The following is a 56,893-nucleotide window of genomic DNA, read 5'->3' as shown; positions in this document are numbered from 1 at the left end:
GCGGCGAACGACGCCACCGACGGGCCGGGGGTGGAACTGCACGGCAACCCGATGTACGCGGGCCGGCTGATGTCGTTCTTCAACATCCAGCTGTGTTCGATCGTGGCGGGCACCGCCTGGGCCGCGGTCGACGAGTACCAGCGGATCATCACCACCAAGAACAGCCCGCTGCCGCCCTTCAAGCCACGCAGCCACGATCCGGAACACCAGCGCAACCTCGGCCTGGCCACGGCCCTGGCCGACAGCGCGCAGCGGATCATCCTGTCGGTCGCCGACGACTACACCGCCTACGCGGCCCGGGGCCTGGCAGGGGGCGAGCCCTTCTCCGAACTGGACGACCAGGCCCTCTCCCTCACGGCCCGGCAGTCCGGCCAACTCGCCTGCCAGGCCGTCGAGATGCTGGCCTCGGCCAGTGGCTCCAGCGCGCTGGCGAACGGCGAGCGCATGCAGCGGTACCTGCGCGACGTCGCCACGTACAAGTCGCACGTCAACGCCCAGCACGGCTGGTGGGCCACGGGATACGCCCGCTCTCTACTCGGCGTGGAGAACCCGGCGTGAACCGGTCGACGTCCGCCGCGACGACGCCCGGCGGCGGCCCGGCGGACGACCCCGGCCGGTTCCGGCACGTGCTCGGCCACTACCCGACGGGTGTCACGGTGGTCACCGCGAAGGAACCCGACGGCACCCTGGTCGGCATGGTCATCGGCTCGTTCACCTCGGTGTCCCTCGACCCCCCACTCGTCGCGTTCTTCCCCGGCCGCTCCTCCACCACCTGGCCGAGAATCATGGCCGGCGGCGCCTTCTGCGTGAACGTGCTGGCCGCCGGCCAGGAGGGCCTCTGCCGGGATGTCAGCGCCAAGGCCCCCCACGTCTTCGACCGCCACCCGTGGCGCGGCGCGCCCTCGGGCAGCCCCGTCCTGGCGGGCGTCGCCGCCTGGATCGACTGCGACATCGCCGACGTGTGGACCCTCGGCGACCACTACTTCGTCCTCGGCCGCGTACGGGAACTCGGGGTGGAGAAGACCGGCGTCTCGCCGCTGGTCTTCTCCCGGGGGCGGCTCGCCCCGTTGCCGCCCCGCCGGGACCACGACGACTCGGCCGACTACACATGGCCCGACTGGCTCTGAGAGATCTGAGAGAAGAGAGACGCACCATGCGCGATCAAGGGCTCGGCTCGTGGCCCGCGCGGCGCGCCCGCATGGCACCGGAGGCCACCGCCGTCGTGCACGACGGTGGATCCCTGTCCTACGGAGAGCTGGCCGCCCGCGTGACGCGGCTCGCTCACGCCCTGCGTGCCCTGGGAGTCGGCCACGGCGACCGGGTGGCCTACCTGGGCGCGAACCATCCGGCCCTGGCGGAGACCCTGTTCGCCGCGAACGCGCTGGGCGCCGTCTTCGTACCGCTCAACACCCGCCTCGCGGCACCTGAGTTGGCCTTCATCCTGGGGGACGCGGGGGCGGCGGTACTGCTGCACGGCGTCGAACTCACCGATGTCGTAGACGCGTTGAGGGACGACGCGGAGGTGAAGCACTACGTCGAGGTGGGGAGCGCGTACGAGGAGCTGCTGGCGAACACACCCGACGACCCCCTGGACGAGACGGTCGGCCACGACGAGGTGTGCATGATCCAGTACACCTCCGGCACCAGCGGCCGTCCCAAGGGCGTCATGCTGTCCCACGCCAACATCGCCTGGAACTGCTTCAACATGCTGCTGGACGGGGACATCGCCTCCGACGACGTCGCTCTGGTGGTGGCACCGATGTTCCACACCGCCGCCCTCAACACCGTCTTCCTGCCGGGCTTCCTCAAAGGGGGGACGTCGGTGCTGATGCGCGGCTTCGACCCGGACCGGGTGCTCGACGTCATCGCCGAGCACCGGGTGACGAGGATGTTCGGCGTGCCCGCGATGTACCAGGCCATGGCCCGGTCGTCGCGGTGGGCGACGGCCGACCTGTCGTCCATCCGGATCCTGATGTGCGCGGCGGCACCCGTCCCCAAGGCCCTCATCCACACATACCAGGACCGTGGCCTGACCTTCCTCCAGGCGTACGGCCTGACCGAGACCGCCCCCGCCGCACTGGGCCTGCGCGCGCGGGACAGCATCCGCAAGGCCGGCTCGGCCGGCACACCCTGCTTCTTCACCGACGTACGCGTGGTGCGGCCCGACCTCACCGATGTCGCACCGGGCGAGGTCGGCGAGGTGATCATCGAGGGCCCCAACGTGATGAAGGGCTACTGGCAGTGGCCCGAAGCGACCAAGGACGCCTTCGTGGACGGAAGTTGGTTCCGCTCCGGAGATGCGGCCACCGTCGACGAGGAGGGGTACGTCACGATCGTCGACCGGATCAAGGACATGTACATCTCCGGCGGGGAGAACGTCTACCCCGCCGAGGTCGAGCAACTCCTCCACCAGCATCCCGCGGTCGCCGAATGCGCGGTGATCGGCGTACCCGACGAACGATGGGGCGAGGTCGGCAGAGCGCTGGTCGTGCCCCGCGCGGGCGCCGAGGTGTCGCCCGACGACATCATGAACTCCCTGTCCGGCCGACTCGCCAAGTACAAGCTCCCCAAGTCGGTCGTCCTCGTCGACACCCTGCCCCGCAACGGCACCGGCAAGATCCTCAAGGCCCGCCTGCGCAGCCAGTACGGCTCAATGCCGGCCCGCGGCGCCGAGGATGCATGAGGCCAGGAGACCCGAAAACGCCCGGTGCCGACTGATCCACTTCGACCTCACGGTCGCGAAAGGGGTGCGGAGGCCGTTCGCCGACGCGCTTCCTGCCGCCGCGGGAATCTGGACAGAGCTCGGTGGCCGACCAGACACCGACCTTGTTGACCCACGCACCGAGATTCGTCGATGAACTGACGTCGGGGCTCACCGTGACTATGCGCCGCGCGACCTCGGGTGCTTGGCGGCTGAGGTCGAGAAGTGTCCGACCGAGCGCGGCCTGGGTGGTGGCCTTTGTCGACGTAGGTGTGCGGCCGAGGTCGAGCGGCAGAGTCTGCGGCGGGGCCAGGAAGACTTCCTCCCGTCGCAGGCGCTGTGCGGTCTCGCGGCAGAGCTCCGCCGCAGGGCTGCCCGCCGCTGGCGGCTGCCACGGATCGTCCACATCAGCCCCGACCCGGTCCGCCAGCTGACTGATCTGGTCCCCGGTGAGCAGCGCGGAGTGGTTCTGGGGGTGGCCCTGCATGGGCAGGCCGTAGCCCTTGACGGTGTAGGCGAGGATCACGGTGGGCCGTGTGTCGTCGATCGCACCGAATGCCGCGTCGAGCCCGTCAAGATCATGGCCGCCGAGGTTGGCCAGGGCCCTGACCAAGCTCTCGTCGTCCAGTTCGGTGATCAGCTTGGTGATGCCGGCCGCATCGGGGCCGGTGCCGGGCAGCCGACGGCGTGCCTCGTCGGCGTCGCAGCGCAGCAGGCGCTGGAATTCCGGGTTGCTCATGTCGTCGATACGCCGGCGAAGGGCGTCTCCGCCCGGCTGCCGGAAGAGGTGTTCGAGGACTTTTCCGTATTTCAGCTCCATCACCTGCCAGCCGGCAGCGCTGAAGAGCCCACGGAGTCGGTCTGCGGCCAGGTGCGGGACGACCCTGTCCAGCGACTGGCGGTTGAGGTCGACGATCCACACGATCTCGCCCAGGTCGGATACGGCAGGGTCCAGCACGGCCTCCCACACCGCTCCCTCGTCGAGTTCGGCGTCGCCGACCAGCGAGTACTGCCGGCCGGTGCCGGCTCCGCCGAAGGCACACTCCACATAGCGGCGGGTCACCGCGCCCCATATCGGCGCGGTCGCGCCGATGCCCACGGAGCCGGTGGAGTAGTCCACCGGGTCAGGGTCCTTCGCGCGGCTCGGGTAGCTCTGCAGCCCGCCGAACTCGCGCAGCCGAGAGAGGTAGGACCTGTCAAGGCCGCCGAGCAGGTAGTTGATCGCGTGCAGGACGGGCGAGGCGTGCGGCTTGACCGAAACCCGGTCGCCGACGCGCAGATGCCTGAACCACAGGACGGTCATCAACGACACCATCGAGGCCGACGACGCCTGGTGTCCGCCCACCTTCAGACCCGACGTGTTGGGGCGGACCCGATTGGCATGGTCGATGATCGCGGTCGACAACCACAGAACCCGGTTCTCGACCTCGCGGAGTACGGCGAGGTCCTCGGAGATTGTGGTCTGGCCGAGTGGGGGGCTCGTCATTGTTGCCGTCCTCTACTTCGGTGTAAGACACGAACCGTGAGAGTGCGCTTCCGCACTCACATCTGCAGGGTGAGGAGCCATCGGGAAGGCTGCCCGGTTCGGAGCCGGTCTGGGAGTCGCGTTGTCTTATTCGATGTTCGGGCTACTCACGGCTGGCACGACGGAGTCTGCTCCCAGTTGGCGAGCAACGGCCCGAGCCGGCTTCCAGTACGGCTGCCAGTGGTCGCGCAGGAACCGGTTCAGCTCCGGCGTTGCCTGCCCGGCCGTGCTGGTGGTGCGCCAGGCGACGTGGCCGTCCGGCCGCACCAGAACCACGCCGTGCCGGCCGACCTCGAACAGCTCGACGAGCGTCCCCTCCTCGGCCGGGGAGGCGGCGACCAGGCCGACGACGTGCACCGGGAGAGGGCTCTCGGCCGGTTGCTCCCGCAGTGCGCGCTCCCATGCCCCGGGATCCGGTGTGACGAGGGCGAGTCCGTCGTGCGGGAGCAGGTCGTGGACCGGGCGTGGGGTGTCCTCGTGCTGGACGAAGGCGTGTGGGAGGCGGGCGCCGGGACGGGTGGTGGGGCGGTAGGTGACCACGTCGCCGCCACCTGGCGGAGGGGTTTCGGCGTGGATGAGCGGACCGTCGTAGGTGTAGCCGAACTCGAGTCCGGTGGAGACGAAGTGTTCGAGCTGGTCAGGGATGGCGGCGGCGATGTGTGCCCGGACTCGCCGGCCGCGGGGGGTGCTCGCGAGCAGCACTCCGGTGCGCTTGAGCTGGAGCGGGGTGAGGCGGTCGCAGGCCCAGCCCAGCACGCGAGGGGGCACCCGGGACAACAGCGGGCGGGCGAGGGCCTCGGTGGTCTGCCGCACCGCGCGGTTGGTGATCCCCACGGGCGCGGTCACCTCGTCGAGGAGGAAGTGGTTGGCGACACTCTGCTCGGCGAAGCGTTCGACGACGGGTCTGCGCTCGGACTCGTAGGTGTCGAGCAGGGCGTCTTCGGCGCCTCCGCGGAGCACCGCGGCGATCTTCCAGGCGAGGTTGTGGGCGTCCTGCACGCCGCTGTTGAGGCCGAAACCGCCAGTGTGCGGGAAACGGTGCGCCGCGTCGCCGGCGAGGAGCAGGCGCCCCTGCCGGAAGGTGCGGGCCGTCTGGGAGGTCATCGTCCACGTGCCGGTGGACCGGATGGTGACCCCGGTGCTGCCGAGCACCCGTGGGAGTGTCCGTTCCCAGTAGCGCCGGCTGTCCCTGGCGATTTCCTGTTCTGGGTGGAGGTAGGCGGTCATCAGGATGTAGTCGTCGTTCGCGTGGGCGATCATGACGCCGCAGAAGTCGGGCTGGTAGATCCAGCTGAGCAGCGGGCGGACCGTGCCGGGCGGGTGCAGTCCGGGGGCGTGGAAGAAGACGCTGCCCATGTTCGCCAGGACCGGGCCCCGCAGCGGAATGCCGGCGCTGTCACGGACCACGCTGTTGGCGCCGTCGGCGGCGACCAGGTAGGCGGCATCGAGTGCCTGCGTGGCGCGCTCGGTGTGCACGGCGATCCGGTCGGCGCCCGCCTCGATCGCGCTGACCGCGGTGGAGCGGCGGAAGTCGACGAGCGGCTCGCGCTCCAGCGCCGCCCAGAGCACGGGCATGAGCTGGTGCTGTCCGATGTGGGCGATCAGGAAAGGGCTGTGCGCCTGGAGGTCGGTAAGACGGTCGGGGTCCGACAGCACGTCGATCTCGCCGAGCGACTCGGTGAGCCGTGAGCACCAGCGGATGATGTTGATCGCGTCTGTGGGCGGCGCCAGCGCGGTGATCTCCGCGGCCAGCCGGGGTGACGTGTGGTGCCAGATCTCGAGTGAGCGGGCGTTGATGACGTGGGCCGCAGGGTGCATCAGGGGCTGCTCGCGGCGTTCGAGCACCGTGCTGGGGATACCGTGCCGGGCCAGCAGCAGTGCGAGGGTGGCTCCCGTCGGGCCTGCGCCCGCGATCACGACCGGTGTGGTGTGCATGGTTTAGAGAGTCCTCCAGGTGATCGCCCGCCTGTTGGCCCGTGGCGTGGTGCCGGGCCTGGTGCCCGCGCCGGGCCGGAGCAGCTCGGCCGGGTCGTCGCCACGGCGCAGCCGCTCGAGCAGGTAGTCGGGGTCGAACTCGGTGCCGATCGGGTTGGCGGCGAACTCCTCGCTGGCGAAGAAGGCGGCCGTGGCCTCAGCGGTGGGGTAGTTGTCCACCTGGAGCTCCAGGCGGATGCCGTCGGGGTCCTCGTAGTACAGCGAGGTGGTCGGCCCGTGGTTGATGGACCAGACCGGGCGGATGCCCGCCTGCTTGAGTCGCTCGTAGGTGGTGACCAGGCGTTCGAGCGAGGTGAACTGGACGGCGAGGTGGTCGATCCCGTACACCTTGCGCCGCAGCCGTGCCAGCGGGAAGAGGTATCGCAGGACAGACGGCACCGTGACCAGCGCCAGCCGGTGATGTTCGTGGTCCCAGCTGAGGAAGGTGACCTGCCGGCCCTCGTGAACCACGCGGGCGCCGAAGACCACGCGGTACCACGTGATCATCTCGTCGCGGCGGGCGGTCTTGACGACCCAGTGCGCGACGAAGGCCGGCGCGGTGTCGTACACGGGCTTGTGGGTGCCGACTTCTTTGGCGGCTTCCATGAGCGGTCCTTTCAGGACGCGGTGATGGTGGTGTGCTGGCGGCCGAGGTCGATGGAGCCGTCGGGGCTGCGAATGCTCGCGGTCACGAGGTCACCGGGCTGGAGGTAGGGCTTGCGGAGGTTGGAGCGGATGAACATCCGCCAGAGCCTGTCCTCGGGTAGCAGGGCCGTGGCCAGGCGGCGGACCAGCGCCGGCGGGGTGGTCGCGGTACAGCCGTGGGGGGTGCCGGTGAGCAGCAGGTCTCCGGGACTGAGGTCGCAGAACGTGGTCAGCTCGGTGAGAGTCTCAGCGGGCCGGTAGAGCAGGTTGCGGGTGCTGTCGTGCTGGCGGAGCTCGCCGTTGACCTCCAGGCGCAGTTCCAGGTCGTCCAGGAGCGGGAACTCGCCCGGCTCCGGGACCGCGAGATAGGGCCCGACCGGGCAGAACCCGCGGTAGCTCTTGCCCTTGAGGTACTGGCCCTGCGGGAGCTGGACGTCCCGGGCGGAGAGGTCGTTGGCGATGGTGATGCCGAAGACGTACTCGTGGAGATTCTCGGCGGTGACGGTCTCCGCCTGGGTGACCTGCTTGCGCAGCACCAGAGCGAGCTCGATCTCGTGGTCGAGCAGCCGCACGTGGGCCGGCCGGGTGACAGGCGTGTCGGGACCGGTGACCGCGGCGTCCGTCTTGTCGAAGAACAGGTTGAAGGGCCGCGCGTCGGGATCCATCCCGGACTCGATCGCGTGCTGCCGGTAATTGGCGCCCTGACACAGGACGCGACAGGGCGTGGTCACCGGGGACAGCAGCTCCACCGATTCGGTCGGCACTTGGGCAGGTCGCTCGACGGCCGACCGCCAGTCGTCGGCGCCGTCACGGATGAGGTCCGCGGTCGAGGCGTAGCTGCCGGCCAGCGGCGACAGGCCACCGCCGGCGACGGTCGCCCACCGGATCTCGTCATCGAGGCGGTAGCGGGCGAGGTGGATCACCATGCGCGTTCCCCCACGGGGCGGCGGCAGACCAGCGAGGCCGGCGCCGGTGCGAGCGATCGCGGCCAGTAGCCGAAGTACATGCCGACAGTGCAGCGGACACAGCCTTCGCGGCGCTTGGTCCGTGGTGCAGACCGGCCTGCCGCCGATGGACCGAAGTCCAAAAGGGGCCGTCAGCTCCGTCAGCGCGGGGTGGCCTGTTCGCTCAACACGAGGTCGCCGAACTCCTCCGCGAGCGCCAGCGCAACCTGAAGGTGCATCCGCCGGACCTTGATCTCCCGGCCCCGCAGCTGCTCGGCCCGCTGGATGCGGTACGCAACCGTGTTACGCGCGACGTGCAGCAGCTCAGCCGTCGTGTTCAGGCTCCGTTCCGTGTCCAGGTAGCACTTGAGGGTGGTGCGCAGAGTGGTGGCAGGCTCCCCGGATCCGGCGAGTCCACCCAGTTCACGGCGCACGAACCGGCGCGCCTCGTCGAGATGCGTGCTGAGCATGGCGATCACGTCGAGCTCGGCGTAGTCGAACAGCCACCGGTCGGTGCGGGACAGCGTCCCGACCCGGACGGCATCGAGGGCCTGATGGTGACTGGACGCGAACCCCTCGACGCCGGACTCGGGCAGCCCGGCCGCTACCCGCATCCCGGACCGGGGCGTGGCCGTCGACGTCGGCGGCGCCACCGAGGCACCGTGGACACTGGACCCCCACGCCCACACCCGTTGCCGGCCGACAGGCAGGATCAAGGTGCCCGTCGCTCCGCCCGCCCGCAGCAACTGCTCGGCGCACCCTGCCAACCGGCCGGGATCGGCCTGTTCGAGGTCGTCGGTCCACACCACCAAGGCGGTGTGCCGGCGGGTGAGGTCGTAGCCCAGGACGCGGTGCGCATGATCGGCAGCGACCGGCTTTCCGTCGAGGACGTCCTGCACCAGCTCCATGCGCACGGCGGCCGAACTGGTCACCCAGGCGGCGTGGGCCCGGGAGAACTCGCGAGTCATCTCGGCGGACAGCTGGTTGACGATCGTGAACAGCACCTCCGAGACATGCGCCACCGCCGCGAAGCGGTCGGAGGCAGGCAGGTGTCGTTCGGCCTCGGCCAGGAGCTCCCTGACGGCGTAGGCATGAGCGAGCTGGACGCTTTGCAACAGGTGCTCGATACCGACTGCCCGGCCCACAGCCTCCACAGCGCCCGTGAGCGCTTCCGCCGGAGGCTCCGGCACGACCTCGGCATTCTCGGCCAGCGCAGCCACGATGCTCAACGCGACGGCCTCACATCCCTTCCGCAGCTCCCGCACGAGGCCGTCCACGCCAAGCTGCGGGATCTGCGTGGTCACGTGATCAGTCATGCCCTGGGCAAGTTCGATGGCCCAGGCCACCGGACCCGCGCCGACCCGGTCGACAAGCCGGTTGACCTGGGCCGAAGGCAGCACCGACCGGGACAACACATTCCGGCCGCGCGGCGCGAGCTCACGAATCCATCCGCCCGTGTTGTCCACTGGCCCGCGCCACCTCCGTCCGGGACCGAAGCGCAGCGACCAGTCCGTGCCGCCGAGCGCACCCTCAGTCATCAAGTACAACAGACACCAGACATGAAGCGCTCCGGGTCTGATGGAGGCTCGATTCCCACCGCCGCCCGCTCAGCAGGAGCCAGGCGCAGACGAAGCCGGACAGGCATGCCGATGCCTAACGCGGCATACAGAAGTCCCGAGACGCCGGATCGCTACGGTGCCCACGCCCGTAGTACCGCATCCACCACCGCGTCGACCGTGTCGTGACCGAGCCGGGCGCCCACGAGAAAGCGCTGGTAGACGAGCGGGCCGACGGTCGTCATGGCGAACGTCTCGGCTGTGACGTCGTCGCGCAGGAGCCCCCGGTCGACGGCCGTGGTGATGGCGGGGCGCAGGGCGTCGACGATCTGGGTCAGGAGGGTGCGGCGGAGGTGCTGCATCCCGTCGTCGTGCTGGGCCCCGCCCAGTACGTGCGTCATGTGACTACCTGCGAGTAGCGCGTTGACAAGCCTGAGGAGCGAACTGATGATGTAATCAACCCTGCGGAGATGGTCAGAAAGTGGGGCTCGTCCCTCTTGCATGCCACCCGCGGTGGCCTATTTGTGGCGGTACGGGAAGCCTTGCCGCCCACGCCCAAGGAGAAGCGCCATGAGCGAGACAGACCTGCACGCCAAGTTCCAGCAGTTCCCTGATGCGGTCCGCGAGAAGGTCGAGACCGCCCTGTTGGACGCGAAGATCGCTCTCAAGGTCAAGGCCGCCGAGATCCTCGTCGACAAGGCGGAGATGGCCGAACACGCGGTCACCACCGCCGGCCGGATCGGCGCCAAGAGCGGTGAGGTGTCCGAGCTGACGACGATCCTGCCGCTGAAGCCGAACGGCGCGGCGCACCTGCGGAAGTTCTTCCGGCTGATCGGCGGGAACCTGGCGGGCGCAGGTCAGGTCGGCACCCTGCACAACATGCGGTTCGTGTTCCTCGACAACGACACGAAGCTGCTGTTCGCGACCGCCTTCGACGGCGAGTGGGACGCGTACATCGACGACTTCGCCACCAAGATCCCCGAGATGATGGACTACCTGTTCAGCAATGTCGAGGGCTGGCCCGGCATCACCGCCCCGGACGTGAAGGACTTCATCGTCAAGTACCAGATCCCGGCGGAGGCGTGGTTCGTCGCCCACCCGGGCCTCACCGTCGCGGAGGGCCACCGGCTCAAGCGGCAGGAGGCCGCCGTGCAGCGTTTCCTTTCGGACCTCAACTGAAGGCAGGCGCACCATGCCTTCCCCGCTGTTCCGGCGGCTGCGCCGCCCGCCCACCCTGGACCTCGACGACATCCAGGCGACCCTGCTGCGGGCCCGGCCCGAACCCTACTTCGGCACCCACGCGATCCTGGAGATCACCGAACCGGCCGCGGGCAGGGAACTGCTGCGCCGACTGGCGCCCAGGGTGACCTCGGCGGCGCGCTGGGACGAACCGCAGCCGTCCTGGCTGGCCCTCGCCCTCAGCTACCAGGGTCTGGTCGCACTGGGGCTGCCGGAGAGCTCACTGGCCTCCTTCCCGGCCAACTTCCGCGCCGGGATGGCCGCCCGTGCCGAGCGGCTGCGGGACACCGGCGTGAACGCGCCGGACCGCTGGGAGTTCCCCTTCGGCACCCCGCGCGTGCATGCCGCCGTCACGGTGTATGCCGCGAGCGAGGACGACTGGCGGGCTGAAGTCGCCACCTGCGAGAAGGAATTGGGCGAGGTCCCGGGAGTACGGCTGCTGTCGCACCAGGACTTCGCGGCCGACGGGTTCAACGTCTTCGGCTACCGGGACGGCTTCAGCCAGCCGGTGGTCGAGGGCAGTGGCGCCGAACCCCTGCCCGGCGACGGACGCCCCATCAAGGCGGGCGAGTTCGTCCTCGGCTACCCGAGCGAGACCGGTGTGCCGCTGCCCGTACCGGCTCCGGACGTCCTCGGCCGCAACGGCACGTACGTCGTCTTCCGCAAGTACCACTCCCACGTCGCCGCTTTCAACAAGTGGCTCCACGACAACGCCTCCACCGAGGCCGAACGCGAGCTGCTGGCCGCCAAGTTGGTCGGCCGCTGGCGCAGCGGCGCACCTCTCGCCCTGACCCCGGAACGCGACACCCCCGCCATCGGCGAAGACCCGAACCGGATCAACGACTTCGACTACTCCGCCGACCCGCGTGGGCTGCGCACCCCGCTCGGCTCCCACATCCGCCGGATGAACCCGCGCGACACCAAGCTGACGGTCCTCACCGACGTCAACATCCGCCGCATCATCCGGCGCGGCACCTCCTACGGCACCCCGCTGCCCCCGGACCGCCTCAAGGACGACGGCACACCGCGCGGCCTGGACTTCATCGCCCTCGGCGCCCGAGCCATCGACAACGTCGAGTTCCTCCAGAGCGAATGGGTCGCCTCCGGCAACTTCATGGGCCTGGGCAAGGAGAAGGACCCGATGATCTCGCTCCAGGACAAGGGCGCCTACTTCACCGTGCCCGGGACCCCGCCGCGCCGGGTGCAGAACATCCAGTCCTTCAACACCCTCCTCGGCGGCGAGTACTTCTTCATGCCCAGCCTGTCAGCCATCCGCTGGCTCAGCAGCATCTGACCCCCACCCCTTGCGCGAGGCCGCCATGACCACACCCCGCTCGTACGTCCACTACCGCCCCGACCTCGAACAGCCCTTCCCCGACGAGGGGGAACTGATCCGCCAGGTCGTCGCGGCCATGGGCAAGGCCAACCAGCAGGTCGCCGACAAACACCGCCACGGCCTGCGCGACGCCCACGCCAAGAGCCACGGCGTCCTCGCCGGCGAGCTGCGCATCCAGCCCGACCTGCCCGCCCACCTCGCCCAGGGCCTCTTCGCCGCACCGGCCACCTACCCGGTGATCGTCCGCTTCTCCTCCGCCCCCGGAGACCTGCGCTCCGACCAGGTGCCCGTCCAGCGTGGCCTCGCGATGAAGGTGATCGGCGTCCCCGGGCCCCGCGCCCTCGACGACGGCTTCACCACCCAGGACTTCCTCCTGGTCAACCACCCCACCCTGCCGTTCGGCAACATCGCCGAATACGCCAAACTCCAGGGCATCCTGGAGAAACAGCCTGGCCAGAGCGACCAGCAGCTCCAGCTCACCGGCGCGGCCGCCCGCGTGGCCGCCAAGGCCCTCACCCGCGTCGGACGTCCGCTTCCGCCCGCCGTCGAGACCCTGGCCGCCGCCAACGACCACATCCTCGGCGAGACCTTCCACTCCATGGCCGCACTGCGCTACGGCGACCACGTCGCGAAGATGTCCGCCGCGCCCCGCTCGGCCAACGTCAGGGCCCTCACCGGCAGCCACGTCGACAAGAAGGCCGGCGAGTCCGCCCTGCGCGACCTTGTCATCGACTTCTTTGCACACAACGGCGCCGAGTACGACATCCGCGCCCAGCTGTGCACCGACATCGACCGGATGCCGGTGGAGGACGCCTCGGTCCTGTGGCCCGAGGAACTGTCACCGCACCAGACCGTTGCCGTGCTGCATCTGCCCGCCCAGGACGCCTACAGCGACGCCCGCCGCCGCTACGCCGACGACGTCCTCTCCTTCAGCCCCTGGCACGCCCTGGAGGCCCACCGGCCGCTGGGCTCGATCATGCGCTCGCGCCGCGTCGCGTACGCCGCATCCAGCGACTTCCGGCACCGCTTCAACGGCATCGAGCCGCAGGAGCCTTCCGACATCAAGGAGCTGCCCGCCTGACCAGGTCCCGACCGACCCCGGATGCGTCCGCGGGTCGGTCGGGACTCGCATGCCAGAATGGAGAAGTCCCTTCTCCTGGTTTCTTCGAGGTTCCCTTCGTGTCCCAGCCCGTCGGCCGCGTGCCCCAGCGACGCAACGCCCGGTCCAACCGGGCCCGCATCCTCGCCACCGCCCGCCAGGAGCTCGGCCGGAACCCCGACATCACCCTGGAGGAACTCGCCCGCGCCGCCGGTGTCGTACGGCGCACCCTGTTCGGGCACTTCCCCGGACGGGCCGCGCTGCTGGATGCACTGGCCGAGGAGGCCACAGAAGCTCTCCAGGCCGCCGTTACGGTCGGAGCGGGGGCGACGGAACCGGCGGACCGGGCGCTCGCCCACTTCACGTTGGCGCTCTGGCCCGTGGGCGACCGCTACCGGATGCTCCTGGCGCTCGCCCGACGGGACCTCGGCATGGACCGTGTCGCCGGGATCCTGGAGCCCGCCCGGGTCAGGGTCACGGCCATCCTGGAGCAGGGACAACGGGACGGCGTCTTCCACACCCACCTGCCGGCGCCGGTGCTGAGCGTGGGCCTGGAGGCGATGACGGTCGCCCTGCTGGAGGAGGTCAACACCGGGGCGCTGGAGGACGACGGCACCCGGGTGGCCGTCACCACGCTCATCGCGGCCGGTGTGCCGGAGAAGCGGGCGCAGATCGTCGTCGACGAGGTGGCCGCCGCCGAGGGGTGAGATCGCCCCCACAGTCCGACATGACCCCGGTGCGAAGCGCCGGAGGCCCTGCTCTGCCTCGCCAGGCGCCGGGCCGAGGTCCTCTTTGCGATGCTCCGCGACGGCACCTTCTACGAACCGCAGCCAGTTCGGGCGGTCGCTCCGCAGAACTAGACCATGGTCAGGAGGTGATCCGTCGGGCCGTAGTCGATCTTCCAGTCGGCATAGACCCCCACGGCACCATCCTTCTGGCACCGCAGCCCCACGGTCACCCAGCGGACCGACCCGTCGCCGGTGAGCGAGAACGCGACTGCCGTCTCGAACTCCTCGCTCCCGCACGGACAGCAGGCCTCGCCGGGATCCGCGTCCTCCCAGAACTCCTCGCTATCCGCGATGAACGCGCGGCTGCCGCAACCAGCGCACACCCGCTCGGCTCCGCCCTCGACATCGTCAACGAGCACGGAGAACACACGCCCGCCGCATCCGCCGCAGACCGAGGGAACGATCTTCACCAGACAGCCGTCCACACCGTTGCGGAGAAACGCGTTGCGGAGAAACGCTGCGAGCTCCGCAGGGACACCCTCGTCAACCTGATCACCAGCATGCACGGCCCCATCGTTCCAGACCGCCCGAACCAGAACCCATCCACCTTGACCGAAGAGACAGGGGCACCCGCACCTGCCCCGCACCTCCCCGAACGGCTTGATCACCAGCTCGCCAATGCTGCACCGCCCGACTCGGCGTCAAGCCAGTGGTCCCAAACAGGGCCGTCCCCGAAGCCACCCCACAGCGCCTGATCTTCAACAATCGTCCTGGAACTGGGCCCGATTGGGGTCACCTCGGAGGTCCGCTGAACGCCACCCCGGCCCACCAGGACGGACAGCCAAAAAAGGGGGGACGGCGCCGGGCGTCCCCTCCCGGCACCGTCCCGGGGCCGTGCGCCGCTCAGGCACAGCCCGTCCTGGGGGTGGAGGAGGCCGGAATCGGGGTTCCGGCCTCCGGTGTACGGGGCTCAGGCGTCCACGGTCTCGGTCTGCTCCCGGGTCGTCTGCTCCGCTTCCTCCGCACTGTGCTTGGTTGTGTGCTTGCGGCCGGGCAGGACGGCGATGACGATCAGGGTTCCGGCGGCCATGATGATGCCGCCGATGAGGCTGGTGTGGGCGATGGCGTGGGCGAAGGACTCGTGGACCGCGCCGAGCAGGGTCTGGGCCTGCTGGGTGCCGCCCTGGGGGTTCTTGGCAACCTGTTCGGCGACCGCGATGCCGCCGCCGACGGAGTCCTTGGCGGTGTCCATGGCCGCGGCCGGAAGGTGGCCGCCGACCATGTCGGTGAGCTTGTCCTTGTATGACGTGGCGAGCAGCGAGCCGAGGATGGCGATGCCCAGGGCGCAGCCGAGTTCCAGGGCGGTGTCGTTGGCGCCGCCGGCGACGCCCAGCTCCGACTCGGGGAAGGAGCCCATGATGGTGTCGGTGGCCGGGGACAGGCTCAGGCCGATGGCGAAGCCGAGCAGCAGCAGGGGCGTGAGGAAGTCGGTGTAGGTCGAGCCCGTCTCGATCCGGGTGAGCAGGAAGACGCCCGCGGTGCCGATGACCATGCCGGTTCCGACCACGATCTTCACGCCCAGCTTCGGGGCGAGCTTGCCGGTGACCGCGGCGCCGACGAAGACCGCACCGGCCAGTGGCAGCAGGCGGATGCCGGTCTCCAGGGCATCGTAGCCGAGGACGAACTGCAGGAACTGGGTGGAGTAGTAGATCGAGCCGAAGGTGCCGAAGAAGAAGAACAGCACTGCCATCATCGAGCCGCCGAAGGGGCGCTCGGTGAACTTGCGCACGTCCAGCATGGGGTTGGGGTGCTTCAACTCCCAGGCGACGAAGGCCAGCAGGCCCACGCCGGCGACGACGGCCGCGGTGATCGGGCCGACGCCCCAGCCGAAGTGCGGGCCCTCGATGGTCGCGTACACCAGAGAGCCGACCGACACGATCGACAGCAGACCGCCGACGTAGTCGATCCGGCCCATGCCCTCCGCCTTCGACGGCGGCACCAGCAGCAGCGCGCCGACGGCGCCGAGGACGGCAACGGGGACGTTCATCAGGAAGGTCGAGCCCCAGGCGTGGTTCTCCAGCAGCCAGCCGGCGGCGAGCGGACCGGCGGCGATGGCGAGACCGGAGGTCGCGGACCAGGCGGTGATCGCCTTGGCGCGCTCGGCCCTCGGAAAGATCGCGACCAGTAGTGACAATGTGGCCGGCATGACGACGGCGGCACCCACACCCATGATTGCGCGGGCGGTGATGACGAGACTCGTCTCATCAACCAGGCCGCCCATCACCGAACCGCCGGCGAAGATCAGCAGGCCGAGGACGAGCGCGCCGCGGCGGCTGTACTTGTCGCCGATCGCGCCCAACACCAGCATCAGCGCGGCGTAGGGGACGGTGTAGCCGTCGATGACCCACTGAAGGTCACTGCTGGACAGCCCCAGGTCCTTGGTCATGTCGGGGGCGGCCACAACCAACGACGTGTTCGCCATGACCACGATCAGCAGGCTCAGGCACAGGACCAGCAGGGCCCACCAGCGCCGGTGGTAGGGCTCCGTCATCTTCTCGACGGGTGTGTTCGGAAAGAGCGGCATGGTCGGGCTCCTCGGCAGGGGGTGAAGCGGTGGCTTCGGGGGGCGGAATCGATGGGAGCGGCGCAGGGGGGCCAAGAGGAGGCCCGGCACCAGGGGCAGCTAATTGCCCGCTGATGTGCAGACTAGTTTATTGCCCGTTGATGTGCAACTATCGAGTCGCCCTCCCCCGCCTACCGGAGGTTCAACATGATCCACGCACACCTGACAGCCGCCCCGGAACGCAGCCGAACCCTGCTCACACGGGCCCGCATCCTGGAGGCGGCCCGGCAGGAACTCGACCGTGACCCCGACAGCAGCCTCGGTGACATCGCCGAGGCGGCAGGGGTGGTACGCCGCACGGTCTATGGCCACTTCAACGGCCGGGCCGCACTGATGGAGGGGCTGGTGGAGGAGGCCACGTGGGCCTTGCGGCAGGCGCTCGCGGCTCCCCGCCCGCCGGTGGCGGATGCCGTCACGGAGTTGGCGCGCTTCGTCCTCGCGGTGTGGCCCGTCGGAGATCGCTACCGCATCCTGCTCCGCCTCGCTCCCCAGGACCTCGGGGCCGATCGGCTCGCCGAAGTCCTGGCCCCCGCGCGGGACATGACGGAGGCGATCATCGGCCGGGGACAACGGCAAGGCGCCTTTCAGACCGGCGCACCCCCGGTCGTCCTGACCCGGGCGCTGGAGGGGTGCCTGCTAGGGCTGCTGGACTGCGTGAACAGCGGGGTCTGGAGCGATGACGGCACCGGCACCGCGACCGCCGCCCTGATCGCGATGGGCGTGGCCGGAGACAGCGCTGCGGTGTGCGTCCACGGGCTCGTCCGGCCCGCGGGCGACGCCGCGTAGGCGCACTTCCCCGGGCACCACCCGAAGAGGAGAACCAGAGAACCATGTATCAGCCCCACCGCGACCAGGAATACGCAGGCGAGGCCTACTACGCCGGGGAATACGGCGGCGAGCCCTGCTACGGCGACGGCTCCGTGTACGTGAACCCCCCGACCCGGACCAGACGGCGCATGATCATCGCCGTCGCGTCGCTGATGGCCGTGCTGCTCGGCGGGGTCGCGGTCGACCGGATCGCCGCAGCTCGCGCGGAGAGCCGTACGGCCAAGGCGTTCCAGGACGGCATGGGAACCGCCGATCGGCCGTCGGTGCACGTCAGCGGCTTTCCCGTACTGAACCAACTGGCTGCGGGCAGCCTGGACCATGTCGACCTGACCGCCCACGACATTCCGGCCGGCGGCACGACCCGGCCGCTCCCGGTGACGAAGCTGACGGTCGGGATGGACGGGCTGAAGACCTCGGGGAGCGCCGACGAGGCTCACGCGGACGGCGTCACAGCCACTGCGTTCCTGTCGCACGCGGACGCGTCGAGCGCACTCGGCGTGCGGGTGTCACAGGGGGACGAGCCCGGCCGGGTCGACGCGACCGCGCGTCTGCCGCTGGTCGGCGACGTGACCGTGAGCGCGGCCGTCTCGGCGGCGAGCGGAAACCGCATCGCCTTCACGGACGTACGCGCGGAGCAGGGTGAACTGCTCCCTCCGCTGAAATCACTGCTCGACAAGGCCCTGTACGAGCCCATACCGCTGCGGAACGTGCCCGAAGGGCTCAGGCTGCGGTCGGTCACCACCAGCGAGGACGGAGTCGACGCCCGCTTCACCGGCCGCTCGGTCACGTTCCACCCGGACGCGTCGTCCGCGTGAGGTCAGGCGGCGTCAGGCAAGGGGCGTCGGGCGACCTCGTACGCTTCGTCCGCGGGCAGGCCCAGCATCCGCAGGACCATCTCGGCGAGGTTGACCGCGGCCTCGTCGCCGTCCACCTCGGGGCGGGCGAACCGCAGCTCCACCAGGGACAGCAGGGTGCCGCCCAGTGCGGACAGGGCGACCACGGGGTCGACGGGCGTGAAGCGGCCGGAGGCGATGCCGACCTGGAGATCACGCAGGGCGCGTCGGGCCAGTCCCTTGCCCGAGTGGATGTGCGCGAGGCCACGGCGGCGCAGGACCTGCATCAACTCCGGGTGGGACTCGGCCATGCGGGCACTGAGCCGGAAGCCGCCCGCGACCCGCTCCGCCGAGTCGTCGATCCCCGTCAGACGCTCGTCGAAGGCCTGCCCGAACTCCTCAAGGGCATCGACCACCGCCGTCTCGAACAACTCCGCCTTGGAGTCGAAGTGGTTGTAGAAGGAGCCGAAGCCAACGTCCGCGCGCTCGGCGATCGCCTGGATGCTCGCGCTGGTGTCGCCGCTCTCGGCGAGTATCTGCCGGGCCGCTCGCACGAGAGCCCCACGGGTCTCTGCGCGACGCCGCTCGAACCGGTTGCTGGGCGGGGCTGACGTAGACATGCACAGAGTCTAACGGTTGTCCAATGGCGATCGCAGTCCTGATGAATTCATCATTTCCTGCCGCGGACGCCTTGACGACGAAACTGTCACAGATGATGATTTCCTCATTACGGCAATGTTGCTCGGAGGGCACCATGTCTCAAACACGCGTCAACGGGGACGTCATCACGGCCCACCAGGACCTCCACAGCGAGCAGGGCGCCCTGCGCGGCGAACACCCCGGCCGCTCCCGGAATCCCGTGATCAAGGTGGCGGACCTGGCCTGGCTGGAGTTCGAGAAGCCCGACCTGGACCGTGCGGAGGTCTTCGCCCGCGACTTCGGCTTCGGCGTCGCCGCCCGCACCGCGAGCGAGCTGTGGCTGCGGGGCACCTTCGCGGGCTCGCCCTGCATGGTGATCCGGCGCGGTCGTACGTCCCGCTTCATCGGACCGGCGTTTCGCGCCGCCGAGCGGGGTGATCTGGACCGGCTGGCCCGCGCCACCGGATCGTCCGTACGGGACTCCGACGTGCCCGGCGGCGGCAAGGTGGTCGACCTGCTCGACCCGTCCGGCTTCCCGGTCCCGGTCGCGCACTGCGGCGAACAGCTGCCCGCGCTGCCGGAACAACAGCCGCTGCTCCTCAACTTCGGCACGGATCACCGTCGTACCAACGCCACCCAGCGGCCGCCGCGCGAGCCGTCCCGCATCCAGCGGCTCGGCCACGTGGTGCTGGAGACGCGGGTGTTCGGCCGGGCCCTGGACTGGTACCTGGACACCCTCGGGATGATCGTGTCCGACTTCCTGTTCCTGGACGGGCAGCGCGGGCGCGGGCCGACGATGGCGTTCATCCGCTGCGACCTGGGCAGCATGCCCGCCGACCACCACACCCTGGCCATGCACCTGGGGCCGGGGACGGGGTACGTCCACTCCGCCTACCAGGTCACCGACCTGGACTCCATCGCCGCCGGTGGCGAGTACCTCAAGGAGCGCGGCTACAAGCGCAGTTGGGGTATCGGCCGGCACATCCAGGGCAGCCAGCTCTTCGACTACTGGCGCGATCCGGACCACTTCATGCTGGAGCACTTCGCCGACGGCGACCTGTTCTCCTGCGACGTCGAGCCCGGCTGGGCGCCCATGTCGACCAGCGGCCTCGCCCAGTGGGGCCCGCCGGCCACCCGCGACTTCCTCGGCGCGAGCCCCTCCCCGCAGCGGCTCCGCGATGTCATCGAGGCCCTGCGCGGCGACAACGAGATGGACCCGGCACGACTGTTCGGCCTGCTCAAGGCCGCCAACTCCTGACCCCCGCACGCCAATCCCCCTCACAAAGGCACTGACATGAGCACGAATGTCCTGCGCACCGCTGACGGCTGGTGGGTCGTCCTCGGCGACCGGGCCGTCCCGGTCGACACCAAGGCCGTGACCACCGCCGAACTGCTGGCCGACCGGCCGGCTGTCCGCGAGGCCGCCGCCTCCGGCGAACCGGGCACGCCCGTCGCCGACCTGGTGGCGCTCTCGCCGGTCACCACGCCCTGCCGGGTGGTCGCCCAGATGGTCAACTACCGCAGCCACGCCCGCGATTCGGGCTTCAAGGGCGACATCCCGCCCGCCTTCTTCCGCAAGGCCTCCGGCTCGGTCAGCGGCCCCGGCGACGCCGTCGTCCGGCCGTCGCACGTGAAATTCCTCGACTACGAGATCGAGCTCGGGCTCGTCATGGGCGCGCCCCTGCCTGTCGGCACCGTCGTCGAGGAACGGGACCTGCCGTCCTACGTCGCCGGACTGGTGATCACCAACGACGTCAGCGCCCGTGAGGTGCAGCTGACCAAGACGCAGTTCTACGAGAGCAAGTCGTACCCCACCTTCACCCCGGCCGGTCCGTACCTGTCGTTGCTGGAGCCGGAGGACTTCGCCCATCTCCTGGACCTGCGACTGAAGTTGAGTGTCAACGGCGAGCTGCGCCAGGACCGCACCCTGGCCGACATGATCGTCCGCCCGGCACGGGCACTCACCCTGCTGGCCCGCTTCCAGACCCTGGACGCCGGCGACCTGCTGCTCACCGGCACCCCCGGCGGCACGGCCCTGAAGGCCCCGCCGAAGGCCGTCGAGAAGATCGGCGCGCTGCTGCCGCCCGGGGTGAAGTGGAAGGCCTTCTTCAAGAGCCAGGCCAAGAACCCGCACTACCTGAACCCGGGCGACGTGATCACGGCGACGATCGCGACCCCCGACGGCCGCATCGACCTCGGCGAGCAGCGCACGCCCGTCGCGGCCGCGAACTGATCCCCGAGGTGAGCCGCACATGACCGTCGATGAAGCCGCACGTGTGCCCGTCGTGATCGTCGGGGCCGGGCCGGTGGGCGTGACCGCCGCCCTTCTCCTGGCCCGGCGCGGAGTCCGCACGGTCGTCCTCGAACGCCACCTGGACGTCTACCCGCTCCCCCGCGCCGTCGCAGGCGACGACGAGATCCACCGAGTCCTCCAGGCTGCAGGCGTCGGTGAGGAGTTCACCGCGATCGCCCGCCCGGCGAAGGGGCTGCGACTGCTGGACGCCCGGCACCGGGTGATGGCCGAGTTCCGGCGCACCGAGCACGGCCGGCACGGCTACCCGCAGACCAGCATGTTCGACCAGCCCGAGCTGGAAGGCGTACTGCGCGACGCCCTCGCGAAGCGGCCGGAGTGCGAACTGCGCGGTGGCGTGGAGGTCACCGGCGTCGGCCCGGAGACCGCGGGCCCCGTCCGGGTGACCTACCGCGACGACACCGGCGAGCACGAGCTGTGGGCCGACGCGGTCCTCAGCTGCGACGGCGCCAACAGCCTCACCCGCGAAGCCATCGGCGCCGCCTGGGAGGACCTGCACTTCGAGGAACGCTGGACCGTCATCGACGCCGAGACGACAGGTCCCGTCCGCTGCTGGGAGGGCGTCGATCAGATCTGCGACCCGGAGCGGCCGAGCACCTTCATGCGGGTGAAGGAGAACCGCTACCGCTGGGAGTTCCGGCTCCGGGACGGGCAGGAGACGGTCCGCGAGCTGGTGGCCCCCTGGCTGCCGCCCTCGTACGACGGGGACTTCGAGGTGGTCCGCGAGACGCAGTACACCTTCCGGGCCCGCGTCGCCGACCGCTGGCGCAGCGGACGGGTCTTCCTCCTCGGCGACGCCGCGCACCTCACCCCGCCGTTCGTCGGACAGGGCCTGTGCTCGGGACTCCGGGACGCCCACAACCTCACCTGGAAACTCGCCCGCGTCCTCCAGCAGGGGGCCGACGAGCGGCTCCTGGACACCTACGAGAGCGAACGCAGACCGCACGCACGGCATGTGGTCCGCCTCGCGGTCGCCATGGGCTGGGCCATGACCGGTGGCCAGGACGGCGCCGCCGCGATCCGCCGCAGGGCACTGGCCGCGGCCTGCCGCATACCCGGCCTGACCGAACGGGCCGGCCGAGACCTCAGCCCGCCCCTCACCGCCGGACCGCTCGTACGGCGCGGGGTCACCCGACGCCTGGCCGGCACGATGTGTCCGCAACCGTGGGTGAACGTCGACGGACAGCGCACCCGTCTCGACGAACTGCTCGGCGACTCCTTCACCATGCTGACCGCCACAGAAACCGGCCCCTCCCTAACGGCGCTTGCCCACAGCCTCGGCATACGCGCGCTCGGCGTGGCCGACCTCGGCGACGACGGCACCCTCGCAGCCTGGCTGCGCGCCGGACGCGCGGACGCCGTCGTGCTGCGCCCCGACCGCGTCGTGATGGACGTCGTCCCCTCGGGCAGTCACGACTTCACGTCGACCGCCGCCTGGGCCTCCCTGCTGCACACCACCCGAAGCCCCGCCCCTTCCGAACGGACGGCGCCGAAAAGCCTGTTGAGGAGTACGACGCGATGAGCACGCCCTTCTTCACCCCCGATCCGGAGACGGCGGCCACCAGTCGCATCGCGGACTTCGCCCAGCGTCAGGGCATCGCCCCCGGCGACTACGCCGCCCTGCACCGCTGGTCGGTCACCGACCTGGAAGGCTTCTGGGGCGCGGTGTGGGAGTACTTCGACATCGACGCCGACACCCCCTACGAGCGTGTCCTGGCGGAGGAGCGGATGCCCGGCGCACGCTGGTTTCCCGGCGCCACCCTCAACTACGCCCACCACGCCCTGCGTAATCTCGCCGACGACGACGTGGCGATCCTCGCCCTCGACGAGACCGGTCCCGGGTACGAGGTGACCGGCGCCCGGTTGCGTGCCCTGGTGGCGTCCGTGGCCGCCACCCTGCGTGACCTCGGCGTCGGCGAGGGCGACCGGGTGGTCGGCTACCTGCCCTACACCCCGCACGCCATCGTCGCGTTCCTCGCCGCGGCGAGCCTGGGCGCCATCTGGTCGGTGTGCGGGCAGGACTACGCCCCCAAGGCCGCCGCCGACCGCTTCGCCCAGCTCGAACCCACCGTGCTGATCGCCGCCGACGGCTACCTCTTCAACGGCACCACCCACGACCGCCGCGACGCCGTCCTCGAACTCGCCCACGCCCTTCCCACGTTGAAGGCGACCCTGCTGGTTGGCCACGTGGGCCTGCCCTGGCCCTCGCAGGCCTACCCGTCGCTGGTGGTCCCCTGGGAGGGCGCCTCCACCCGCACCGAGGAACTCGTCTGTGTACCGGTCCCGTTCGACCATCCGCTGTGGGTCGTGTTCTCCTCGGGCACCACCGGCCTGCCCAAGGGCATCGTCCACGGCCACGGCGGCGTGCTCCTGGAGCATCTCAAAACCCTGGGGCTGCACTCGGGTTTGGGGCCCGGCGACCGTCTCCTCTGGTACACCACCACTCACTGGATGATGTGGAACCTGGTCGCCTCCACCCTCCTCACCGGAGCCACGACCTGCACCTACGACGGCAGCCCGGCCCCCTTCGCCAAGCTCGACGTCCTGTGGGAACTGGCCGCCCGCCACCGGGTCACCGTCTTCGGCACCAGCCCCCAATACCTGCTGGGCATGGCCAAGTTCGGCATCGACCCCTCCGCGCACGACCTCTCGTCGATCCGCGTCGTCGGCTGCACCGGCTCGACCCTGCCCGCCTCCGCCTACCCCTGGGTCCGCGACCACGTCGGCGACCACGTTCTGCTGGCCTCCATCAGCGGCGGCACCGACATCGTCTCCGGGTTCGCGGGTAGCGCACCCAACACCCCGGTCTGGGCAGGGGAGTTGTCGGCCCCCCACCTGGGCGTGGCGCTGGCCGCCTACGACGCCGAGGGCTTCCCCGTCATCGACCAGGTCGGCGAGCTGGTCGTCACCCGCCCCATGCCGTCGATGCCGCTCTGCTTCTGGAACGACCCCGACGGCAGCCGCTACCGGGACGCCTACTTCTCCTCCTACCCCGGCGTGTGGCGACACGGAGACTGGATCACGGTCACAGGACACGGCTCGGTGATCGTCCACGGCCGCTCCGACTCGACGCTGAACCGCAACGGCGTCCGCCTGGGCAGCGCCGACATCCACGACATCGTCGAACGCCTCCCCGAGATCGCCGAAGCCCTGGTCATCGGTGCGGAGGAGCCGGACGGCGGCTACTGGATGCCGCTGTTCGTGGTCCCGGCGGCCGGGGTGCCCCTGGACGACACCCTGCGCGAGAAGATCCGCGACGCCGTCCGCACCGGCGCCTCACCCCGCCACGTCCCCGACGAGATCCTCGAAGTGCCGGGCATCCCGCACACCCGCACCGGCAAGAAGCTGGAGGTCCCGATCAAGCGACTGCTCCAGGGAGCCCCGGTCGAGCAGGTCGTCAACCCCGCCAGCGTGGACAGCCCCGACCTCATCGACTACTACGCGCGTCTGGGCGAGGAGCGCCGCAGGGGCAGGTCCGCCTCATGACCACCATGCTGGCCGTCGCCCTGTCCCTGGTCTTCTTCCGCTGGGGCTGGCGAAGCTGGCCACGGTGCCGTCCATGCGCCAGGCGGCGGCCCATCTCGGCATGTCGGTACGGCTCTATCGCGTCGTCGGCGCGCTGGAGGTGGCCGGGGTCGCCGGTCTGCTGCTGGGGCTGAGTTGGATGCCGCTGGGCGTGGCCGCCGCGACAGGCCTCGCCCTGCTGATGGCCGCCGCGGCTGTGGTCCACCTGCGCCACGGCGACCCGCCGGTCCGGGCCGTCCCGGCCGCACTACTGGCCCTGATCTCCTTGACGTACGCGGCAACGACGATGACCGCCGGCTGACGCGTCCTGTAAGGCCGGGCACGGCCAGCCCCGTGAGCCTGTGAGGGTGGCGGCCGCCCCTCCCCGGCTCCGCGCGGGCTGCCATCACACACCGGCCTTCCCCTCCCCCGAGGCCGGGGCGGCCCGCGCCGACGTCCGGCGCCTGCGAGACGCTGGGCTCGACAGGCCCCGGACATGCTTACCAGTCGACGACCGGCGCGAGACGACTCTTACGACTAGCCAGCAGCCGGGGGCAGGAAGACGGCCGCGGGGCGTTCAGAGCGGGACTTAAGATGATCTGCATGACGTCCTCCAGCCAGATCCGTCAACCGACGAGGCGACCGCGGGTCGGGCGCAGTGCATTCCTGACATGCACGCCCCTGTACTGGGGCTTGGCGCGGAGCACCGCCCTGTTGGACATCGACCTTGTTCAGGACACACCCGACCGGCTGACGGGACGGTTGCTCTCCGGCGACCTGGACGTCAGCTCGATCTCATTGGTCGAGTATCTGCGGCACAGCGATGACCTCGTGATGCTGCCCGACATCGCCGTCGGAAGTGACGGGCCGATCCAGTCCTGCGCGATCGTCACGAAAGTGCCGCTGAGCGCGTTGGATGGCCGCACGGTCGCACTCGCCACGACCAGTCCCACCTCCGCACAGATGTCCCGGCTGCTGTTGGAGCAGCACTACGGCGTCACTCCGAGGTATGTGACGCGGCCGCCTGATCTTGAGGTCATGCTGGATTCTGCCGATGCCGCCGTTCTGACCGGGGACGCCGCCCTGGCGGCGACGATGAACCGGCCCGTCTCTCCCGGTGTTCGGGCCTACGACCTGGGTGAGCTGTGGAGACGCTGGTCAGGGCTGCCTTTCGTACTGGCCGTGTGGGCGGTACGGAAGGAGACAGCGGCGCGGCAGCCGGACATCGTCGGCATGGTGCACCGCAGTCTGCTGGCCGCGCGCGGCCTCGCGCGGAGTGAGTCCCGCGAGCTTGCCGACCGGGCGGCCGTCTGGGAGCCCTTCACCGCCCCGATGCTGCAGGACTTCTTCACCCGGACCCTCGCCTTCTCCCTCGGGAAGCGGGAACGGCTGGGGCTCAGCGAATTCGCGCGCCGTTCGGGATATGTCACGGCTGCTCTCCCCTCCTAGCTCAGCCTGAGCCTCGGAAAGCATTCCAAGGGCAGGAGCATCACCTCGGCCCTGCCGCGGCACGGGACGCCGAGGCAGGGCGTCAACTGCTGGAGCGGGTGGTCCCCGGCCCGGTGGACCTGGCTGGTGATCGCCGCCTATGCCCAGCTCCGGCTCGCCCGACCGCTGGCCACCGACCTCCGCAGGCCCTGGGAGAAGCCCACCGAGCCGAACAGACTGACACCCGCCCGCGTCCGCAGAGGGTTCAGGAACCTGCACGCGAGGACCGGGTCTCCGGCCGGTGCACCGAAACCTTCCCGGCCGGGGCCGGGCAGGCCGTCGGGCTCGAAGAACCGTCCCCGGGCCACCCGGCATGACGTGGGCGGAGTCCTCGCCACCGGCGAGGCGTTCAGTCGTCCCGCTCACCACAAAGTCGGCACGAAACCGCGTCGAACCGGATAAATGACAAGCTGAGGGTGCGCCGCACCGTCACCGAGCGGCTGGAGCCCCGAGAGTCCGCTTGAGGAAGGCGATCTGGTCGGGAACCACCTGGTCGAAGCCCTCCCCGACGTAGGGGTCCCAATGGCCGCCGGGGTAGGCGAGCAACTTGCCGTGCGGAGCCGCGGCCGCGAGAGCGGCACCGGGGCCCGGCGGCGTGAGGTCGTCGTGGTCCATCACCTGGACCAGCAGGGGGCAGGAGAGCCGGGGGGCGGTCTCGACGGCGCGGAAGAAGGGCAGCGACAGGATCACGCGCGCGCTGACCTCGTTGTCGTAGGGCACGTCCGCCGGAAGGAGGCGCAGCATTCCCTCGTAGGCGTCCGCAGTGGCCAGCACGGCGCCCTGCTCACCGCGGCGGCCCACGGTCTTCACGGTGTACGGCTCACGGCCGAGGCGAGCCCCGAGGGCGTCCCGGACGCCCGCCACACCCAGGCCCAGCACGTGGGTCGCCGACCTCTTCAGCATGCGCACCAGCGCGGCCCGGCCGTCGGCGAGGGGCGCCTGCGACACCACTGCGGCGATGCTCGGGTCCTCCGCGGCGACCAGCACCACGGTGCCGCCGGACATGGAGCTGCCCCACACGGCGACACGCCTGGCATCGACCTCAGGACGGGACCTCGCCGCGGAGACGGCGGCGTGATAGTCGGCGACCAGCCGCTTGATCTCGAGCAGGTTGCGCGGACGCCCGCTGGATGCGCCGAAGGACCGGTAGTCGAAGACCAGGGCGCCGAGCCCCTCGGCGGCGAACCGCTCGGCGTAGGCTGCGAGCCGCATCTCCTTGATGCCGCCGAAACCGTGCGCCAGGACGACGCAGGGGGCGGGTCCGTCGACGCCTTCGGGGGCGTACCACCAGGCGTCCAGTTCGTCTCCGTCGATCGGGATGCGTATGGGCAGGCGTTCACCCATGGGCTTTCTCCTTGCTGTGTGTCAGTTCACGGGCCTGGTAGCCGGGTTGGACATCAAGTCGAGCGCGATGTCCACGATCATGTCCTCCTGGCCGCCGACCAGGCCGCGCCGGCCGACTTCCAGCAGGAGGGTGCGGGCGTCGACGCCGTAGCGCTCGGCGGCGATCTCCGCGTGGCGCAGGAAGGAGGAGTAGACGCCGCCGTAGCCGAGGGTGAGCGTCTCGCGGTCGACCTGTACGGGGCGGTCGCGCAGGGGGCGGACCAGGTCGTCGGCGGCGTCCTGGAGGTCGAACAGGTCGCAGCCGTGCTTCCAGCCCTGGATGTTCGCCACGGCGATGAACGCCTCGATGGGGCAGTTTCCGGCACCCGCTCCTTGTCCGGCCAGGGAGGCGTCGACGCGGGTGACGCCCTCCTCGACGGCGACGACACTGTTGGCGACCGACAGGGAGAGGTTCTCGTGCGCGTGGATGCCGATCTGAGTGCTCTCGTCGAGTACGTCGCGGTAGGCGCGGACCCGTTCGCGTACGCCGTCCAGGGTGAGGCGGCCGCCGGAGTCGGTGACGTAGACGCACTGGGCGCCGTAGGACTCCATGAGCTTTGCCTGCGCGGCGAGTTGGGGCGCCTCGGCCATGTGGCTCATCATCAGGAAGCCGGAGACGTCCATGCCCAGCTCGCGCGCCTTGGCGATGTGCTGGGCCGAGATGTCGGCCTCGGTGCAGTGGGTGGCGATGCGCACCGAACGGACGCCGAGGGCGTAGGCGCGCTCCAGTTCGGCGATGGTGCCGATGCCGGGGAGAAGGAGCGTGGTGAGGACGGCGTTGTCGATCGCGTCCGCCGCGGCCTCGATCCATTCCCAGTCGGTGTGGCTGCCGGGGCCGTAGTTGAGGGAGCCGCCGGCGAGGCCGTCGCCGTGGGCGACCTCGATGGCGTCGACGCCGGCTGCGTCGAGGGCGGCCGCGATGCGGCCCACGTCGGCAGGATCGATGCGGTGCCGGATGGCGTGCATGCCGTCCCGCAGGGTCACGTCCTGGATGTAGAGCTGGTGAGTCATCGGCTGGCCTCCGCGGTGACGGTGGTGCTGTGCCGGGCGATCGACTCGGCGGTGCGCAGGGCGGCCGAGGTCATGATGTCGAGGTTTCCGGCGTAGGCGGGCAGGTAGTGGGCGGCGCCCTCGACTTCGAGGAACACCGAGACACGGGTGGTCACCGGGCCCGCGCCCTCGGGGAGCAGAGTGTGCACGGGCTCGCCTTCCGCGATCGGAGTGAACTGCACCTCCTGCTTGAGGCGGTAGCCCGGCACGTACTGGGCGACCCGCTCGGCCATCTCCTTGACGGAGGCTCGGATGGCGTCGTGGTCCGCGTCCCCGATGAGGCAGAAGACGGTGTCTCGCATGATCAGCGGGGGTTCGGCGGGGTTGAGGACGATGATCGCCTTGCCGCGGGCCGCGCCGCCGACGTTCTCGATGGCGTGGGAGGTGGTCTCGGTGAACTCGTCGATGTTGGCGCGCGTGCCCGGCCCCGCCGACTTGGAGGCGATGGAGGCGACGATCTCCGCATAGTGGACGTCGGTCACCGCGGAGATGGCCGCGACCATGGGGATGGTGGCCTGGCCGCCGCAGGTGACCATGTTGAGGTTGTCCGCGCCGGCCTCCAGGTGCTCGTCGAGGTTGACGGGCGGGACGACGAACGGTCCGATGGCGGCGGGGGTGAGGTCGATGAGCCGCTTTCCGAAGGGCGCGAGCCGGTGGGCGTTGGCCAGGTGGGCCTTGGCCGAGGTCGCGTCGAAGACGATCTCGATGTCGTCGAAGTGCTCCATGGCGATCAGGCCCTCGACGCCCTCGTGGGTCGTCGGGACCTTCAGTCGGGCGGCGCGGGCGAGGCCGTCGGACTCCGGGTCGATGCCCACCATGGCGGCCACTTCGAGGGTGTCCGACAGGCGGAGGATCTTGATCATCAGGTCGGTGCCGATGTTGCCCGACCCGATGATGGCGACCTTGGTCTTTGACGTCTTGGGGGAAGTCATGCGTCCCTCTTCTCGGAGAATGCGGCGGTGACCTCGCCGAGCGAGCTGATCTCGGCGCGGATCCGGGTGCCGGGCGGAGCCGGGACCATCGGGCCCAGCGCGCCGGAGAGGACGACCTGTCCGGCCCGCAACGGGTCACCCAGGTCACGGGCCGTCCGGGCGAGCCAGGCCAGCGCGTTCAGGGGGTCGCCGAGGCAGGCGGCGCCGTTGCCCTCGGAGACGAGGACGTCGTCGGCGTACAGCCGCATCACGGTCTCGCGGGGCTCGAACTCGTCCAGCGTGAGGCGGCGTTCCGCCAGCACGAACAGTCCGCTGGAGGCGTTGTCGGCGACCGTGTCGGTGAGGGAGATGTCCCAGTCGGCGATACGGCTGTCGACGATCTCCAGCGCGGCCACGGCGTAGTCGACCGCAGCGCGCACCTGCGCCGGGTCCAGGTCGCCGGCGGCCAGGTCCTCCTTGAGGACGAAGGCGATCTCCGCCTCGGCCTTGGGCTGCAGCAGCCTGCCGGAGGGGACCTCGGCCTCGGCGGAGACGTCCATGTCGGCGAAGAGCACCCCGAAGTCAGGCTGGTCGACGCCGAGTTGGCGCTGGACGGCCGGGGAGGTCAGGCCGATCTTGCGGCCGACGACGACCGCACCGCCGTCCACTCTGCTGCGGGTGAGTTCCTGCTGTACGGCGTACGCGGCGTCGACGTCCTGGGTACCGAGCAGATCGCGTACCGGGGCCACGGGCCGTCCCTCGGCGAAGGCGGCGGCGAGCCGGGCGGCCGCCAGCTCGACGGGAGTGACTGCCATGCCGGTCACCGCCCTTCCGCCGTGGTCACAGCGAATCCGGCGATCCAGGCGGGGATGGCCTCGTAGAAGCGGGACGTCATCTCGTACGTGCCGGTGGCCGCGAGGGAGGCGTACGCCGCGATCCAGGTGCGGACCTCGTGGGCGGAGCCGCCGCCCTGTGCGGCCATGTCGTCGACGGTCCAGGAGTCGAACTCCGCGAGGTCGCCGCGCTCCAGGTGGTCGAGGAGGCGGTTGTCCCAGGCGGGGTTGATCGGGATCATCTTCGACGACCCGGCGGCGTAGTCGCGGCCGGCCTGGACGACCCGCTCCTCGCCCTTCGTACGCTGCTGAGGGGTGGGCGGGTTGCCCTCGATGAGCGCGTCGGCGACCCGGGGCGGTGCGCCCTCGAGCACCGGCACCGGCGGGTCGTGGGACAGACCGCCGGAGGCGACGAACAGCACCCGCTTGTCCAGGTCGGCCGCGGCCTGACCGACCGCGGTGCCGAGAGCGCGGATCCGGCTGACCGGGCCGAGCGGGGTCGCCACGCCGTTGACGAAGACGGGCACCACCGGCACGCGGTCGATACCGCCGAAGAGCACCTCCAGGGGCTGCGCGAAGCCGTGGTCCACGGTCATCCGGGCCGAGACGGTGAGATCGACGCCGCGGTCGAGCACCCCCTTGGCCAGAGTCCTGGCGGCGTCGGTGTCGACCGACAGCGGCCCGCCCTGGGAACCGAAGTCGCCCACCGCGTGGGCCTCGGTGGCCAGGCAGAACGGGGGCATCTCCTTGTAGAAGAAGCCGTTGTAGTGGTCGGGCGCGTAGAGGACGACGAGCTCCGGGTCGAAGCGGCGGACGAAGGCCCTGGCGCTCTCGACGGCCTCGTCGACGCGGGCCAGAACCTCGGGCTCGGGGTCGTTCCTGCCGATCAGGGGCGAGTGCGAGAGCCCGACGACAGCTGCGGTCATGGGAGAGGGTCCTTAACTCTGGGGGGCCGACGGGTGGATGACGAGCTTCCCGGTCAGACCGCCGTCGATCATGAGCTGGAAGCCCTTGTGGATGTCCGTGAGGGGCAGGGTGCGGTCGATCACGGGGCGGACTCCGGTGGCCTCCATCAGCCGGAGCAGCGCGACGAGCTCGCCCCGGGTGCAGCCGGTGGAGCCGAGGACACGTCCCTGGAGGTAGAAGATGCGGGCCAGGTCCGCGGGCGGGTTGGCGCCGCTCGTGGCTCCCGCGATCACGACCGTGCCGCCGCGCCGCAGCGACTTCAGCGAATGGGACCAGGTCGCCTCGCCGACCGTCTCGATCACGACGTCCACCCGCTCGGGCAGCCGCTCACCGGGGGCCAGCGCGGCGCGCACCCCCCAGGTGAGGGCCTCGGCACGCTTGGCCTCGCTGCGGCTGGTGGCGTAGACGACGGCCCCGGCGGCCACCGCGAGCCGGATGGCGGCGGAGGCGACACCGCCGCCCGCGCCCTGTACGAGCACCCGGTCGCCGGCGGTGATCCGGGCCTGGGTGAAGAGCATGCGGTAGGCGGTGCCCCAGGCGACCGGCAGGCAGGCCGCCTCGTCGAAGGACAGCCACGCGGGCTTCGGCACCAGGTTGCGGGTGGGCACGGTCAGGTACTCGGCGAAGGCCCCGTCGTGCTGTTCGGACAGCAGCGCACGGTTCGGGTCGAGCGTCTCGTCGCCCCCGCCCGCGTCCGGGTCGCCGATCACCGGATGCACGATGACCTCGTTGCCGTCCTCGTCGTATCCGGCCGCGTCGCAGCCGAGCACGATGGGAAGGCGCTCCGGGGGATGGCCCACGCCACGCAGCGTCCACAGGTCGTGCATGTTCAGGGAAGAGGCCACGACCCGTACCCGGGACCAGCCGGGCTTCGGGTGAGGTACCGGTACGTCGCGCAGCACCAGACCGGACAGCGGGTCGGCGGCGCTCTGGGAGATGGCGGTAGCTGCAAGCACGCAGCCACGGTCACCCGCACCCGGAGGCAGGACCTAGCCCGTGTGCCACGGTGCAGCACACGTCCGGGCTCCTGCCGGATCGCGGCCCGTGCCCGGCCCCCGTCACTCCCCTCGGACGCCCGGCACGCCGACCAGTGCGCGGCGTGGCCGCTCGGCATCCCACGACGACTCGGCCACTCATTGGGATGCGCGGGAAAAGATCGCTTGGCCGAGACGCCGACGAGGAGGGTCAGTCCGTTCGCGTCCGACAGGAGGTGTATCTCGGAACCGGGCTTGCCGCGGTCCACTGGGCTCGGACCTGTGTGTTCGCCCCCTTTTGGCCCTCACGTGGGCGGTGTCGAGGACGACGCGGGTGACATCGATGAGGCCGGCGCGTCATCGAACCGGTCCAGCACGGCCTCGTGGAGGCAGTCCCAGACACCGGCCCGCGACCAGAACAGGAAGTGACGGTGAGCCGTCGATGTCGATATGCCGAAACAGGGCGGCAACTGGCGCCGGGCGCAGCCGCTGACCAGGACGTAGATGACGGCCGCGAACAGCGTCTCATCAGGTGTGTCCTGCGTTCCGCCGCCCTGCGGCCGCACTCTCCACGACGGGATCAGCGGCTTCGCGATCTCCCACAGCCCGTCCGGAACAATCCAACTCCGCGTACCCCGCCCCATGCCCGGAACAACGACGCCTCACCACGCAGAACACGGTCTAAATAAAGATGCGATGCAGACATAATCGCTCTTGACAAAAACACGCACGCGTGAGCACCGAGACGGAGACCAGAGCGGCTCAGCATTACCTCTGGCGACGGTGACCAATTTCTCGAATAAGTCAAAATTTACTTTCCCTGAGCTCTGGTCGATAGTGGGCACCCGAATCGAGAGGAGCTCTCCGTTGTCGCTATCCAACGACTCCGCTGCGCGTCAGGTCGAGTGGGAACAGGCACGAGTTTCCACGCTGTACGAGCTGCTCACAGAGCGGATCTCCGAGGCACGGACACGCCTGGCGGAAGCACTCAGGACGCCGGCCGAGAGTGCGAGCGAGACATACGAGCGCGGGATCGCCGCCGACCGCCTGACACAGGAGATCGGACGGCTCGAAGGGGCCGAAAACGGACTGGCCTTCGGCCGCATCGACTGGGCGGACGGCACCACACTGCACATAGGCCGGATCGGCCTGCAGACAGAGGACGACGACCTGCCCCTGCTCGTCGACTGGCGTGCGAACGCGGCGCGGCCCTTCTATGAGGCCACGCCGGTTCACCCGATGAACCTGCGGCGACGCCGGCACCTGCGCCTGGACGGGCGCGCGGTGGTCTCGGTGAGCGACGAGCTGCTGGACGGCTCCGCCCCGACCACCGAGGACGTCGTGGGCGACGGCCCGTTGACCGAGGCCCTTTCGGCACGGCGTACGGGCCGAATGCACGCGGCCGTCGCAACGTTGCAGACCGAGCAGGACAAGATTGTCCGCTCCGCGCACCGCGGCGTGACGGTGGTGCAGGGCGGGCCCGGGACGGGCAAGACGGTGGTCGCGCTGCACCGGGCGGCGTATGTCCTGTACGCGTTCCCGCGCGCCGCGAAGGAAGGCGTCCTGGTGGTCGGGCCCAACGCGCGGTTCCTCGACTACATCTCCCAGGTCCTGCCCTCGCTCGGCGAGAACGACGTCGTGCTGGCGACATGCCAGGAACTGGCCGGAGTGGTCCCCACCGCGGTGGAGTCGTTCGACACCGCGCGCCTCAAGGGCAGTTCCGCTCTCGCTGACGCACTTGCCGACCTGCTGCGCACCCATCAAAGTACGCACGGCGACCTCACCTTGCGGGTCGGGCAGGACGTGGTTCACCTTACGGAAGCCACAGTCCGAACGGCACGCGACGCCGCCGTGGCGACCGGGCTGGGACACAATCCAGCGCGCCAGGTGTTCAAGGAGCTTCTGGTCGACGCCCTCACCGAGACGCTGGAACGCAATACGGGTGACCTCTTGGAGCAGATCGACAACGAGGTGGCCCAGCTGACGGGCCGGAACCTCGACCGATTCACGGCGGCGGACCTGCGCCACCCCGGCCCACACGATGCAGCCGCCTCGGGATCGGCCGCCCTTTTCGACGCGGACGCCGTCCGGGCCGACCTCCTCGACGACCCCCACATCGACCAGGCCGTGGAAGTACTGTGGCCGCACTTGACACCCGGTGGACTCGTGCGGGCTCTCCTGACAGACCTCGACACTCTCGCCGAGTACCTTCCCCGGCTGACACCGGACGAGCGGTCGCGTCTGCTGCGTGCCCCGGACGCGCCGTGGACCGAAGCCGATATAGCGCTGCTGGACGAGGCGGGTAGCTTGGTCGAGGGCCCGCCGGAGCGCGTGTACGGGCACGTTGTCGTCGACGAGGCACAGGAATTGACCGCCATGCAGTGGCGGATGATCGTCCGCCGCTGCCCGGCAAAGGCCATGACGCTGGTGGGCGACTTCGCCCAGGCGGGCCCGGTCACGACGGCGCATGACTGGAAGGAGGCGTTGAGTCCGCATGTCGGCCCGCGGTTCCAGCTGCACAGTCTGACGGTCAGTTACCGCACCACGCAGGAGATTCTCGCGAGTACCCGAGACCTGCTCGCCCGGATCGCTCCGGACCAGGAGCCGACCCGGTCACTGCGCACTGGCGAGACTCCCCGCACCGCGACCACCCCTGTTGAGAAGCTGGTCGCCACCGTCGTCCAGGAACTTCGCGACCAGAGCTCCGCGTACCCGGATGAGCTCCTCGGGGTCATCTGCGCAGAGGCGAGGGTGGGCGACCTGATGGCCACTGACATCGCACAGCACGCACGCATCGTTCCGGCATCCGAAGCGCGCGGGCTGGAGTTCGACGGAGTCGTCGTCATCAGCCCCGAAGAGATCACCACGGCGCGCCCCGGCGGGGAGAGGGACCTGTACGTAGCCCTGACCCGGGCGACCAAGCGGCTCTGCACGATCACCGTCCAGCCCGCCTGACACACTCCGTCCGCTTCCCACCGCTCAGACATACGCGAGCACGGCAAACGCCACGACAGAGAAGGCAAGATGGCGAAGGACTTCGACACCCCACGCAACGACGGCATCATCGACAACCTTGAGGAACTCAACACCCGGAGCACCAGCAAATCCGTTCTTGCCATCGACATGGACGAGTCCGAGGCCGCCGAGGGCCTCGAACTGCCCGGTGCCGATCTTTCGGGCGAGGAGCTGACAATCCAGGTGCTTCCGCAGCTGGACAACGAATTCGTCTGTACGGTCTGCTTCCTCGTGCGCCACCGCAGCCAACTGGCCGATGCGAGCAGCGGCCCTCCCGTCTGCCGCGACTGCGACGTCTGACCGTGCGCGCGTGATGTCGTCCTTGGGAGCTCAGTCGCGGCGAGGTAGCTGTCGATGGGGTCGGACCGGTATTGGATCTTCTGAAGTCTGCGACACAGAACCGGCGCTGCCGCTTGGTCCACGTGTCCTTCACCTAGCACGCGAACCCACGTCAGACCGTGAGTGGTCGAGTGCAAGTTGCCACCAGTTCCCGGTGTGAGACCTTCAGGATTCGGCTAATACTCCAGCAGCAGCGGTTCGCCATCTGGCCTGCTAAGACTGCGCCGGGCCAGCGCCCAGCGGTGATGGGTGGGCCGCTCACCGTCGAAGTCCTCGATCACCGGGAGCTGGACGGCCGCCCCGTCATAGACGCGCGGGCCCTTGGCGCCGTCGCCGCACGAACGTTGCTCCCATGCCTCATCCGGCGCCTGGCGGAAAAGATGGTCGATCCGGCCGTAGCACGGTACCGGCTGGGACTTCGGGACGGCGAGCACGTAGCCGACTGCGGCTTCTTCCAGCATCCGGCGAAAGCGCCACTCCTGGCCGTAGGCGGCATCTGCGGTCACCCAGGCGTTCGGCAGCGGGGAGGCGCGTGCGCGCAGCACGATGGCCCTGGCCAGCTCTGGTTTGGTGGCGAAGCCCCTCTCATCGGGAATCTTTGCGGCGCGGCAGCGTTCGCGGTCGTCCGTCCAGGACTTGGGCAGATACAACTCCCGGTCCACCAGGGCGCGTCCGTGGGTGGTGGCGTAGGCGGCGAAGACGCCGATCTGACTGGGGGTGCCCCCACTGGGGGATTTCGGTGCGGCCGGCGGTGCCGGAGTACTGACGCTGTACGCCTGCGGAGGTGGTGCCCTTCTTGATGAAGCCGGTGTCGTCGAGGGTGAGGACCCCGTCGGCCTCGCCGAGCCTGTCGGCGACGAAGGTCTGCAGGTCGTCGCGGACGTCGTCGGCGTTCCAGGCGGCTGCGTTCAGATCTCATCGACGAAATCAATGCGAGCCTATTGACACGAACCATTTCCCGCTGCGCCCGAGCGCTCCTACTCTCACTGTCAACCGCGAGCAACGGCGCCGCGTGCGGCGTCGTCACAGCAATCGTGAGGAGAAGCTTGTGACTTCAATGGATGCAGTCGCGAAGGCGGACGTCGCGAAGGAATACTTTGCCGCATTCAATCGGCGGGATTTCGAAACACTGACGAACATATTCGCCCCGGATATTTTCTTTGAGCATGAAAGCCCGATCCAGGGGCGCGACAAGATCATTTCGATGTTGCAAGGGTTCTGCACCGCCTTCCCTGATCTCACATTCTCCGTTACCGACCAGATCAGCCGCGAGGACGAGGTAGTGTGCTTCCTGCGTTCGTCAGGAACCTGGCAGGGTGAGTTCGCCGGGGTTCCGCCGACCGGCAGGCACTTCACGGCTTGTACCGTCGACCGTATTCGATTCTCCGGTGCGTCCATTGCGAGCATTTCGACGGTGTGCGAGGTCCTGGGCGGCTTCAGCATGATGCACCAGTTGGGGATCGCCGCGCAGCAGTCGGAGGTGTAAGCGACCGCCTCGGTGCAACGGCGGGTGTTCGGCGGCACGAAGCACGGCGCGGCGTTCGGCTATGCCGCGGCGCCCCTGAGCGAGCGCGACTCGCACTGCCCGACACGGCGCAGGCTACCGGTAGTTCGCTAGATTCGGCGGTGGCGCGGGTTGACGGCGAATCAGGTTGGCCGTAGCACTCCAGCCGTAGTTCGCGATCACGGCGAGTCGCTGCTCACGGCCCGTAGACGAGATCCGCGCCCCCACTGGCCTCAATCAGCCAGGACAGTGAACCGCTTCCGAAGGGCCAGCCTGTGGTGGCCACCTGCACCCAGCCGCCCGACTCGTCGGTTCCTGCGTGCCACCACCACCAGCTGCGATCGTCTCCCATTCCTCGGTCGGGTCGAAGTAGTACAGCCATCCCGAGAGCGTCCACAGCCCCTGATCGACGGCCGCTCTCTCCTCTGGCGTCATCGCCCGCCACTGACGCAGCCACGCCGCGACGTCGAAGGGCTCGCCATGCTCCGGTTCCGGGGTCTCGGGCGCGCACCGCTGGATGAACCAGGTCGGCAACAGTTGCGGCCAAAGCTCATCTGTCGGCCAGTCACCCATCTGGGAGACCACACATGTCAGTACCGCACGCGCGTTGTCGATGACCTGGGCTGGTTCCTCGGCAGTGAACCGGAGGCGCACGAGAAACGGCCGGGGCTCGTCGTCATCCTCGGCCCCAGGTCCAGATCGAAGGCGCCGCAGCTCGCCTGTCATGATTTCCACAGTGAGGAAGTATGCACACAGGCACCGACCTCGCGACATCTCGATATCGCCACCGTTCAGGGGACGCGAACCTCTATGGCCGGACAGTTGGCTTGCCGTTGGTAGTGACAGGCTCGGGCGCGGGCTTGGTGTCGGCGTCGCCAGTCTGACCAGCGCAAGCGGTCACAACTCACGATGATCAACGGTGGCCGCAGCCATCTCCGCACCAACCCCGACCAGCAAGATCACGATCTAACGGTTGGAGTACTAACCTCGCGCTTTCATGAAGCGGGCTGTCCGGCAGACGGTCAGGGAAGTAGAAAGTGCCTCTGACCAGCGAGAATGAGGATTGCTGAGGTCCTTGTTCCCGCCCCTGTCGGAGGCACTTTCCAGGTGAAGCAGCCTATCGGGTCCTCTCCCCATGTCCTTGTGCGGGATGACGGCCGGGCCGTGTAGCCGGACGGCATCGGCTGCCCGGCGCACCGCTTTCACCTTCTTCACCAGGACGTCGACCAGCGGGCGGAGAACTGCCCAAGTGACCTCGTGCCGCATCCGCTCCACTCTGCGGACACACGACGGAATCTCACGTTCCAGCAGGGCCTGCGGCTGTCGAAGCTGCCGCACCACAAAACGCTCGACGAGTACGACTTCTCCTTCCAGCCGGACCTCGGGTCCCACATACGTTTCACGGTGTGCCGGAACACGGTCAATGATGCGTCAGTCGTCGGCGAGAGCCGCGTGGACGGAGGAGACGGCGCCGGCACCGTCACCGACCGCGGTGGCCACTCTTTTCGGCGAGCCCGCGCGCAGGTCACCGACCGCGAAGACCCGGGGTGCGCTCGTCTGGAACGGCAGGGCCGTACCGGACCGGCTGTCCGTGAGGACGAAGCCATGGTGGTCCTTGGCCACGCCGTCCAGCCAGCCCGACACCGGGTCGGCGCCGATGAAGCAGAACAGGGCGCGGCAGGCCAGCCGGTCCCGCCGCCCGTCGGACCTCTCGGCGACGATCGACGCGAGGGTGTCGTCGCCGCCCAGTTCGCGGATGGTGCTGCCGGTGTGGACCAGGATCCGCGCATGCGCCCGGATCCGGTCGGTCAGGTAGGACGACATCCGGGCTCCGAGATCGGTACCGCGGACGATCAGATTCACTGTCGCACCACGGGCGGCGAGGGAAAGGGCCGCCTGCCCGGCCGAGTTGGCGCCGCCGACGACCGTCACCGGCTGGTCCTCATAGCCTCGGACGTCCAGCTCGGTCGCGGCGTACCGGACGCAACCGGACTTCTCGAAGGTCGTCCACTGCGCCAGGTCGAGGTGGCGGTAGTGGGCCCCGGTCGCGGCGATCACCGCGCGACACCGGATGCGTGTGCCGTCCTCCAGCAGGACGGCCGGTCGTCGCTCGTCGGAGAGGTCCAGGCCGGCGACCGCGCAGGGCGAGTGGATCCGTACGCCGAACTTGAGCGCCTGGACCATCGCCATACGGGTCAGGCTTTCGCCGCTGACTCCGTGCGGGAAGCCCAGGTAGTTCTCGATGCGGGCGCTCTTGGCGGCCTGGCCGCCGAGCCCGGCGCGGTCCAGCAGTACGGTGACGAGGCCCTCGGACGCCCCGTACACGGCGGCGGCCAGACCCGCCGGGCCGGCGCCCACCACGACGAGATCGACCGGGCGCCCGTCGGCTCGATAGGTGAGACCGAGCACCTCGGCAACAGCTCTGGGTGTCGCGCGCCTCAGCAGCGAACCGTTGACCATCGCGGCCGGGAGGTCGTCCTCGCCGAGCCCCGCCCGTCTCATCAGCGAGCGTCCGGGGTGCGAGGCCGCGTCGAGCCAGGAGTTCGGCAGGAGCATCTGCGCCGCATAGGTGCGTAGTTCGAGCGTCTCCGCGGCGTACGGCCGGCCGACGATCTCCAGGGCGTTGCCTGCCGCCCCGCGGATCACCTCGCGCCGTTCCCTGAACGCCTCGATCAGGGTGTCGGCGATGTCGACCTGCTCGGCGAGGGCCCGGCGCAGCATCGCCGTCCGGATCCGGACGACCATCCCGGCGATCACCACCCGGGCGGTCAGGTAGACGTGCTGACCGGTCAGCAGGTTGAGCTCGCCGAGGAAGTCTCCGGGGCCGCCCCGGTAGATCAGACGCTCCGGCTCGATCGCCGTCGCATCCCGGACGATGTCCACGGTCGCCGACCGGAGCAGGAAGAAGTCGTAGGTGTCGTCGCCGGACGTGTACAGGTCCCGGCCGGGCTCGGCGTGCTCCACCTCACCGTACTCGGCGAGTTGGCGGAACTGTTCGTCGTCCAGGACCGGCCCGCGCTCTGCCGCACCGTCGTTCACGTGATTCCTCCGTGTAGGGCTGTTTCAGGCGCGAACCGGAACGGGCGCCGGCTTCACTCGGGCGACGGTCGTGACATACAGGAGCAGACCGACGGTGGTGAGGACGAAGCCGGCCCACACGGTGGACAGGGTCCCCCAGCCAGCGTCGAGGGCGACGGCGCCGCCGATCGCGCCGAGGCAGTTGGCCAGGTTGAGGGCGGCCAGGTTGAGCGTTCCCATCAGGGTGGGGGCGTCCGGTGCGAAACCGGTCAGCCGGACCTGGATGGTGGGGATGGCTAACATCATGGTGGCGCCGACGCCGAAGAGGCAGGGCAGCAGAACCACCAGGTTGCTGCCTGACACACCGATCAGTACGAGGAACACCAGAGCACCGCCGTAGCCCAGGACCAGACCGCGGTTCTCGTACCGGTCGGCGACACGTCCGCCGACCTGGTTGCCGACCGCCATGCCCAGGCCGAAGACGGCGAGCGCGATCGGGATGAGCGAGGAGTCCCGCAGCGCCGCGTCGGTGACGAACGGGCCGATGAACGTGTAGACGGCGAAGATGCTGGAGATGCCGAGCGCCGCGACGGTGACCATCAGCCAGACGTCCCGCCGCCTGAGGGCGCCCAGTTCGCCCGTGAGGGAGCTGCCGCGCAGGTCGTCGGTGCGCGGCAGCCAGGCCACCAGGGCGGCTCCGGCGAGCAGGCCGACGGCGACCACGGTCCCGTACATGGCGCGCCAGCCGGCGTGCTGGCCGATGAAGGTGCCGAGCGGCGACCCGGCGATGGTGGCGACGGTGAGTCCTCCCATCACGGTGGCGAACGCCTTGCCGCCCTTGCCCGGCCCGTACACGTACGCGGCGACGACGGCCCCGGCGCCGAAGAACGCTCCCTGCACGCTGCCGGTGACAAACCGGAAGACGACGAACAGCACGATGTCCGGCGCCAGGGCGGAGAGCCCGTTGCCGACCAGGAACAGCCCGATCAAGCCGAGCAGCAGGGTGCGCCGGTTGACCCGGGCGGCGAGCAGGGTGATCGCCGGAGAGCCGATCATCACCCCGAAGGCATACGCGGTGATCGCGTAGGTCGCGACCGGAACGGACACGTCCAGATCGGACGCGAACAGCTGGATGATGCCGTTGCTGCCGAACTCGCCGGCGCCGATCGCGAAGGTGCCCAACGCCAGTGCGAACAACGTCAGCTTCGGATTCCTGATGGGCGACTTCGCGGTGGTGTGCCGCTTCTCCTCGGCGGTGCACTGACTGTCGTATGCGTGCTGATGCATCGTCTCGTCCTCGGCAGGAGGGTCGGTTGGACGGCGTACGGGCCGGTGCGGGACGGGGGGATCAATGCCGCCGAGCGCCAGGAAGGCCGCAGCCGGCCCGATCACCCACCGTCCGCCCCAGCCCCTCGAACATCGCCGGCCCCTGCCGGCCTCGTCGGCTCGGTGGTGTCAGCGCGCGGCGCGCTTGACGAGGGCGGCCGTCGCCGCGGGCTGCGCGATCATCGCAACATGCGAGGTGTCGGCCTCGAAGGTGTGCGCGCCGGCCCGGCGCGCCATGAACCGCTGCGCCGCCGGGGGCAGCACCTGGTCGTCGCGGCCCACGAGATACCAGGACGGAATGGTCTTCCAGGCCGGGACGCCGGACGGCTCCCCGAGGGTGCGCACGTCCGCCGGCCGCTGGCCGGCCCACATCAGCCCGGCGGTCGCCTTCGGCAGGTCCCCGGCGAACACGTCGTGGAAGAGCTCCTTCTTGATGTAGCCGTCGACGAGTCCCTCACCGTAGGGACGGAAGTCCAGCGCCTCCTCGCTGAGTCTGCTTCCCGGGTACTTCGTCTGCAGGCCCAGCAGCGTCTCCCCCTGGTCGGGCACGAACGCGGCAACGTAGACCAGCGCCTTCACGTTCGGGTTGCCGGTCGCGGCGTTGGTGACGACGATCCCGCCGTAGGAGTGCGCGACGAGGACGATCGGGCCGCTGAGGGTCGCGAGGATGCCGGCCAGATAGGCGGAGTCGGAGGACACGCTGCGCAGTGGGTTGGGCGGTGCGATGACCGGATAGCCGTCACGGATGAGCCGGGAGGCGACCCCGTTCCAGCCGGAGGCGTCGGCGAACGCGCCGTGCACGAGTACGACGGTGGGCTTCTGGCCGCTGCCACTGCCGCTTCCGGTGTGTGCCTGCGCGGCGGGCGCGTCGAGTGCGGCGCCCACCACGACCGCGGCGGATCCGGCCAACAGCCCCCGGCGAGTTGTCGTCATGGTTGTATACCCTTCGGTATCCGGTGTTCTCGGTGGTGATCGCGGTCAGCGTAAAGCCGCCCACTTGACGAGCACTGAACAGAAATCCGGGCACCGATTCCGTTGTTGTCAAGCATGCCTTCGCGCAAAGCCGGAATACACGTCGGCGGAATACCCGCCGGCGAAATTAAGTTTGTCCCCGCTTCTCATTCCTGGGCCGCTCTGCCCCTCAGGGCCTGCGGTCAGGCATGGCCCCCGGTCCTGGGAGGAGTCGTTCGGCGGCTCGGCGTAGCGCTGGCCGTAGTCCCGCATGGTCTGGTCAACTCGGTCGAGAGCGGCTTCGGCCCGGTCGGGCGATCCGGCTGCCAGCCACATCTCGGCGAGCAGCGCCCAGTGGTAGGCGATGCCCCATTGCGGCGGATCGAGCAGCCGTCGCAACGCGCAGACGTACTTCTGAAACATGTTCAAGGCACTGGAGGGGGCGCCGTCGCCCCAGATCAGGTCGATCAGCTCGCTCGTACTGATCGACTTGCCCGCGCGCGAGCAGGATCACGAGCAGATACGACTGCTGCCGAGGGCCGGGATCCAGCTCGACACCGTCGCGCCAGCCGCAACGGACCGAGAACCTGCAGCCGCAGAGACGCAGCGGAGGAAGCCATTCTCCCGTTCCCAGCCTTGGCCGGCCTTCGCCGCCATCCGCCGTCCGCGGTCGCCCAAGTCCCGAGGCAGGCAAAGCGATTACCAAAGATTTCCGACTGGAAACACAAAGCAAGCAACCAGAATCGACCAGAGTGACAGCCGCAATCGCGGCGACCCCTCCCAACGGGACCTGATCGCCCGATACGAACACCAAAGCAGACTTTACGGACATCGGGGCGCCGTCCACGGACGGTCAACTCCACGTCAACTGGCGGGCGCCAGTCTTTCGGTGCGCGGCGGAGTCCATGCCCAGCGGGCCGCTTACCCCGCTGACGCGATGACCTCGAATGCCCACATCGGCTGAGAAGAGCAGGACTTACCCCATGAGCTCCGTACTACCGTTCCGAAGAATCGTGACCGGCCATGACGGGTCCGGCCGCGCGGTGATCACGCAGGACGCGCCGCCGACTCGCGTGGTGGAGATCGGCGGGCCTGGTGGCCCGACCTTCTACGAGGTGTGGAACACACGCCAGACGCCGGCCGTCATCGACCGGCAGTCGGGTGAGCCGGCGGAGAACGGTCTGGTGCTCGGACCTCCCGAGCGTGGCACTCGTATCCGGGTGATCGACTTCCCTCCGGAGGACGACCGGATCCGGAACCTGACGGGGGCGGAGGCGGCCGAGAAGTTCGGGGAGATGGACGGTGCCGACGCCGCACGGTCCGACGCCGGCGCCCCGCATCCGTTGATGCATCGCACGCAGACGATCGACTACGGGATCGTCGTCGAGGGCGAGCTCACGCTGATCCTCGACGAGGGCGAGACCATCGTCCGCACCGGGGACATCGTGATCCAGCGCGGCACCAACCACGCATGGGCGAACCGGTCGGCCGCGAACTGCCGGGTCGCCTTCGTACTCATCGACGGCCAGTACACCGACGGACTCTGAGAAGGAGGAGCATCGTATGCGTATTCGCCCCATCCCACCCGATGAGCTCGACCCCTCACTCCGCGAGGTGCATGACGGCATCGCCGGCCTCGTCACCGAGGAGCAGGGCCGCGTCGTCATCCTCGACGACGACGGTGCGCTCGTCGGGCCGTTCGCGGCGATGCTGCACTTCCCCGCGTTCGGGGTTCCGGCGCTGTTTCTGCAGCGGGCGGTCGCGGCCGAGGCTCACCTCGACCCCGTCGTCCGCGAGGTGGCGATCCTCACCGTCGGCGCCGCTTACGGCGCCCGGTACCTGCTGTACGCGCACGAGCAGACCGCAGACGAGGTCGGTCTTGCGGCGGCACAGATCGCGACGCTGGCGGCGGGCGGGCGGCCCTCCGGGCTGAGTGACGAGCAGGCCGTCGCCCACGACGTCGCGAAGGCGTTGACCTCGGGGCGCATACTGCCGGACTCCACATACGACCGGGCCACGCAGTTGCTGGGCCCTGATGGGGTCGGCGAGCTCGTTTTCCTCATCGGCAGCTACTGCCTCATCGCGATGGTGCTGAACTGCTTCGACGTGCCGGTCCCCGGTCGGGAACCGTCAACTGCCCAGCCGTGACGCCGACGAGGTGGCTGCTGGCGATTGCGGCGTTGCGGATCGTCGCTGCCTAGTGCTCGGCCATCAGTTCCTCGGCACGGCGGGCGACCAGGTGGGCGTCGCGCTCGACGGACAGTGCGTGCGCCCGCTCGGCGACGGCCCGGAGGGGGGCGACCGGCTCGCCGCGTGCCCGCAGCACCCGTGTCCGGAGCAGAAGCAGCAGGCTTTCGGCGTAGCGCTGGCCGTACGTGTCGATGGCCGAGTCCGCCCGGTCGAGCGCCGCGTCGGCCTCGTCCAGCTTTCCCGCCGCCGGCCACATCTCGCCGAGGAGCCCGTACCAGGTGGCCAGGCCCGAGCGTGGCGGCTCGGAGAGCGACGCGACGATCAGGTCGTGCGCCTCCACGGCTACGCCGACCGGATCCCCGCCGGTCACGGCTCGTGCCCAGCACCGGACCAGCCGCAGGTAGTCGCCGAGTAAGCCGAACGAGAACGCGGGGTCCGCGGCGATCCCGCGCTCAGCCCCGCGACGTGCCCGCACGGGGGCGCCGATCAACGCGGCGACCCGTGCGGAGTAGGTCGCCCAGACCGTGATCACGTAGGGATCGTCCCCCGCGGCGGCCTCCATCGTGTCGAGCAAGGCAAGCGCCGCGTCGGTGTCACCGTGCAGCGCGGTCATCATCGCGAGCATCCCGGCCGCCATCAGCCGCAGATCGCGCCGAAGGGGGCCCTCCTCCTGCTGGGCCGGGTCGCAGCGCCCGGCACGTTGTCGTCGTCGATATCTACTTCGGTATCCGGTGTCCTCGCTGATGAACGCAGGACCGGTTACTTGACGAGCACTGAACGGAAATCCGGGGCCCTACAGGGGCCGCTTCACCATTAGTTCCGTTGCCCCTCCGCCTTTTCCTGGGCGACGGCACTCGGCGCCGCAGGGTGGGCGCGCTTGTCCAAGGTGTACCGGCGTTGCAGCACGATGGCGATCGTCATGAGGACGGCTGGCACCAAGGTGAAGCCATAGCGGACGGCCGCCAGCGCGCCGGGAGACTGCGTGGTGTGCTCACCCGCGCCACTGGCCACGAACCCGCCCGCGGCCAGGCAGGCCGAGTACACGTACGGCCCCAACGCGCCGCCGGTGGCCTCGGCGGCGGTCCACACGCCGGTGTAGCTGCCCGCGCTGGCGGCACCGGCCGGCCCTGCGGCGGCGATGACGTCGGGCACCATCGACAGCGGCATCAACTGCATCGCGGCGAACGCGACGCCCAGCACGGCCACGGCTGCGATCAGCAGCGGCAGACCGGCCGCGGCGCCCAGGGCCAGCACCAGCGAACCGCCCACGAACGCGGCCTGGGCGGCGAGCAGGCTGCGCTGCTTGCCGAGACGCCGGGCCACCAGTACCCACAGGGGCGTGGTCAGGACCGCCGGCGCCATGAACGCCGCGATAAGCACGGTCGTGAGCGCGGAGCGGCCCAGCTCGTACTCGGCGAAGTACGGCATGGCGGCCAGTACCAGGTGCATCGTGATCCCGACGGTCAGATACGACGCGGTCAGCGCACGGAACTGCCGGTCGCGCAGCGCCACCACCAGCCCGCCCCGGCGCCCGGGCCCGGCCGGGGTGCCCGGCGCGGCCCGGTTGAGGTGCGCGACGCCGGTGATGCCGACCAGCATCGCCGCGAACATGACCGCGCCGAGCCACAGAGCCATTCTTCTGGAGAATGTTGACCGCCGAGGCCGGGACGTCCTCGGCCCAGATCAGGTCGACCAACTCGCTCGTACTGATCGGCTTGCCCGCGCGGGCGAGCAGGATCGCGAGCAGATACGACTGCTGCCGAGGGCCGGGGTCCAGTTCGACGCCGTCGCGCCAGATCCGCAACGGACCGAGAACCTGCAGCCGCAGAGACGCAGCGGAGGAAGTCATTCCTTTTCCCGTTCCCAGCCTTGGCCGGCCTTCGCCGCCATTCGCCGTCCATGGTCACTCAAGTCCCGTGGCAGACAAAGCGATTACCAAGAATTGCTGACTGGAAAGGCAAAGCAAACAACCAGAAACGACCAGAGATGACCGTCACCATCGCGGCGGATACCTCCCGACGGGCCATGCGCCACCGGCACATGCAGTAACGCTCACCGGTTCCGCCCTACTGGCCGATCACCAGGTCCTCGGTGGGCAGTGTCTGGCAGGCCAGCCGCCAGCCGGCCGCCAACTCGTCGGCGGAGAACATCCCCCGGTCGTCGGTCTCGTAGGCGCCGGAGAGCACCCGCACCCGACAGGTACCGCAGGCGCCTTCGCCGCACGACTGGGGCAGCGCGACGCCGACGGCGTTGGCGGCGTCGAGGACCGACTGCCCGGGGCTGCACGAGAACGCCGGGCCACCGCCATCCGTGCCGATCACGAACTCCGTGACACCGGCCGCCGCAGCGGCGGCAGCAATGGCGTGCGCCTTCTCCCGGCGGGTCTCCTTGCTCCGGCCCGACACGAACGCCTCGGTGCGGATGGCCTCTGGCGGCACCCCCAGTTCTCTCAGGCGACCGATCAGGTCCTGCATCATGGGCGCCGGCCCGCACAGGTGCACGCGGGTCGCCGGGCCCGCGTGGGGCAGCAACTCGTCGTAGCCGATCCGCCCTTGTCGATCGGTCGCGAAGACCGACACCTCCAGCCCCGGCAACCGTGACCGCAGCGCCTCGATCTCCGGCCCGAACAGCACCTCGGCCTCGGTCCGGTAGCTCGCCAGCAGGACGATCCGCCCCGTGTGACCGGCGTCGGCGGCCGCGAGCAGCACACTCATCAGCGGGGTGATCCCGACGCCCCCGGCGATGAGCAGGAGCGTTTCAGCGTCGGTGCCCGGCTCCCAGATGAACTCACCGTGCGGGCCGCTCACCCGCAACGCCAGCCCTACCTCCAGTTCCTCATGCAGGAACCCCGAACCCAGCCCGTCCGGCTCGTGCTTCACCGCGATCTCGAAGAAGCCGCTCTCCCCCGGACCGCTGCAGATCGAGTACGACCGTTCGATCGGCTCGACGGCGACGGGCAGTTCGACCTTCACATACTGCCCGGCGGTGAACGAGAACGGCACCACGCCCCCGTCCAGGGGTTCGAAGCGGATCCTCCGGACCGTCGGGGTCAGCACCTCGATGCCGGCCACGCGCAGATAGCCTTCCCAGGGCGTGGCCGGATCCCGGGTCGTTCCGCCGGAACGGATGGCCTGCCACATCGTCCCGAGCTGCCGCGGTTTCAGGACAGCGTTCGCCGCCATCAACCCGCCGGCCAGCGCCCCCACGACGCCGGACCCCCAGGCGTCCTGCCCGGCCACGAAGAGGCCCTTGACCGGAGTACGGCATCCCGCCCGCGCCGAGCGCAACCGCTGGGGAGTCGCTGCGAGTCCGTAGAAGGATCCCCGCACGCTGTGCTGATAGGTCTCGAACGACAGCGGCGTCGCCAGTTCGGCGAACGCGATCGTCTCCCGGAATCCGGGCCAGCGTTCCTCCAGGCGGGCGATCAGCCGCCCGGTCAGCTCGTCCTTGAACTTCCGGTAGCTTTCGGGCCGCTCGTTCCCGGACGTCCCGCGCCACTCGTCGACCACCTTGGGATCGACGAGTTCCAGCAGCTCCACCGTGTGGAACCGGGCGGCCGGATTGTTGAGCGACGCGAACGACACGTACAGCGTGCCTTCCCCAGGAAGGCGTTGAACGCCGTCGTGGTCGTCGAGATCCGGCATGAACCAGTGGTTCTCGCCGCGCAGTCCGAACTCGGCCGGCGACCGGTCCAGTCCGAGAAACAGCATGACCGCCGACCGCTCCTCGGGCAGATCCGCCAGTTCGTGGCTCTTCCCGATCAGGGCATACGTGTTGCGCACTCCGGTCGCCGAGACGACGGTGTCCGCCCGCACCCGGTAGCGGCGGCCGGTGGTGGTGTCCGCGACGTCGACGCCGGCCACTTTGCCGCCCTCGACGACGACTTCGTGCACCCTCTGCCGGGAGCGCAGCACCACGCCGTACCGCCGCAGCATGTCCAGCACGACCCGGTTGAGTTCCTGCGGGCCGCCCACGGGGTGTGCGGTGCCTTCCATGAAGAAGGTCAGCGGGACCGCCGCGTGATACCCGAACGCGCTCGACGCCGGCGGAGTGCCGTACAGCCCCCATCGCGCGGCCAGCACGGCCCGCAGGCGCGGATCGCGGAAGCTGCGGGAGACCTGGTCCCGCAACGATCGGAAGGCCGACGGGAAGAGCCGCTCGACGATGGGCGCACCCGCCTTTCGTACGCCGGCGGGGAACGATGCGAAGACATTGCGCGCGGTCAGCCCGGCCATGGCCCGGCGCGTGGTCCGGAAGAACCGGTCGATCGCGTCGGACTCGGCGGGAAACTGCTCCTTCAGACGCTCACGGAACCGCTCCTTCGTGGCGGGGACGGCGAAGTCGAACCCCGGGAAGTGCAGCGCGTCGTACTCGTCCGGCAGGGGCGAGAGCTGCGCCCTTCCGTCCGTCATGAACCCGAGGAACGGGCCGGCGCTCGCACTCATGTAATGCAGCCCGGTGCCGAAGCGGTATCGGCCGGCGCGGGAGAACTCCTGCGTCATCCCGCCGAGCGTGTAGTGCTGTTCGAGGACGAGAACGCGTTTCCCGCCGAACTGCGCGATCGTGCGCGCCGCCGCGAGACCGCCCATACCCGACCCGATCACAACGACATCGACTTCCTCGTCCGACCCCATCGGCACCCCCCAGTCGTCTGTCCTCCGAGGCGCTCATATTGGTCGAACCGGCTTGACGTCGACTGAATGACCAGTGAAGCCCGCCCGGAATCAGGTCCCGGGCGCATTCAATTCCCGTCCAGTGCGACGCCATAGCTTTCTGTCGGCCGTCATCCGAAGGAAAGGTTGGCCCATGGTGAGCGGGAATCCGACGATCGTGCTCGTACACGGAGCCTTTGCCGACGGCAGCGGCTTCAACGCCGTCGCCAAGCGGCTTGTCGCCGACGGCCATCCAGTGGTCGCCGCGCCGAATCCACTGCGGGGGCTCGCCTTTGACGCGGCTCAGGTCAGGGCGCTGCTGGACAGCATCGAGGGACCGATCGTGCTGGTCGGGCACTCGTACGGCGGTGCGGTCATCTCAACTGCCGCCGCGGGAAACGCGAACGTGAAGGCACTGGTCTACCTGGCGGCGTTCGTGCCGGAGACGGGCGAGAGCGCGCAGGCACTGGTCGAGAAGTTCCCGGGCAGCACCGTGGGCGAGTCCCTGAAGCCGGTGCCGCTGCCCGACGGACAGGTGGACCTCTACATCGACCTGAAGGTCTTTCACCCCCATTTCGCGGCCGACGTGTCCGCGGAGGAGGCCGCCCTCTACTCGATCACGCAACGCCCGGCCACCGGCGCCGCCCTGGGCGAGCCCGCCACCGGTCCACAGGCGTGGCACACGATCCCGAACTACAACCTGATCAGCGGCGCCGACAGGATCATCCCCCCGGCGACGCAGGAGTTCATGGCCCAGCGCTCCGGCGCGAAGACCCAGGTGGTCGAGGGTGCTTCGCACATGGTGTTCGTCTCCCGGCCGGGTGCGGCGGTGGGCCTCATCGAGACGGCCGTGCGGGAGCAGACCTCGATCCGATGATCCACGGGAGGGAAAATGCACAAGAGCGAAAAGGCCATGAGGTGGGGCCTGCGGATCCACCTTTTCTGGTACGTCATCGCCAATGCGGCCCAGGTGGTACTGTGGGCGATTCTCACATCAGACCACTTCTTCTGGCCTCTGTGGTCGATTCTGGGCTGGGGTATCGGGCTGCTGATCCACTTCTTGGCGATTCGTTCGAAGTTCCGATCACTCGCCCGGTCATGATCTGAACCATCGCAACGAGTCCCAGAGCAGGATCATGTCCGGGAAAGTGGTTCCGGGTCGCAACACTGCCGCCGCCGAAGGCGATGTCGTCGTCTTCCACATCGGGCTGCGCATCAACCGACTCCTGGCATTCTCCAGCTGGTTGCCGACCTTCATGTCGATGCCACGCATGCTGCGCGAGCTGTCACAGGAGAAGAGCAGCGGGCTGCTCGGCTACAGGGTGCTCTACGGAGGGCTCCGCGAGTTCTACGTCGTCCAGTTGGACCGACAAGGAACGGCTCCTCGCGTACGCCCACCAGCAGGACAAGGAGCACCGGCCCGCATGGACGGCGTTCAACCGACGAGCACCTGCCGGGAAGGGGCGCGTGGGTATCTGGCACGAGACGTTCATCGTCCCGGCAGGCTCCTACGAATCGGTGTACGACGACATGCCCGCATACAGCCTCGCTGCCGCGACGGGTGTCGTGCCGGTCGGCCGCCGCGGGGATACGGCGGCCCAGCGGCTGAGTGCGGCGAAGCAGTAGGCGTCCGTCCCGCGAGGAAGTGAACCGCCTTGAGCTGCAGGGAAATCACGAGGGATGGCCAGGCGCGGATCGACAAGCAAAAGCGCAGACAGCCGAAGCCTGAACGAACAGCCCCAGCGCCGATGCCTGCTGTTCACGTTCAACTCCACCACTCCAGCAACATGGTCGGGAGTAGGGAGTGATCTGTCCGAGCGGCCTCCGCCAGGGCTGGTCGGCGCAGTCTTAGTCCGTGGGGCCCATCGAAGCCCCAGCAAGCCTGGAAGATCATGCGGAGGTGATGTGGGCGGATCGTACGCCCCTGCGAACCGCCCGCGGCACACGCCCTACCAGGGCATGCAGCGCTCTGGCCGGAACGATCACCGCAGTGGGGTGATGGCTGAGTGTCTACATCGGCGGATGTCACGCGGGCCAACTTCGGGTGTGGCTCTCCTGTAGGGACGGGGGAGAAACTGCCCGCCGCAGCTTCGGGATCGCGAGCTTGAGGTCGCCAGCCGGCGTGGTCCCTGATCTTCACACTCCCCTCGGCCTCGATCAGTTCCTGCGGCAGCCGCTCGGCCACCTCGCGGACGAGTTCAAGACCATCTGCCGAACGTAATGACTACAGTTGAGTAGGGAGTTTTCACCAGCCGACGGGTGCACGCCAGGAGGCGGGACCCACGCACTCAACCGTGGAGGTCCCCTACGCCGCTCGGCGGCAACGCCGTTGCACTAGCCGTCAGGCCCGGCGTCAATGTCTCCGTCCTTGACCATCATGAAGTCCAATGTATATGTCTGCACATTGCGTGGGTGTTGGTCCCGCTGGAACTGGTACTTGCTGGATGTCTTGTGGTAGCGGGCCTTCAATTAACGCCGCCGCATACCGAGAGACTGGCGCCCTCCAGTTGACGTGGAGTGGACCCCTCCGGGGACCGCGATCCAACGTTCCTAAACTCCGCCTGGGCAGAGGGTTGCTGTGCGCACGCGTCGGCGGCCTGCTCGCCGAACTCCACAGCTGAGTGCGACCGCACGGATGCCGCCGCCCGCGCATTCAGTCGACGTCAAGTGTCCATTCCGTGCCCGTCACTAGCTTTGGCTCGTCACCCAACGAGCCAAGGAGGCACCAGCGATGCCTACGCGCGTCAATCGGCAGACAGTCGACCTCACTCCGTATCCCGACCTCGTGGTCGTCTACCTCGGTATGCGAGTCAATCGGCTCTACGGCCTACGCACCTTGGCCGGCTACGGCCCGCAGATCGGTCAATCCGGGAAAGACCAGCCGGAAGGCCTGCTGTCGCACGAGTCGCTGCTGTGGTCGCTGTTCCCCATGCACGTCGGCATCCGCCAGTACTGGCGCGACCTGCCTTCGCTCTTGTCATGGGCGCGGTCCGAACCGCACCGGCGCTGGTGGCGAGATTTCCTGCGCGACAGCGGCGGCACCGGCTTCTGGCACGAAACGTACCTGATCCGCGGCGGTATGGAGGCGGTGTATGACGACATCCCGAGCCGTCGGGGCTTCGCCTCCTTCGCCCCCGTGCGGCCGGCGCGCGGCCACCTGTTCGGCTCGGCCACGCGAGTCGGACGTCCTGAAGAAACCGCCGCACCGGTCGTCAGCGAGGAAGAGCTCTACACGCCCGACGCCCAGCCGGAACCCACCGACGGAACGGCTTGATATAGCGTCGGCTCGGCGTCCGGAACGGCTCCCGTCTGCACCTCGGAAGTCACTCCCGCCGGACGGGAGCGAAACGATAAGCTTCCAGCGATGGCCGTTCCGGAGGCGAGAGGTACCGCGGTGTCAGTCCCCGTAGTCCCCTCTGGCGGTGAGGATCAGCCGGCCGGCCGATCTTCGCCATATCTGCAGATCTTGGGCCCGCTACGGATCTGGCGCGACGGTGTCGAACTGGATGCCGGGCCACCACAACAGGCATACCTCCTGGCGCTGCTGCTGGCCCGCGCCGGCCAGCCGACCAGCACGAGCGAGCTGATCGACCTGATCTGGGGCGATGACGTACCCAACAGCGCGCTCAACATCATCCACAAATACGTCGGCGCGTTGCGGCGACTGCTCGAACCCGCGATCCCCGCCCGTGAAACCGGCTCCTACCTGCACCGCCGCGGCAACGCCTATCTGTTCTCCGCCGCCCCCGGCGCCCTGGACCTCCTCACCTTCCGAGAACTCGTTGCGACCGCCAAAGAGGCCATGGCACAGCAACGCCAGGAAACGGCGCTCGACCGCTATGTCGAAGCGCTCGGTCTCTGGCGGGGTCGGGCGGGCGACGGGTTCACCCACAGGTCGACCGCACTGCCGATCTTCACCGGTCTCGACGACGAGTTCCACACCGCGTGCACCGAAGCGGCCAAGCTGGCCGTGTCGCTGCGCCGACCGGCATCGGTGCTGTCGGCGCTGCAACTCGCCGCATCGACCTCGCCGTTCCACGAACCCGTCCACGCCGGTCTCATCACCACCCTGGGGGCCGCGGGACGCCGGGCCGAGGCACTGTCGGCGTACCACAGGGTCCGCGCCTGCCTCGCCGACGAACTCGGCATCGATCCCGGTCCGGAAATACGGGCCGCACACCTGCAAGTGCTGACGCAGCCCCAGACCTCGCCGCCCGAGGCGAGTACGGCCGGCGCTTCGGCGCGGAAGGAAGCCGGCCTCGTCGGCAGGGTCGAGGAACTCGCCGTACTGCGCCAAGCCGTCGAGAAGGCTTTCACCGGCAGTGCGGCGCTCGGCATCGTCCAAGGGGAGCCGGGCGTGGGCAAGACCCGGCTACTGCAGGAGATCGCTGCAGAAGCGAGTCGGCGTGGCGCGCTGGTCGTTTGGGGTTCGTGCCTGGAAGGCGACGGAACACCGTCGATGTGGCCCTGGGAACAGACACTCCGCCCGATTCTCGACAGCCTGCCCGCACCGTTGCGGGAGAAGTGGCTCGCCAGCGAGCTCGGCGCACTCCTCCAATCTCCAGACGACTACGCCACCGGGTCGGCGATTCCCGACAGCCGTGCACAGTTCCGCCTGTTCGAGCAGGTCGTCACCGTCGTCGGGCAGGCCTCGGCGCAACAGCCCATGCTGCTGATCGTCGATGACCTGCAGTGGGCCGACGCCGCCTCACTCCAGTTGTTCGGCCACCTGACGGCCCGGCCGCCCACCGGCACGGTGATCATCGGAGCGCTACGCGATCGCGCACCCGCACCCGGCTCCAGCCTGTCGCGGGTCCTGGCCACGGCCGGCCGGCTGCCCGGCCACCGCAGGATCCGGCTCGGCCCGCTCGGCCTGACCGACGTGACCGAGCTCATCCGCCGCGAAACTGGCCGCGAGCCCGGCGCCGAAGTCGCCCGCGGCATCCATGCTCGCACCGCCGGCAATCCGTTCTTCGTCCAGGAGCTGTCCCGGCTGCTCAGCGAGGGCGGTTCGCTCGGCGACGGCGGCGCATCCGCACCAGCCGGCGTGCCGGCCACCGTGCGAGACGTCGTCCGTGATCGGATGACCGGCCTCGACGACAGCGCTCACGGCCTGCTGCGCACCGCCGCGGTCATCGGCCGCGACGTGGACCTCGACCTGCTCGCCCGCACGATGGGCGTCGAGATCGCGGAGTGCCTCGAACGCCTCGAACCGCTGCAAGAACTCGGTCTCCTGGAGGCCAAGCCGCAAGACCCGTTCTCGTGGCACTTCGCGCACGACCTGATCCGCGAGTCGATCACCGAGACCACCGCGCGGCAGCAAGCCGTCCAGCTGCATCTGTGTGTCGCCGACGCCCTCGAACCCATCCACGCCGACGACGAGTCCGTCGCCGAACGCCTCGCCTACCACCTGTGGGCCGCCGGCCCCCTGGCCGACCCGGGTCGCACCGCGAAGGCACTGGCACGCGCCGGTCGCCGCGCGGCGACCAAGCTCGCGTTCGCGGCCGCCTATCGGAACCTGGAATCGGCCATCCAGATCGCCCGGACAGCAGGGCTGCTGGAGATCGAACTGTCCGTCCTGGCGCTGCTCAACCTCCTCGCCGTCGAGCCTCCGGGAATGGGCGGCTCGACGTACGATCTGCTGGAACGGGGCGCATACTTGGCCCGCAGACTCGGCCGCGAGACGGCCGAGGCCGAGTTTCTCTTCTATCGGATGACCGGGGCCTACGTCTCCACCGAGAAAGACCGTGGGATGTGGGCTCGCCGGCTGCATGAGCAAGGCCAGGCATCCGCGGACCCGAAAATCCAGGCGTACGGCCGGCAGGCCTGGGGCCTGTACCACTGGGATATCGGCGACATCGGCGCGGCGTATCAGTGTTTCAGCTGGCTGGGCCGTACCACTGCGGACGACGTTGCCTCGCTGCTCGCGAACTCGGCCGACCCGCACCCGGGACCGGCTCAAGAAAGTCTGTACCACCTTGCCGACCAGGTCGGGGGTGTTCCGATTCGACGCCGTGACGACCGCGGACGCTGGCGGATCCCCGATGAGTGGATCGGCTATTTGGGGGTCATTACCTCGCTGCATGGCGATGTCGAGACGGGGCGGTCCCTGCTCGGCACGGTGTACCAGGCCGAGGGGGACCTCTTCGAGATGTCGGGCTGGACCCGTTACCAGACCATGGCCGCCTCGATGGCCGGTGACGCGGACTGGGCGATGCAAGCGACCGAACGGTGGGTCGCGGCCAGCGCCGACCTTCCCGGCGTCGCCCAGGAAACCTATATACGGCTGGACTGGTACTGGGCCCGTGCCCTCACCGGCGATGACCCGGCCGGCGCCGCGGCCAAGGCCGAACAGCTCCTGGCCGCGACCCTGGCCGACCCGCCGAGATGGGGCCTCGCCTACTGGTACGGACTGGTCGCCGAGATGTGGCTGGCAGCCGAGCTGCCCGACCGGGCCGCTTCCGCCCTCGACCAGGCCGACCAGGCCATCAAAGCCCACGGCCAACGCTACGCCGAAGGGCTTCTCCTGCTACTGCGCGCGCGCCTGCTGCAGGCCCGCGGCGAACCCGTCGATGTCGTGCGAGCCGCCGCCGACGAAGCCCGCACCCGATCCGGCGAACGCGGGGCCCACCTCTTCGCTCGCCGCGCCGAGAGGTTCCTGGCCGATCTCGACCAGAATCCCGGAGCCCCATTCATACGCCACTCTCATGAACCTTCGTAGGTTGATGAGTCCGGTGACGGCGACGAGGAGCTCGGGGAACTTCTCGATCGGTGCGCGGTAGCGTCCGCCTTCCTCGCTCAGGATCCGCCAGGACTTCACGTGGGCGGCGGCGCGTTCGACGGCCGCGCGGACGTGGGAGAGTAGGGCGTTGTCCCGCTTGTGGTTCTCCGAAGGTCGCGGCCGGGTAGGCGCTTGTACGGCACGAGGTCGACGCCGACGTAGCCGAGGTCGGCGAGTTGATGAATGCCGTCCACCAGGTCTTTCAGGCCCGAGGCGGCGTAGGCGTGCGCGTCGTGGCGCGCCCCGGGTATCGGCACCGGTCCGACCGCGACGAGATCGCCATCCATCGAGCAGGCGATCTGCACATTCATGCCGGCGTACCCGGCCTTGACCGAGTACAGGTCGTTGTGGTGGTTCCAGTCCCAGGTGGGGCAGACGGTGCCGTCGATCAGGGCGGTACCGGCCCGGACTATCGCACGAGGCTCGGCACCAGGTCCGCGAGCCTCGGCGATCAGCGGCCTCAGCAGGCCCCAGCGTCGGGAGACGGTGGCCTGGGAGACGCTGAAGAACCCTGCGGCCACCGCCTGCACGGGGTGGCGGCGCAGCAGATGGAGCACGAGGACGGGACCTCCGGGACACACTCAATGGCTTCGACACCATGCGAACTACCAGAGGTCCCGCCCTCTTGACAGGGCGCACACACCCTTAACGCACCGGGGTTGCATACAGCGGGACGCCACCATCGACAACCGCACACGACGTCAGCGGACATGGCCCAACCCGCCAACCCCCTGGCCCAAGGGGCCTCTTGTGCATCGACATGCCCGCCCACCGACCTTTGCCTCAACCTCGCCTCGCCCCTGCGCCAAAGCCGCGATGCCCAGCTGAGCGGCTGGATGCGTCTCCTACGCAACGGTGGGGAGGAAAGCCATCTGATCAGCGCAGACAGGGAATGCGTCGGATCTTGTGACCAACCTGATCGCCGTCACCTCCCGGGAGTGTAAATCTAACGGCGGATCTGACGATCATGAGAGAGACGTCAAGTGACTGATACCGCCGTGGAGTTGAAGACCGTGGAGCCTGTCGA

At 69.3% G+C, this 56,893-nt stretch carries 49 protein-coding genes and 5 pseudogenes (1 of these 54 cut by a window edge); 27 read left to right on the top strand and 27 right to left on the bottom strand.

Going from position 1 to position 56,893, the window contains the following annotated elements:
• The 3 genes in view from ACFY6U_RS49705 to ACFY6U_RS49695 are tightly spaced (at most 26 nt apart) and all read left to right on the top strand, a layout consistent with a single transcriptional unit that may run on beyond the window.
• Positions 1-558 carry the 3' end of an acyl-CoA dehydrogenase family protein gene (locus tag ACFY6U_RS49705; RefSeq protein ID WP_390049410.1) on the top strand. Its footprint begins 684 nt before the window's first position, so 558 of the gene's 1,242 nt are visible here — the last part of the coding sequence; its start codon lies beyond the left edge, outside the window; it ends in the stop codon at positions 556-558.
• Positions 555-1,127 carry a flavin reductase family protein gene (locus ACFY6U_RS49700; RefSeq protein WP_390049408.1) on the top strand — a complete coding sequence of 191 codons (573 nt, stop codon included), beginning with the start codon at positions 555-557 and terminating at the stop codon, positions 1,125-1,127. The genes ACFY6U_RS49705 and ACFY6U_RS49700 overlap by 4 nt, the downstream gene beginning before the upstream one ends.
• 26 nt (positions 1,128-1,153) lie before the next feature.
• Positions 1,154-2,683, top strand: a complete 1,530-nt coding sequence (locus tag ACFY6U_RS49695; protein WP_390049406.1) for a long-chain fatty acid--CoA ligase — start codon at positions 1,154-1,156, stop codon at positions 2,681-2,683.
• Between the two features lie 118 nt (positions 2,684-2,801).
• Here ACFY6U_RS49695 and ACFY6U_RS49690 read toward each other — a convergent pair.
• From ACFY6U_RS49690 to ACFY6U_RS49665, 6 genes and pseudogenes are all read right to left on the bottom strand, one after another.
• Positions 2,802-4,187: pseudogene (locus ACFY6U_RS49690) on the bottom strand (pyruvate dehydrogenase); the annotation flags it as partial.
• A 126-nt stretch (positions 4,188-4,313) separates the two neighbouring features.
• Entirely contained in the window at positions 4,314-6,161 is a 1,848-nt protein-coding gene (locus ACFY6U_RS49685; protein ID WP_390049404.1) for an FAD-dependent monooxygenase, read from the bottom strand.
• Between the two features lie 3 nt (positions 6,162-6,164).
• A complete protein-coding gene (locus ACFY6U_RS49680) occupies positions 6,165-6,806 on the bottom strand; it encodes a VOC family protein (RefSeq protein ID WP_390049402.1) in 642 nt (213 codons plus the stop codon).
• 11 nt (positions 6,807-6,817) lie between these two features.
• Complete coding sequence (locus ACFY6U_RS49675) at positions 6,818-7,771, bottom strand: fumarylacetoacetate hydrolase family protein (RefSeq protein ID WP_390049400.1); 954 nt, start codon at positions 7,769-7,771, stop codon at positions 6,818-6,820.
• A 179-nt stretch (positions 7,772-7,950) separates the two neighbouring features.
• Positions 7,951-9,255 (bottom strand): PucR family transcriptional regulator, encoded by a 1,305-nt coding sequence (locus ACFY6U_RS49670; RefSeq protein ID WP_390049398.1) that lies wholly within the window; start codon positions 9,253-9,255, stop codon positions 7,951-7,953.
• A gap of 224 nt (positions 9,256-9,479) precedes the next feature.
• Entirely contained in the window at positions 9,480-9,848 is a 369-nt protein-coding gene (locus ACFY6U_RS49665) for a TetR-like C-terminal domain-containing protein (protein ID WP_390049396.1), read from the bottom strand.
• Between the two features lie 67 nt (positions 9,849-9,915).
• Between ACFY6U_RS49665 and ACFY6U_RS49660 the strand changes: the two genes are divergently transcribed.
• From ACFY6U_RS49660 to ACFY6U_RS49645, 4 genes are all read left to right on the top strand, one after another.
• On the top strand, positions 9,916-10,524 hold the full coding sequence (locus ACFY6U_RS49660) for a hypothetical protein (protein ID WP_115910209.1): 609 nt from the start codon (positions 9,916-9,918) through the stop codon (positions 10,522-10,524).
• Positions 10,525-10,537: 13 nt separating this feature from the next.
• Complete coding sequence (locus ACFY6U_RS49655; protein ID WP_390049394.1) at positions 10,538-11,878, top strand: Dyp-type peroxidase; 1,341 nt, start codon at positions 10,538-10,540, stop codon at positions 11,876-11,878.
• Positions 11,879-11,903: 25 nt separating this feature from the next.
• Positions 11,904-13,001 carry a catalase family protein gene (locus ACFY6U_RS49650; protein WP_390049393.1) on the top strand — a complete coding sequence of 366 codons (1,098 nt, stop codon included), beginning with the start codon at positions 11,904-11,906 and terminating at the stop codon, positions 12,999-13,001.
• A 98-nt stretch (positions 13,002-13,099) separates the two neighbouring features.
• On the top strand, positions 13,100-13,726 hold the full coding sequence (locus ACFY6U_RS49645) for a TetR/AcrR family transcriptional regulator (RefSeq protein WP_390049391.1): 627 nt from the start codon (positions 13,100-13,102) through the stop codon (positions 13,724-13,726).
• A 149-nt stretch (positions 13,727-13,875) separates the two neighbouring features.
• Here ACFY6U_RS49645 and ACFY6U_RS49640 read toward each other — a convergent pair whose 3' ends face one another.
• The gene (locus ACFY6U_RS49640; protein ID WP_390049389.1) at positions 13,876-14,313 is read right to left on the bottom strand and encodes a hypothetical protein; all 438 of its coding nucleotides are present in this window, start codon (positions 14,311-14,313) and stop codon (positions 13,876-13,878) included.
• A gap of 404 nt (positions 14,314-14,717) precedes the next feature.
• Entirely contained in the window at positions 14,718-16,331 is a 1,614-nt protein-coding gene (locus ACFY6U_RS49635) for an MFS transporter (RefSeq protein WP_390049387.1), read from the bottom strand.
• Positions 16,332-16,517: 186 nt separating this feature from the next.
• Between ACFY6U_RS49635 and ACFY6U_RS49630 the strand changes: the two genes are divergently transcribed.
• Both ACFY6U_RS49630 and ACFY6U_RS49625 read left to right on the top strand, forming a co-directional pair.
• The gene (locus tag ACFY6U_RS49630) at positions 16,518-17,156 is read left to right on the top strand and encodes a TetR/AcrR family transcriptional regulator (RefSeq protein WP_390049385.1); all 639 of its coding nucleotides are present in this window, start codon (positions 16,518-16,520) and stop codon (positions 17,154-17,156) included.
• Positions 17,157-17,200: 44 nt separating this feature from the next.
• Complete coding sequence (locus ACFY6U_RS49625; RefSeq protein WP_390049383.1) at positions 17,201-18,013, top strand: DUF2993 domain-containing protein; 813 nt, start codon at positions 17,201-17,203, stop codon at positions 18,011-18,013.
• Positions 18,014-18,015: 2 nt separating this feature from the next.
• Here ACFY6U_RS49625 and ACFY6U_RS49620 read toward each other — a convergent pair whose 3' ends face one another.
• Positions 18,016-18,651: a TetR/AcrR family transcriptional regulator gene (locus ACFY6U_RS49620; protein ID WP_390049381.1), complete on the bottom strand. Its 636-nt coding sequence runs from the start codon at positions 18,649-18,651 to the stop codon at positions 18,016-18,018.
• Between the two features lie 134 nt (positions 18,652-18,785).
• On the opposite strand from ACFY6U_RS49620, the gene ACFY6U_RS49615 reads away from it, so the two are divergent.
• The 7 genes and pseudogenes from ACFY6U_RS49615 to ACFY6U_RS49585 form a co-directional block, all read left to right on the top strand.
• Entirely contained in the window at positions 18,786-19,928 is a 1,143-nt protein-coding gene (locus tag ACFY6U_RS49615) for a VOC family protein (protein ID WP_390049379.1), read from the top strand.
• 36 nt (positions 19,929-19,964) lie between these two features.
• Positions 19,965-20,903, top strand: coding sequence for a fumarylacetoacetate hydrolase family protein (locus tag ACFY6U_RS49610; RefSeq protein ID WP_390049377.1), 939 nt, complete (start codon positions 19,965-19,967; stop codon positions 20,901-20,903).
• Between the two features lie 19 nt (positions 20,904-20,922).
• Positions 20,923-22,503: a bifunctional 3-(3-hydroxy-phenyl)propionate/3-hydroxycinnamic acid hydroxylase gene (locus ACFY6U_RS49605; RefSeq protein ID WP_390049375.1), complete on the top strand. Its 1,581-nt coding sequence runs from the start codon at positions 20,923-20,925 to the stop codon at positions 22,501-22,503.
• Positions 22,500-24,467, top strand: a complete 1,968-nt coding sequence (locus ACFY6U_RS49600; RefSeq protein ID WP_390049373.1) for an acetoacetate--CoA ligase — start codon at positions 22,500-22,502, stop codon at positions 24,465-24,467. The genes ACFY6U_RS49605 and ACFY6U_RS49600 overlap by 4 nt, the downstream gene beginning before the upstream one ends.
• A gap of 73 nt (positions 24,468-24,540) precedes the next feature.
• Positions 24,541-24,807: a DoxX family protein gene (locus ACFY6U_RS49595; RefSeq protein WP_390049371.1), complete on the top strand. Its 267-nt coding sequence runs from the start codon at positions 24,541-24,543 to the stop codon at positions 24,805-24,807.
• Between the two features lie 272 nt (positions 24,808-25,079).
• The gene (locus ACFY6U_RS49590; RefSeq protein ID WP_390049369.1) at positions 25,080-25,934 is read left to right on the top strand and encodes a menaquinone biosynthetic enzyme MqnA/MqnD family protein; all 855 of its coding nucleotides are present in this window, start codon (positions 25,080-25,082) and stop codon (positions 25,932-25,934) included.
• Between the two features lie 111 nt (positions 25,935-26,045).
• Positions 26,046-26,375: pseudogene (locus tag ACFY6U_RS49585) on the top strand (transposase); the annotation flags it as partial.
• 27 nt (positions 26,376-26,402) lie between these two features.
• Here ACFY6U_RS49585 and ACFY6U_RS49580 read toward each other — a convergent pair.
• The 7 genes and pseudogenes from ACFY6U_RS49580 to ACFY6U_RS49550 all read right to left on the bottom strand — a co-directional run.
• Positions 26,403-27,317 (bottom strand): alpha/beta hydrolase, encoded by a 915-nt coding sequence (locus ACFY6U_RS49580; protein ID WP_390049367.1) that lies wholly within the window; start codon positions 27,315-27,317, stop codon positions 26,403-26,405.
• Positions 27,318-27,338: 21 nt separating this feature from the next.
• On the bottom strand, positions 27,339-28,367 hold the full coding sequence (gene dmpG, locus ACFY6U_RS49575; RefSeq protein WP_097272978.1) for a 4-hydroxy-2-oxovalerate aldolase: 1,029 nt from the start codon (positions 28,365-28,367) through the stop codon (positions 27,339-27,341).
• Entirely contained in the window at positions 28,364-29,338 is a 975-nt protein-coding gene (locus ACFY6U_RS49570; protein ID WP_093632152.1) for an acetaldehyde dehydrogenase (acetylating), read from the bottom strand. Before ACFY6U_RS49570 ends, dmpG begins: the two co-directional genes overlap by 4 nt.
• Positions 29,335-30,132 (bottom strand): 2-keto-4-pentenoate hydratase, encoded by a 798-nt coding sequence (locus tag ACFY6U_RS49565; protein WP_390049365.1) that lies wholly within the window; start codon positions 30,130-30,132, stop codon positions 29,335-29,337. Before ACFY6U_RS49565 ends, ACFY6U_RS49570 begins: the two co-directional genes overlap by 4 nt.
• 5 nt (positions 30,133-30,137) lie before the next feature.
• Positions 30,138-31,076, bottom strand: coding sequence for a 3-carboxyethylcatechol 2,3-dioxygenase (locus tag ACFY6U_RS49560; protein ID WP_390049363.1), 939 nt, complete (start codon positions 31,074-31,076; stop codon positions 30,138-30,140).
• Positions 31,077-31,088: 12 nt separating this feature from the next.
• Positions 31,089-32,072: a zinc-binding dehydrogenase gene (locus ACFY6U_RS49555; RefSeq protein ID WP_390049361.1), complete on the bottom strand. Its 984-nt coding sequence runs from the start codon at positions 32,070-32,072 to the stop codon at positions 31,089-31,091.
• Between the two features lie 143 nt (positions 32,073-32,215).
• A pseudogene (locus ACFY6U_RS49550) lies at positions 32,216-32,734 on the bottom strand (transposase); the annotation flags it as partial.
• A 223-nt stretch (positions 32,735-32,957) separates the two neighbouring features.
• Here ACFY6U_RS49550 and ACFY6U_RS49545 point away from each other — a divergent pair.
• Both ACFY6U_RS49545 and ACFY6U_RS49540 read left to right on the top strand, forming a co-directional pair.
• Positions 32,958-35,045, top strand: coding sequence for a HelD family protein (locus ACFY6U_RS49545; protein ID WP_390049482.1), 2,088 nt, complete (start codon positions 32,958-32,960; stop codon positions 35,043-35,045).
• 69 nt (positions 35,046-35,114) lie between these two features.
• Positions 35,115-35,405 (top strand): DUF4193 domain-containing protein, encoded by a 291-nt coding sequence (locus tag ACFY6U_RS49540; protein ID WP_123979965.1) that lies wholly within the window; start codon positions 35,115-35,117, stop codon positions 35,403-35,405.
• 215 nt (positions 35,406-35,620) lie between these two features.
• Here ACFY6U_RS49540 and ACFY6U_RS49535 read toward each other — a convergent pair whose 3' ends face one another.
• Entirely contained in the window at positions 35,621-36,106 is a 486-nt protein-coding gene (locus tag ACFY6U_RS49535) for a transposase (protein WP_390049359.1), read from the bottom strand.
• Positions 36,030-36,314: a transposase gene (locus ACFY6U_RS49530; RefSeq protein WP_390049480.1), complete on the bottom strand. Its 285-nt coding sequence runs from the start codon at positions 36,312-36,314 to the stop codon at positions 36,030-36,032. Before ACFY6U_RS49530 ends, ACFY6U_RS49535 begins: the two co-directional genes overlap by 77 nt.
• 187 nt (positions 36,315-36,501) lie before the next feature.
• Here ACFY6U_RS49530 and ACFY6U_RS49525 point away from each other — a divergent pair, with 187 nt between their 5' ends.
• The gene (locus ACFY6U_RS49525; protein ID WP_390049478.1) at positions 36,502-36,930 is read left to right on the top strand and encodes an ester cyclase; all 429 of its coding nucleotides are present in this window, start codon (positions 36,502-36,504) and stop codon (positions 36,928-36,930) included.
• A gap of 255 nt (positions 36,931-37,185) precedes the next feature.
• On the opposite strand, the gene ACFY6U_RS49520 is transcribed toward ACFY6U_RS49525, so the two are convergent.
• Positions 37,186-37,674, bottom strand: a complete 489-nt coding sequence (locus tag ACFY6U_RS49520; RefSeq protein ID WP_390049357.1) for a hypothetical protein — start codon at positions 37,672-37,674, stop codon at positions 37,186-37,188.
• Between the two features lie 576 nt (positions 37,675-38,250).
• Between ACFY6U_RS49520 and ACFY6U_RS49515 the strand changes: the two are divergent.
• Positions 38,251-38,331, top strand: a pseudogene (locus tag ACFY6U_RS49515) (ATP-binding protein); the annotation flags it as partial.
• Between the two features lie 48 nt (positions 38,332-38,379).
• Here ACFY6U_RS49515 and ACFY6U_RS49510 read toward each other — a convergent pair.
• From ACFY6U_RS49510 to ACFY6U_RS49495, 4 genes are all read right to left on the bottom strand, one after another.
• Positions 38,380-39,987, bottom strand: coding sequence for an FAD-dependent oxidoreductase (locus ACFY6U_RS49510; RefSeq protein WP_390049355.1), 1,608 nt, complete (start codon positions 39,985-39,987; stop codon positions 38,380-38,382).
• A gap of 24 nt (positions 39,988-40,011) precedes the next feature.
• On the bottom strand, positions 40,012-41,253 hold the full coding sequence (locus tag ACFY6U_RS49505; protein ID WP_059211211.1) for an MFS transporter: 1,242 nt from the start codon (positions 41,251-41,253) through the stop codon (positions 40,012-40,014).
• Positions 41,254-41,421: 168 nt separating this feature from the next.
• Positions 41,422-42,225 (bottom strand): alpha/beta fold hydrolase, encoded by an 804-nt coding sequence (locus ACFY6U_RS49500; protein WP_390049353.1) that lies wholly within the window; start codon positions 42,223-42,225, stop codon positions 41,422-41,424.
• Between the two features lie 108 nt (positions 42,226-42,333).
• Positions 42,334-42,666, bottom strand: a complete 333-nt coding sequence (locus ACFY6U_RS49495; protein WP_390049352.1) for a hypothetical protein — start codon at positions 42,664-42,666, stop codon at positions 42,334-42,336.
• A 560-nt stretch (positions 42,667-43,226) separates the two neighbouring features.
• On the opposite strand from ACFY6U_RS49495, the gene ACFY6U_RS49490 reads away from it, so the two are divergent.
• Both ACFY6U_RS49490 and ACFY6U_RS49485 read left to right on the top strand, forming a co-directional pair.
• Entirely contained in the window at positions 43,227-43,790 is a 564-nt protein-coding gene (locus ACFY6U_RS49490) for a cupin domain-containing protein (protein WP_390049351.1), read from the top strand.
• 16 nt (positions 43,791-43,806) lie between these two features.
• Entirely contained in the window at positions 43,807-44,391 is a 585-nt protein-coding gene (locus tag ACFY6U_RS49485; RefSeq protein ID WP_059211207.1) for a carboxymuconolactone decarboxylase family protein, read from the top strand.
• Between the two features lie 49 nt (positions 44,392-44,440).
• Here the strand turns inward: ACFY6U_RS49485 and ACFY6U_RS49480 are convergent, their stop codons facing one another.
• From ACFY6U_RS49480 to ACFY6U_RS49470, 3 genes are all read right to left on the bottom strand, one after another.
• Positions 44,441-45,058 (bottom strand): hypothetical protein, encoded by a 618-nt coding sequence (locus tag ACFY6U_RS49480; RefSeq protein WP_390049349.1) that lies wholly within the window; start codon positions 45,056-45,058, stop codon positions 44,441-44,443.
• A 188-nt stretch (positions 45,059-45,246) separates the two neighbouring features.
• Complete coding sequence (locus ACFY6U_RS49475; RefSeq protein WP_390049347.1) at positions 45,247-46,068, bottom strand: MFS transporter; 822 nt, start codon at positions 46,066-46,068, stop codon at positions 45,247-45,249.
• Between the two features lie 431 nt (positions 46,069-46,499).
• The gene (locus tag ACFY6U_RS49470; RefSeq protein ID WP_390049345.1) at positions 46,500-49,037 is read right to left on the bottom strand and encodes a 2Fe-2S iron-sulfur cluster-binding protein; all 2,538 of its coding nucleotides are present in this window, start codon (positions 49,035-49,037) and stop codon (positions 46,500-46,502) included.
• A 202-nt stretch (positions 49,038-49,239) separates the two neighbouring features.
• Between ACFY6U_RS49470 and ACFY6U_RS49465 the strand changes: the two genes are divergently transcribed.
• The 5 genes and pseudogenes from ACFY6U_RS49465 (at position 49,240) to ACFY6U_RS49445 (ending at position 55,806) form a co-directional block, all read left to right on the top strand.
• Positions 49,240-49,962 (top strand): alpha/beta fold hydrolase, encoded by a 723-nt coding sequence (locus tag ACFY6U_RS49465; protein ID WP_390049344.1) that lies wholly within the window; start codon positions 49,240-49,242, stop codon positions 49,960-49,962.
• A gap of 15 nt (positions 49,963-49,977) precedes the next feature.
• Positions 49,978-50,187, top strand: coding sequence for a 2TM domain-containing protein (locus ACFY6U_RS49460; RefSeq protein WP_059211200.1), 210 nt, complete (start codon positions 49,978-49,980; stop codon positions 50,185-50,187).
• Positions 50,188-50,221: 34 nt separating this feature from the next.
• Positions 50,222-50,711, top strand: a pseudogene (locus ACFY6U_RS49455) (DUF4188 domain-containing protein).
• Positions 50,712-51,816: 1,105 nt separating this feature from the next.
• Entirely contained in the window at positions 51,817-52,359 is a 543-nt protein-coding gene (locus ACFY6U_RS49450; protein ID WP_059211199.1) for a monooxygenase family protein, read from the top strand.
• A gap of 90 nt (positions 52,360-52,449) precedes the next feature.
• Positions 52,450-55,806, top strand: a complete 3,357-nt coding sequence (locus ACFY6U_RS49445; RefSeq protein WP_390049342.1) for a BTAD domain-containing putative transcriptional regulator — start codon at positions 52,450-52,452, stop codon at positions 55,804-55,806.
• Positions 55,807-55,901: 95 nt separating this feature from the next.
• Here ACFY6U_RS49445 and ACFY6U_RS49440 read toward each other — a convergent pair whose 3' ends face one another.
• Entirely contained in the window at positions 55,902-56,423 is a 522-nt protein-coding gene (locus ACFY6U_RS49440) for a transposase family protein (protein WP_390049341.1), read from the bottom strand.
• Positions 56,424-56,893 lie beyond the last annotated feature (470 nt).

The sequence above is a fragment of the Streptomyces sp. NPDC013157 genome, assembly GCF_042899865.1.
Classification (GTDB): domain Bacteria; phylum Actinomycetota; class Actinomycetes; order Streptomycetales; family Streptomycetaceae; genus Streptomyces.
The sequence above is the reverse complement of the archived record's forward strand: the minus strand, read 5'-3'. Positions and strand labels throughout refer to the sequence as shown.

Bases quoted from the DNA above. Each gene is read 5' to 3' on its own strand.
- ACFY6U_RS49695 (WP_390049406.1), top strand. From the start codon at position 1,154: ATGCGCGATCAAGGGCTCGGCTCGTGGCCCGCGCGGCGCGCCCGCATG.
- ACFY6U_RS49685 (WP_390049404.1), bottom strand. From the start codon at position 6,161: ATGCACACCACACCGGTCGTGATCGCGGGCGCAGGCCCGACGGGAGCC.
- ACFY6U_RS49680 (WP_390049402.1), bottom strand. From the start codon at position 6,806: ATGGAAGCCGCCAAAGAAGTCGGCACCCACAAGCCCGTGTACGACACC.
- ACFY6U_RS49675 (WP_390049400.1), bottom strand. From the start codon at position 7,771: ATGGTGATCCACCTCGCCCGCTACCGCCTCGATGACGAGATCCGGTGG.
- ACFY6U_RS49665 (WP_390049396.1), bottom strand. From the start codon at position 9,848: ATGCAAGAGGGACGAGCCCCACTTTCTGACCATCTCCGCAGGGTTGAT.
- ACFY6U_RS49660 (WP_115910209.1), top strand. From the start codon at position 9,916: ATGAGCGAGACAGACCTGCACGCCAAGTTCCAGCAGTTCCCTGATGCG.
- ACFY6U_RS49655 (WP_390049394.1), top strand. From the start codon at position 10,538: ATGCCTTCCCCGCTGTTCCGGCGGCTGCGCCGCCCGCCCACCCTGGAC.
- ACFY6U_RS49650 (WP_390049393.1), top strand. From the start codon at position 11,904: ATGACCACACCCCGCTCGTACGTCCACTACCGCCCCGACCTCGAACAG.
- ACFY6U_RS49635 (WP_390049387.1), bottom strand. From the start codon at position 16,331: ATGCCGCTCTTTCCGAACACACCCGTCGAGAAGATGACGGAGCCCTAC.
- ACFY6U_RS49630 (WP_390049385.1), top strand. From the start codon at position 16,518: ATGATCCACGCACACCTGACAGCCGCCCCGGAACGCAGCCGAACCCTG.
- ACFY6U_RS49625 (WP_390049383.1), top strand. From the start codon at position 17,201: ATGTATCAGCCCCACCGCGACCAGGAATACGCAGGCGAGGCCTACTAC.
- ACFY6U_RS49620 (WP_390049381.1), bottom strand. From the start codon at position 18,651: ATGTCTACGTCAGCCCCGCCCAGCAACCGGTTCGAGCGGCGTCGCGCA.
- ACFY6U_RS49615 (WP_390049379.1), top strand. From the start codon at position 18,786: ATGTCTCAAACACGCGTCAACGGGGACGTCATCACGGCCCACCAGGAC.
- ACFY6U_RS49610 (WP_390049377.1), top strand. From the start codon at position 19,965: ATGAGCACGAATGTCCTGCGCACCGCTGACGGCTGGTGGGTCGTCCTC.
- ACFY6U_RS49605 (WP_390049375.1), top strand. From the start codon at position 20,923: ATGACCGTCGATGAAGCCGCACGTGTGCCCGTCGTGATCGTCGGGGCC.
- ACFY6U_RS49600 (WP_390049373.1), top strand. From the start codon at position 22,500: ATGAGCACGCCCTTCTTCACCCCCGATCCGGAGACGGCGGCCACCAGT.
- ACFY6U_RS49595 (WP_390049371.1), top strand. From the start codon at position 24,541: ATGCGCCAGGCGGCGGCCCATCTCGGCATGTCGGTACGGCTCTATCGC.
- ACFY6U_RS49590 (WP_390049369.1), top strand. From the start codon at position 25,080: ATGATCTGCATGACGTCCTCCAGCCAGATCCGTCAACCGACGAGGCGA.
- ACFY6U_RS49580 (WP_390049367.1), bottom strand. From the start codon at position 27,317: ATGGGTGAACGCCTGCCCATACGCATCCCGATCGACGGAGACGAACTG.
- dmpG (WP_097272978.1), bottom strand. From the start codon at position 28,367: ATGACTCACCAGCTCTACATCCAGGACGTGACCCTGCGGGACGGCATG.
- ACFY6U_RS49570 (WP_093632152.1), bottom strand. From the start codon at position 29,338: ATGACTTCCCCCAAGACGTCAAAGACCAAGGTCGCCATCATCGGGTCG.
- ACFY6U_RS49565 (WP_390049365.1), bottom strand. From the start codon at position 30,132: ATGGCAGTCACTCCCGTCGAGCTGGCGGCCGCCCGGCTCGCCGCCGCC.
- ACFY6U_RS49560 (WP_390049363.1), bottom strand. From the start codon at position 31,076: ATGACCGCAGCTGTCGTCGGGCTCTCGCACTCGCCCCTGATCGGCAGG.
- ACFY6U_RS49540 (WP_123979965.1), top strand. From the start codon at position 35,115: ATGGCGAAGGACTTCGACACCCCACGCAACGACGGCATCATCGACAAC.
- ACFY6U_RS49525 (WP_390049478.1), top strand. From the start codon at position 36,502: ATGGATGCAGTCGCGAAGGCGGACGTCGCGAAGGAATACTTTGCCGCA.
- ACFY6U_RS49520 (WP_390049357.1), bottom strand. From the start codon at position 37,674: ATGACAGGCGAGCTGCGGCGCCTTCGATCTGGACCTGGGGCCGAGGAT.
- ACFY6U_RS49505 (WP_059211211.1), bottom strand. From the start codon at position 41,253: ATGCATCAGCACGCATACGACAGTCAGTGCACCGCCGAGGAGAAGCGG.
- ACFY6U_RS49500 (WP_390049353.1), bottom strand. From the start codon at position 42,225: ATGACGACAACTCGCCGGGGGCTGTTGGCCGGATCCGCCGCGGTCGTG.
- ACFY6U_RS49495 (WP_390049352.1), bottom strand. From the start codon at position 42,666: ATGTTTCAGAAGTACGTCTGCGCGTTGCGACGGCTGCTCGATCCGCCG.
- ACFY6U_RS49490 (WP_390049351.1), top strand. From the start codon at position 43,227: ATGAGCTCCGTACTACCGTTCCGAAGAATCGTGACCGGCCATGACGGG.
- ACFY6U_RS49485 (WP_059211207.1), top strand. From the start codon at position 43,807: ATGCGTATTCGCCCCATCCCACCCGATGAGCTCGACCCCTCACTCCGC.
- ACFY6U_RS49480 (WP_390049349.1), bottom strand. From the start codon at position 45,058: ATGCTCGCGATGATGACCGCGCTGCACGGTGACACCGACGCGGCGCTT.
- ACFY6U_RS49475 (WP_390049347.1), bottom strand. From the start codon at position 46,068: ATGGCTCTGTGGCTCGGCGCGGTCATGTTCGCGGCGATGCTGGTCGGC.
- ACFY6U_RS49465 (WP_390049344.1), top strand. From the start codon at position 49,240: ATGGTGAGCGGGAATCCGACGATCGTGCTCGTACACGGAGCCTTTGCC.
- ACFY6U_RS49460 (WP_059211200.1), top strand. From the start codon at position 49,978: ATGCACAAGAGCGAAAAGGCCATGAGGTGGGGCCTGCGGATCCACCTT.
- ACFY6U_RS49450 (WP_059211199.1), top strand. From the start codon at position 51,817: ATGCCTACGCGCGTCAATCGGCAGACAGTCGACCTCACTCCGTATCCC.
- ACFY6U_RS49445 (WP_390049342.1), top strand. From the start codon at position 52,450: ATGGCCGTTCCGGAGGCGAGAGGTACCGCGGTGTCAGTCCCCGTAGTC.